Annotated in this window: 56 protein-coding genes (2 of these 56 running past the window's edge); 24 read left to right on the top strand and 32 right to left on the bottom strand. The window is 64.4% G+C overall.

Features of this window, described 5'->3' with window-relative positions:
- The 3 genes from ACMGGG_RS05235 to ACMGGG_RS05225 form a co-directional block, all read right to left on the bottom strand.
- Positions 1 to 176, bottom strand: the 5' end (the start) of a protein-coding gene (locus ACMGGG_RS05235; RefSeq protein ID WP_054893314.1) for a YybH family protein. 250 nt of this gene lie to the left of the window's left edge; 176 of the gene's 426 nt are visible here — the first part of the coding sequence; the start codon lies at positions 174 to 176; its stop codon lies beyond the left edge, outside the window.
- Between the two features lie 149 nt (positions 177 to 325).
- A complete protein-coding gene (locus tag ACMGGG_RS05230) occupies positions 326 to 658 on the bottom strand; it encodes a type II toxin-antitoxin system HicB family antitoxin (RefSeq protein ID WP_151924220.1) in 333 nt (110 codons plus the stop codon).
- A gap of 90 nt (positions 659 to 748) precedes the next feature.
- Positions 749 to 1,702 carry a threonine dehydratase gene (locus ACMGGG_RS05225; RefSeq protein ID WP_414154997.1) on the bottom strand — a complete coding sequence of 318 codons (954 nt, stop codon included), beginning with the start codon at positions 1,700 to 1,702 and terminating at the stop codon, positions 749 to 751.
- Between the two features lie 75 nt (positions 1,703 to 1,777).
- Between ACMGGG_RS05225 and ACMGGG_RS05220 the strand changes: the two genes are divergently transcribed.
- Positions 1,778 to 3,148, top strand: a complete 1,371-nt coding sequence (locus ACMGGG_RS05220) for a PLP-dependent aminotransferase family protein (RefSeq protein WP_414154996.1) — start codon at positions 1,778 to 1,780, stop codon at positions 3,146 to 3,148.
- Between the two features lie 3 nt (positions 3,149 to 3,151).
- Here ACMGGG_RS05220 and ACMGGG_RS05215 read toward each other — a convergent pair whose 3' ends face one another.
- Positions 3,152 to 3,406: a DUF2790 domain-containing protein gene (locus ACMGGG_RS05215; RefSeq protein ID WP_054893315.1), complete on the bottom strand. Its 255-nt coding sequence runs from the start codon at positions 3,404 to 3,406 to the stop codon at positions 3,152 to 3,154.
- A 220-nt stretch (positions 3,407 to 3,626) separates the two neighbouring features.
- Here ACMGGG_RS05215 and ACMGGG_RS05210 point away from each other — a divergent pair, with 220 nt between their 5' ends.
- Entirely contained in the window at positions 3,627 to 4,076 is a 450-nt protein-coding gene (locus ACMGGG_RS05210; RefSeq protein WP_414154995.1) for a GNAT family N-acetyltransferase, read from the top strand.
- Here ACMGGG_RS05210 and def read toward each other — a convergent pair.
- The 3 genes from def to ACMGGG_RS05195 form a co-directional block, all read right to left on the bottom strand.
- The gene (def, locus tag ACMGGG_RS05205) at positions 4,031 to 4,567 is read right to left on the bottom strand and encodes a peptide deformylase (protein WP_414154994.1); all 537 of its coding nucleotides are present in this window, start codon (positions 4,565 to 4,567) and stop codon (positions 4,031 to 4,033) included. The two genes, ACMGGG_RS05210 and def, sit on opposite strands and share 46 nt — an antisense overlap.
- Positions 4,567 to 5,523, bottom strand: a complete 957-nt coding sequence (locus ACMGGG_RS05200) for a YihY/virulence factor BrkB family protein (protein ID WP_414154993.1) — start codon at positions 5,521 to 5,523, stop codon at positions 4,567 to 4,569. The genes def and ACMGGG_RS05200 overlap by 1 nt, the downstream gene beginning before the upstream one ends.
- Positions 5,524 to 5,709: 186 nt before the next feature.
- The gene (locus tag ACMGGG_RS05195) at positions 5,710 to 5,889 is read right to left on the bottom strand and encodes a CsbD family protein (RefSeq protein WP_414154992.1); all 180 of its coding nucleotides are present in this window, start codon (positions 5,887 to 5,889) and stop codon (positions 5,710 to 5,712) included.
- Positions 5,890 to 6,105: 216 nt separating this feature from the next.
- Here ACMGGG_RS05195 and ACMGGG_RS05190 point away from each other — a divergent pair, with 216 nt between their 5' ends.
- On the top strand, positions 6,106 to 7,578 hold the full coding sequence (locus ACMGGG_RS05190; RefSeq protein ID WP_414154991.1) for a nitrous oxide reductase family maturation protein NosD: 1,473 nt from the start codon (positions 6,106 to 6,108) through the stop codon (positions 7,576 to 7,578).
- A 126-nt stretch (positions 7,579 to 7,704) separates the two neighbouring features.
- The gene (locus ACMGGG_RS05185; protein WP_054893320.1) at positions 7,705 to 8,085 is read left to right on the top strand and encodes a hypothetical protein; all 381 of its coding nucleotides are present in this window, start codon (positions 7,705 to 7,707) and stop codon (positions 8,083 to 8,085) included.
- Here ACMGGG_RS05185 and ACMGGG_RS05180 read toward each other — a convergent pair whose 3' ends face one another.
- Positions 8,086 to 8,922, bottom strand: a complete 837-nt coding sequence (locus ACMGGG_RS05180; protein ID WP_063543690.1) for a S1 RNA-binding domain-containing protein — start codon at positions 8,920 to 8,922, stop codon at positions 8,086 to 8,088. It abuts the gene before it with no gap.
- Positions 8,923 to 9,046: 124 nt separating this feature from the next.
- Between ACMGGG_RS05180 and ACMGGG_RS05175 the strand changes: the two genes are divergently transcribed.
- Positions 9,047 to 9,907: a DUF6279 family lipoprotein gene (locus ACMGGG_RS05175; protein WP_197889939.1), complete on the top strand. Its 861-nt coding sequence runs from the start codon at positions 9,047 to 9,049 to the stop codon at positions 9,905 to 9,907.
- Positions 9,908 to 10,036: 129 nt separating this feature from the next.
- Here the strand turns inward: ACMGGG_RS05175 and aceK are convergent, their stop codons facing one another.
- The gene (gene aceK / locus ACMGGG_RS05170; RefSeq protein ID WP_065861444.1) at positions 10,037 to 11,752 is read right to left on the bottom strand and encodes a bifunctional isocitrate dehydrogenase kinase/phosphatase; all 1,716 of its coding nucleotides are present in this window, start codon (positions 11,750 to 11,752) and stop codon (positions 10,037 to 10,039) included.
- 151 nt (positions 11,753 to 11,903) lie between these two features.
- On the opposite strand from aceK, the gene ACMGGG_RS05165 reads away from it, so the two are divergent.
- Positions 11,904 to 12,779, top strand: a complete 876-nt coding sequence (locus tag ACMGGG_RS05165; RefSeq protein ID WP_323454584.1) for a DMT family transporter — start codon at positions 11,904 to 11,906, stop codon at positions 12,777 to 12,779.
- Between the two features lie 23 nt (positions 12,780 to 12,802).
- Here the strand turns inward: ACMGGG_RS05165 and ACMGGG_RS05160 are convergent, their stop codons facing one another.
- From ACMGGG_RS05160 to cysK, 4 genes are all read right to left on the bottom strand, one after another.
- Positions 12,803 to 13,684 (bottom strand): DMT family transporter, encoded by an 882-nt coding sequence (locus ACMGGG_RS05160; protein WP_054895016.1) that lies wholly within the window; start codon positions 13,682 to 13,684, stop codon positions 12,803 to 12,805.
- 113 nt (positions 13,685 to 13,797) lie between these two features.
- Positions 13,798 to 13,959 (bottom strand): hypothetical protein, encoded by a 162-nt coding sequence (locus ACMGGG_RS05155; RefSeq protein ID WP_176717845.1) that lies wholly within the window; start codon positions 13,957 to 13,959, stop codon positions 13,798 to 13,800.
- A gap of 120 nt (positions 13,960 to 14,079) precedes the next feature.
- Positions 14,080 to 15,015 carry an aspartyl/asparaginyl beta-hydroxylase domain-containing protein gene (locus ACMGGG_RS05150; RefSeq protein ID WP_063543682.1) on the bottom strand — a complete coding sequence of 312 codons (936 nt, stop codon included), beginning with the start codon at positions 15,013 to 15,015 and terminating at the stop codon, positions 14,080 to 14,082.
- A gap of 164 nt (positions 15,016 to 15,179) precedes the next feature.
- Positions 15,180 to 16,154, bottom strand: coding sequence for a cysteine synthase A (cysK, locus tag ACMGGG_RS05145; protein ID WP_054895018.1), 975 nt, complete (start codon positions 16,152 to 16,154; stop codon positions 15,180 to 15,182).
- A gap of 135 nt (positions 16,155 to 16,289) precedes the next feature.
- On the opposite strand from cysK, the gene ACMGGG_RS05140 reads away from it, so the two are divergent.
- The 3 genes from ACMGGG_RS05140 (at position 16,290) to ACMGGG_RS05130 (ending at position 19,609) form a co-directional block, all read left to right on the top strand.
- The gene (locus ACMGGG_RS05140) at positions 16,290 to 17,363 is read left to right on the top strand and encodes a DUF748 domain-containing protein (protein WP_323454582.1); all 1,074 of its coding nucleotides are present in this window, start codon (positions 16,290 to 16,292) and stop codon (positions 17,361 to 17,363) included.
- Between the two features lie 211 nt (positions 17,364 to 17,574).
- Positions 17,575 to 18,420, top strand: coding sequence for an AAA family ATPase (locus ACMGGG_RS05135; protein WP_054895020.1), 846 nt, complete (start codon positions 17,575 to 17,577; stop codon positions 18,418 to 18,420).
- Positions 18,421 to 18,430: 10 nt separating this feature from the next.
- Positions 18,431 to 19,609, top strand: coding sequence for a vWA domain-containing protein (locus ACMGGG_RS05130; RefSeq protein WP_054895021.1), 1,179 nt, complete (start codon positions 18,431 to 18,433; stop codon positions 19,607 to 19,609).
- A gap of 105 nt (positions 19,610 to 19,714) precedes the next feature.
- Here the strand turns inward: ACMGGG_RS05130 and ACMGGG_RS05125 are convergent, their stop codons facing one another.
- The 4 genes from ACMGGG_RS05125 to ACMGGG_RS05110 are packed head-to-tail and all read right to left on the bottom strand — an operon-like array spanning position 19,715 to position 23,407.
- Positions 19,715 to 20,632: a biotin-dependent carboxyltransferase family protein gene (locus ACMGGG_RS05125; RefSeq protein WP_414154990.1), complete on the bottom strand. Its 918-nt coding sequence runs from the start codon at positions 20,630 to 20,632 to the stop codon at positions 19,715 to 19,717.
- Positions 20,629 to 21,324, bottom strand: a complete 696-nt coding sequence (gene pxpB / locus ACMGGG_RS05120) for a 5-oxoprolinase subunit PxpB (protein ID WP_063543674.1) — start codon at positions 21,322 to 21,324, stop codon at positions 20,629 to 20,631. The genes ACMGGG_RS05125 and pxpB overlap by 4 nt, the downstream gene beginning before the upstream one ends.
- Positions 21,325 to 21,334: 10 nt before the next feature.
- Positions 21,335 to 22,111 (bottom strand): 5-oxoprolinase subunit PxpA, encoded by a 777-nt coding sequence (locus ACMGGG_RS05115; protein WP_063543672.1) that lies wholly within the window; start codon positions 22,109 to 22,111, stop codon positions 21,335 to 21,337.
- A 9-nt stretch (positions 22,112 to 22,120) separates the two neighbouring features.
- Entirely contained in the window at positions 22,121 to 23,407 is a 1,287-nt protein-coding gene (locus ACMGGG_RS05110) for an MFS transporter (protein ID WP_063546681.1), read from the bottom strand.
- A 150-nt stretch (positions 23,408 to 23,557) separates the two neighbouring features.
- Here ACMGGG_RS05110 and ACMGGG_RS05105 point away from each other — a divergent pair, with 150 nt between their 5' ends.
- Positions 23,558 to 24,469 (top strand): LysR family transcriptional regulator, encoded by a 912-nt coding sequence (locus tag ACMGGG_RS05105; RefSeq protein WP_063543670.1) that lies wholly within the window; start codon positions 23,558 to 23,560, stop codon positions 24,467 to 24,469.
- A gap of 179 nt (positions 24,470 to 24,648) precedes the next feature.
- On the opposite strand, the gene ACMGGG_RS05100 is transcribed toward ACMGGG_RS05105, so the two are convergent.
- Genes ACMGGG_RS05100 through ACMGGG_RS05090 form a run of 3 tightly spaced genes read right to left on the bottom strand, consistent with a single transcriptional unit; the run spans position 24,649 to position 26,470 of the window.
- The gene (locus ACMGGG_RS05100; protein ID WP_414154989.1) at positions 24,649 to 25,170 is read right to left on the bottom strand and encodes a DUF2937 family protein; all 522 of its coding nucleotides are present in this window, start codon (positions 25,168 to 25,170) and stop codon (positions 24,649 to 24,651) included.
- Between the two features lie 9 nt (positions 25,171 to 25,179).
- Positions 25,180 to 25,947: a class II glutamine amidotransferase gene (locus tag ACMGGG_RS05095; RefSeq protein WP_054895027.1), complete on the bottom strand. Its 768-nt coding sequence runs from the start codon at positions 25,945 to 25,947 to the stop codon at positions 25,180 to 25,182.
- A gap of 16 nt (positions 25,948 to 25,963) precedes the next feature.
- Complete coding sequence (locus ACMGGG_RS05090; protein ID WP_054895028.1) at positions 25,964 to 26,470, bottom strand: hypothetical protein; 507 nt, start codon at positions 26,468 to 26,470, stop codon at positions 25,964 to 25,966.
- Positions 26,471 to 26,640: 170 nt separating this feature from the next.
- Between ACMGGG_RS05090 and ACMGGG_RS05085 the strand changes: the two genes are divergently transcribed.
- Positions 26,641 to 28,683: a S9 family peptidase gene (locus ACMGGG_RS05085; protein WP_414154988.1), complete on the top strand. Its 2,043-nt coding sequence runs from the start codon at positions 26,641 to 26,643 to the stop codon at positions 28,681 to 28,683.
- A gap of 99 nt (positions 28,684 to 28,782) precedes the next feature.
- Positions 28,783 to 29,256 (top strand): cyclic nucleotide-binding domain-containing protein, encoded by a 474-nt coding sequence (locus tag ACMGGG_RS05080; protein WP_063543662.1) that lies wholly within the window; start codon positions 28,783 to 28,785, stop codon positions 29,254 to 29,256.
- Between the two features lie 139 nt (positions 29,257 to 29,395).
- Here ACMGGG_RS05080 and ACMGGG_RS05075 read toward each other — a convergent pair whose 3' ends face one another.
- Positions 29,396 to 29,665 carry a hypothetical protein gene (locus tag ACMGGG_RS05075; RefSeq protein ID WP_414154987.1) on the bottom strand — a complete coding sequence of 90 codons (270 nt, stop codon included), beginning with the start codon at positions 29,663 to 29,665 and terminating at the stop codon, positions 29,396 to 29,398.
- Positions 29,666 to 29,796: 131 nt separating this feature from the next.
- On the opposite strand from ACMGGG_RS05075, the gene ACMGGG_RS05070 reads away from it, so the two are divergent.
- The 3 genes from ACMGGG_RS05070 to ACMGGG_RS05060 all read left to right on the top strand — a co-directional run bounded on the left by ACMGGG_RS05070 (position 29,797) and on the right by ACMGGG_RS05060 (position 31,134).
- On the top strand, positions 29,797 to 30,168 hold the full coding sequence (locus ACMGGG_RS05070; protein ID WP_054895032.1) for a YajD family HNH nuclease: 372 nt from the start codon (positions 29,797 to 29,799) through the stop codon (positions 30,166 to 30,168).
- A 73-nt stretch (positions 30,169 to 30,241) separates the two neighbouring features.
- Entirely contained in the window at positions 30,242 to 30,712 is a 471-nt protein-coding gene (locus ACMGGG_RS05065; protein ID WP_054895033.1) for an RNA methyltransferase, read from the top strand.
- Between the two features lie 80 nt (positions 30,713 to 30,792).
- Positions 30,793 to 31,134: a DUF2892 domain-containing protein gene (locus ACMGGG_RS05060; protein WP_063543658.1), complete on the top strand. Its 342-nt coding sequence runs from the start codon at positions 30,793 to 30,795 to the stop codon at positions 31,132 to 31,134.
- Positions 31,135 to 31,235: 101 nt separating this feature from the next.
- On the opposite strand, the gene ACMGGG_RS05055 is transcribed toward ACMGGG_RS05060, so the two are convergent.
- Both ACMGGG_RS05055 and ACMGGG_RS05050 read right to left on the bottom strand, forming a co-directional pair.
- Positions 31,236 to 32,444, bottom strand: a complete 1,209-nt coding sequence (locus tag ACMGGG_RS05055) for a hypothetical protein (RefSeq protein WP_414154986.1) — start codon at positions 32,442 to 32,444, stop codon at positions 31,236 to 31,238.
- A 40-nt stretch (positions 32,445 to 32,484) separates the two neighbouring features.
- Entirely contained in the window at positions 32,485 to 32,934 is a 450-nt protein-coding gene (locus tag ACMGGG_RS05050) for a YcgN family cysteine cluster protein (RefSeq protein WP_063543654.1), read from the bottom strand.
- Positions 32,935 to 33,081: 147 nt separating this feature from the next.
- Between ACMGGG_RS05050 and ACMGGG_RS05045 the strand changes: the two genes are divergently transcribed.
- Positions 33,082 to 33,675, top strand: a complete 594-nt coding sequence (locus ACMGGG_RS05045; RefSeq protein ID WP_054895037.1) for a nitroreductase family protein — start codon at positions 33,082 to 33,084, stop codon at positions 33,673 to 33,675.
- Positions 33,676 to 33,729: 54 nt separating this feature from the next.
- Here ACMGGG_RS05045 and ACMGGG_RS05040 read toward each other — a convergent pair whose 3' ends face one another.
- From ACMGGG_RS05040 to ACMGGG_RS05025, 4 genes are all read right to left on the bottom strand, one after another.
- A complete protein-coding gene (locus ACMGGG_RS05040) occupies positions 33,730 to 34,662 on the bottom strand; it encodes a D-2-hydroxyacid dehydrogenase (RefSeq protein WP_414154985.1) in 933 nt (310 codons plus the stop codon).
- 73 nt (positions 34,663 to 34,735) lie between these two features.
- A complete protein-coding gene (locus ACMGGG_RS05035) occupies positions 34,736 to 35,029 on the bottom strand; it encodes a YcgL domain-containing protein (RefSeq protein ID WP_054895039.1) in 294 nt (97 codons plus the stop codon).
- Positions 35,026 to 36,159, bottom strand: a complete 1,134-nt coding sequence (gene rnd / locus ACMGGG_RS05030; protein WP_063543647.1) for a ribonuclease D — start codon at positions 36,157 to 36,159, stop codon at positions 35,026 to 35,028. Before rnd ends, ACMGGG_RS05035 begins: the two co-directional genes overlap by 4 nt.
- A gap of 103 nt (positions 36,160 to 36,262) precedes the next feature.
- The gene (locus ACMGGG_RS05025; protein ID WP_414154984.1) at positions 36,263 to 37,900 is read right to left on the bottom strand and encodes a phosphoethanolamine transferase; all 1,638 of its coding nucleotides are present in this window, start codon (positions 37,898 to 37,900) and stop codon (positions 36,263 to 36,265) included.
- 277 nt (positions 37,901 to 38,177) lie between these two features.
- On the opposite strand from ACMGGG_RS05025, the gene ACMGGG_RS05020 reads away from it, so the two are divergent.
- The gene (locus tag ACMGGG_RS05020; RefSeq protein ID WP_054895041.1) at positions 38,178 to 38,414 is read left to right on the top strand and encodes a YdcH family protein; all 237 of its coding nucleotides are present in this window, start codon (positions 38,178 to 38,180) and stop codon (positions 38,412 to 38,414) included.
- Between the two features lie 54 nt (positions 38,415 to 38,468).
- Here ACMGGG_RS05020 and ACMGGG_RS05015 read toward each other — a convergent pair whose 3' ends face one another.
- Entirely contained in the window at positions 38,469 to 39,638 is a 1,170-nt protein-coding gene (locus ACMGGG_RS05015) for a trans-sulfuration enzyme family protein (protein ID WP_065861421.1), read from the bottom strand.
- 151 nt (positions 39,639 to 39,789) lie between these two features.
- On the opposite strand from ACMGGG_RS05015, the gene ACMGGG_RS05010 reads away from it, so the two are divergent.
- The 3 genes from ACMGGG_RS05010 (at position 39,790) to ACMGGG_RS05000 (ending at position 42,315) form a co-directional block, all read left to right on the top strand.
- The gene (locus ACMGGG_RS05010; RefSeq protein WP_054895043.1) at positions 39,790 to 40,248 is read left to right on the top strand and encodes an Lrp/AsnC family transcriptional regulator; all 459 of its coding nucleotides are present in this window, start codon (positions 39,790 to 39,792) and stop codon (positions 40,246 to 40,248) included.
- 144 nt (positions 40,249 to 40,392) lie between these two features.
- The gene (gene moaA / locus ACMGGG_RS05005) at positions 40,393 to 41,397 is read left to right on the top strand and encodes a GTP 3',8-cyclase MoaA (RefSeq protein ID WP_081255212.1); all 1,005 of its coding nucleotides are present in this window, start codon (positions 40,393 to 40,395) and stop codon (positions 41,395 to 41,397) included.
- A gap of 21 nt (positions 41,398 to 41,418) precedes the next feature.
- Positions 41,419 to 42,315 carry a bestrophin family protein gene (locus ACMGGG_RS05000; RefSeq protein WP_414154983.1) on the top strand — a complete coding sequence of 299 codons (897 nt, stop codon included), beginning with the start codon at positions 41,419 to 41,421 and terminating at the stop codon, positions 42,313 to 42,315.
- 69 nt (positions 42,316 to 42,384) lie between these two features.
- On the opposite strand, the gene moaB is transcribed toward ACMGGG_RS05000, so the two are convergent.
- Positions 42,385 to 42,924: a molybdenum cofactor biosynthesis protein B gene (moaB, locus tag ACMGGG_RS04995; protein WP_054895045.1), complete on the bottom strand. Its 540-nt coding sequence runs from the start codon at positions 42,922 to 42,924 to the stop codon at positions 42,385 to 42,387.
- Positions 42,925 to 43,033: 109 nt separating this feature from the next.
- Between moaB and ACMGGG_RS04990 the strand changes: the two genes are divergently transcribed.
- On the top strand, positions 43,034 to 43,921 hold the full coding sequence (locus ACMGGG_RS04990; RefSeq protein ID WP_054895046.1) for a LysR family transcriptional regulator: 888 nt from the start codon (positions 43,034 to 43,036) through the stop codon (positions 43,919 to 43,921).
- A gap of 6 nt (positions 43,922 to 43,927) precedes the next feature.
- On the opposite strand, the gene ACMGGG_RS04985 is transcribed toward ACMGGG_RS04990, so the two are convergent.
- Positions 43,928 to 44,788: an alpha/beta fold hydrolase gene (locus ACMGGG_RS04985; protein ID WP_081255211.1), complete on the bottom strand. Its 861-nt coding sequence runs from the start codon at positions 44,786 to 44,788 to the stop codon at positions 43,928 to 43,930.
- Positions 44,789 to 44,867: 79 nt separating this feature from the next.
- Positions 44,868 to 45,758, bottom strand: a complete 891-nt coding sequence (locus ACMGGG_RS04980; RefSeq protein ID WP_112897690.1) for a LysR family transcriptional regulator — start codon at positions 45,756 to 45,758, stop codon at positions 44,868 to 44,870.
- A 154-nt stretch (positions 45,759 to 45,912) separates the two neighbouring features.
- Between ACMGGG_RS04980 and ACMGGG_RS04975 the strand changes: the two genes are divergently transcribed.
- The 3 genes from ACMGGG_RS04975 to ACMGGG_RS04965 all read left to right on the top strand — a co-directional run bounded on the left by ACMGGG_RS04975 (position 45,913) and on the right by ACMGGG_RS04965 (position 54,145).
- On the top strand, positions 45,913 to 46,653 hold the full coding sequence (locus ACMGGG_RS04975) for an SDR family oxidoreductase (RefSeq protein WP_414154982.1): 741 nt from the start codon (positions 45,913 to 45,915) through the stop codon (positions 46,651 to 46,653).
- A gap of 916 nt (positions 46,654 to 47,569) precedes the next feature.
- Entirely contained in the window at positions 47,570 to 50,422 is a 2,853-nt protein-coding gene (locus ACMGGG_RS04970; RefSeq protein ID WP_414154981.1) for a winged helix-turn-helix domain-containing protein, read from the top strand.
- A 165-nt stretch (positions 50,423 to 50,587) separates the two neighbouring features.
- Positions 50,588 to 54,145, top strand: coding sequence for a hypothetical protein (locus ACMGGG_RS04965; protein ID WP_414154980.1), 3,558 nt, complete (start codon positions 50,588 to 50,590; stop codon positions 54,143 to 54,145).
- Between the two features lie 206 nt (positions 54,146 to 54,351).
- On the opposite strand, the gene ACMGGG_RS04960 is transcribed toward ACMGGG_RS04965, so the two are convergent.
- On the bottom strand, positions 54,352 to 54,694 hold the 3' end of the coding sequence (locus ACMGGG_RS04960; RefSeq protein WP_112897686.1) for an EscU/YscU/HrcU family type III secretion system export apparatus switch protein. Its footprint extends 704 nt past the window's final position; only the last 343 of its 1,047 coding nucleotides appear in the window; its start codon lies beyond the right edge, outside the window; the stop codon is at positions 54,352 to 54,354.

Genomic DNA, 54,694 nt, shown 5'->3' with positions numbered 1-54,694 from the left:
ATTTCCCAATGCGCCTGGTAGGCAGCCTTACCCTTGAATTGCAGGGCCTGGATGGCGTCGAAGGCAACGATGTCATCGGCATAGGGCGCGACGATGGCCGGCAGGTCGCGCTCGCGCACAGCCTGGATCCAGCCGTCGATGAGTTGACGGATTTCGGTTTCGGCGGGGGTATTCATGGGCAAGCCTCCAGCAGGTCATCAGTGGGTGGCGCCGAGTGTTTGCGGCGCCTTCACTGATGGTCGACTGGGGATGGGAGGAATCGACAACGCTGGAAAACTTTTTGCGGTTTTCCGTTATCGGCCTGTGTCGACAGGCCTTCGCAGGTTCAAGCCCGCGCCGCCTGCTCGAACACTTCGTCGGCCCATTGGTTGAGACTCTTGCCTGCAGCTCGCGCTGCGACACTTGCGGCAGCGTGCACTTCAGGACGAATACGCAGCATCACTTTGCCGGAGGCCGGTTTTTCCGGGGCAATACCCTGCTCGGCACAATCCGCCAGATAATCTTCCAAGGCTTGAGCGAAAGCCTCGTGCAACGCAGGCACCGAGCTTGCGTGAAAGCTGATGATGTCACGCATCCCCAGCACACGGCCGACGAACAGGTCGTCGCGTTCGTCGTAATCGATGCGGGCAACATAGCCCTTGTAACGCATGCAACTCATATCCCAACTCCCGCCCTATAGAAAGTGCTATCAAATTAAGATATCACCACTTTCGCCGACACTGATTCAGGATTTTTCGTTGCGCACTCTCTACCCAGCCAGCACCTGCACATAACGCGCCCGGTCCACGTTGGCCCCGCTCAACACCACCGCAACCCTCCTGCCCTGCTGGCGTTCGCGCTCCTGCAACAGTGCGGCCAGCGCCGCGGCACCCGCGCCTTCGGCGGTGTTGTGGGTGGTTTCGTGGTAGAGGCGCATGGCCTGGGCGATTTCGTCATCGCTCACCCGGACGATGCGCGTGGCATGCTCACGCACCAGGGCGAAGGCGTCCGGGTGCGGCACGCGGCAGGCCATGCCGTCGGCAAAGGTGTCGGCGGTGGCCGTGGTGACGATACGCCCCAGCTCGAAGCTCTGTGCATAGGCATCCGCGGCGCTGGACACTACCCCAACGATCTCGGTCCGCAGCCCCAGCAGGTTGCGCGCCTGGATCAGCCCGCAAATGCCCGAACCCATGCCGATCGGCACATACACGGTGTCGAGGTCCGACACGGCCTCGAACAGCTCCAGCGCATAGGTCGCTACGCCGCGCACCAGCTCAGGGTGGAACGAGGGCACCATCCGGTAGCCGCGCTGTTCGGCCAGCTGGGCGGCGTACTCACGGGCCACGTCGAAATCGACACCGTGCTCGATCAGCTCCGCACCCAGCGCACGCATGGCGGCGTTCTTCTCCCGCGAGTTGCCTTCGGGCACCACGATCACCAGCGGCAAGCCTGCCTGGCGCGCCGCCAGGGCCATGCTCTGGCCGTGATTGCCGCGGGTGGCGGTGACCAGCCCCTGAGGCACATCACCGCTGGCCAGCAGCGAGCGCACATAGACCAGCCCGCCGCGCACCTTGAATGCGCCAGTCGGCGCATGGTTCTCATGCTTGACCCACAGTTGGCAGCCGGCCCGCTCGGCGAGCAACGGCCAGACGTGCTGTGGCGTCGCAGGCACATGCTGGTGAACGAAATCGGCGGCTTCGCGCAGGGCTGTGAGGTCGAACATGGCGGTCATCCTTCATCGAGGGCAGTTGCGACGATCCTGAGCGCCGGGCATTGTATGGGTCAAACCTTATATTGCATGGGTAGCAATTTCGTGTGGACCCCGGAACTGATCGACGACGCCCAACCCCGCTACCTGGCACTGGTCGATGCCATCGCCGCCGCCATCGAACGCGGTGAGCTCAAGGTAGGGGAACGCCTGCCGCCACAACGGCGCCTGGCCTGGAAGCTGGGGCTCAACCCGAGCACCACCCAGCAGGCTTATCGCGAAGCTGCCGCGCGACATCTGGTGGCCGGCGAAGTCGGGCGAGGTACCTACGTATTGGCGGGTAGCAAGGAAGCAACGCTGTTTCGCCTCAAGCAGCACGACCGGCATTCGTCGCTGATCGACCTGTCGACCAACGTACCCGTGGCCGATCCGCACCCGCACGACCTGCAACACAGCCTCCAGGCATTACTGCTAGCGGACGACCTCAACCTGCTCGATCACTACCTCGATCACGACCAGTTGCTGCTCGGTCGCGTGCATGGCGCACGCTGGCTGGCCCAGCGCGGGCTGACGCTGGGCGCTGACGACCTGCTATTGTGCGGCGGCGCCCAGCAAGGGCTGGCCTGTGTGCTGCAGTCGCTGTGCCAGCCTGGCGAGGCGGTCATGGTCGAAGCCCTGACCGCACCAGGGATCAAGGCAGCGTGTCGCCAGTTGCGCCTGCCAGTGCATGGCGTGGCCCTGGATCACCAAGGGCTGCGCCCGGATGAGCTCGACCGGGTGACGCGGGCCAGCGGCGCCAGGGTGCTGGTGACCACACCCACCCTGCACAACCCCACCGGGGCGTGCATGGGCGACAGCCGTCGCCAGGCCGTCGCCGAGGTGGTGAAGCGCCACGGCCTGCGGGTGATCGAGGACGATGTCTATGGCGCGCTGAGCGAGCGGGCGCCCTTGTACCCCTTGCTCGACGGCCAGGGGATACTCGTCAGCAGCTTGTCCAAGACGGTCGCAGCGGGGCTGCGCCTGGGCTGGATCGCCGCACCGGCATCGGTGCTGGAACACATCGACCCGCATGCCCGGGCCACGCACTGGCCGGTGTCACCGCTGAACCTGCGCATCGCCTGCCAATGGATCGCCAATGGCACAGCCGCGCGGCGACTGGCTTGGCAACGGGAGGAAATCGGGGAACGCTGGCGCCTGGCGCGGCGGGTATTCGGTGAAGCTATGCGTGCTCAGGATGAACCCTCGCCGCATGTCTGGGTGAACACCCCAGGGCCTGCTGAAGCCCTGGTAGGGGCGTGCCGGGCACGCGGGGTCGAAGTGGTGCCGGCCAGTGTCTTCGCGGTGGGGGGCGATGAAGTGAGGGCAGTGCGGATCAGCCTGTCGGCCGCCACCAGCCGCGCGCAGCTCAAGCAAGGGCTGGACGTCGTGCGCGCGGTACTTGGCGAGCTGGCAGGCAAATAGCACTCACCCCTGCTGGCAACCCTCGCCCATGGCTCGGTACTGAATGGTGTGCACCTGGCCCTGATGATCTTCATAGGTCATGGTTGCCGGCACCACCTCGCAGACATCGGGGATGGTCGACAGATTGATCACCCGCTTGATATCCAGGTTCATCGAGTAATCGTACTGCACCGGGGGCTGGGTCTGGGTGGTCTTGGCCTCGTCCGCGAGGGCGAGCGAAGACATCCCGACCAATGCAAGAATGAGTAATGTTTTCATGAGTCTGTGGCCTTGAAAGCAATCACGTTGATCGATTGACTTCTTATGCCGTCACTGGCGCGGAGAAGTTGTCATCGTCGGCGATGACACGAAGCACCGATCCCGCATCGTCGTACTGCAGAAGGGATGAGTGAAATTCTACGCCCGCCACCGAATACTTGAACCCTGCAGTCGGATATTCACCCTTGCCAGATTTGCAACAATCTGCGACAAAGCCCCCATGACCCTGCCCGAATTCCTCCCGCTCTGCCGCTCGCAGCGCCGCCTGCTCGACCACTTCTACCGCCAGCACGGCTCGCGCATGCGCGCCAGTGCAGAGGGCCAACTGTGGGTTGCGCGCGCGCAGGCTATGGTGGGTGCATTGAACCTGACGCCCGTCGCCGACGGCCACTGGCTGACCGGCCTGTTCGTGGCGCCGCAATGGCGTGGCCAGGGTGTTGCCGCAGGGTTGGTCAGCGCAGCGCTGGCCAACAGGACAGGCCCGACCTGGCTGTTCTGCCACCCCGAACTGCAAAGTTTCTATGCGCGGCAGGCTTTCACAATGGCGAGCGCTCTGCCCGCCGAACTGGCCTCGCGGCTGGCCCGCTACCAGCGCAGCAAAACGCTGGTAGCGATGGTGTGCGCTCAGTCGTCGGCAACGTCGAGCCCGGGGAACAGCACCTCGGTGTAGCCGAAGCGGGAAAAGTCCTGGATCCGCGATGGGTAGAGCCGCCCGATGAGGTGGTCGCATTCGTGCTGCACCACCCGCGCATGGAAGCCATCGGCGAAGCGGTTGATCGGGGCCCCCTGGGGGTCGAGGCCCTCATAGCGGATGTGCTTGTAGCGGGGCACGACACCGCGCAAGCCCGGCACCGACAGGCACCCTTCCCAACCCTCCTCGAGCTCGGTGGACATCGGCGTGATCAGCGGGTTGAGCAGGATAGTCTGCGGCACGGGCTCGGCGTCCGGATAACGCTCGCTGCGCTCGAATCCGAAGATCATCAGCTGCAGGTCGATGCCGATCTGCGGCGCGGCCAGGCCGACACCACCGACGTGGCGCATGGTCTCGAACATGTCGTCGATCAGTTGCTGCAGCTCAGGGCTGCCGATCATGTGCTCGGGCACGGGCGGTGCGATGCGCAGCAGGCGCTCATCGCCCATCTTGAGGATGTCACGGATCATCAGGGGTTCGGCTCACGGGTCTGGGGTTCGGCATGCGCGGGATGCTCATGGCCGAGCACAGTGATGGTCTCCTTCCGCTGCTCGCCGTCGAATTCCTTCTCGCCGGGGTTCTTGCCTTCAGCCGACATGTGCTCGATCACCGCATTCATCTCGGCGCCCAGCAATAGCACGGCGGCGGAGATATAGAAATACAGCAACAGCACGATGATCGCCCCGATGCTGCCGTACATGGCGTTGTAGTCGGCGAAGGTCTTGACGTAGTAGGCAAAGCCCAGCGAAGCGACGATCCACACCACCACCGCCAGTACGGAGCCTGGGGTGATGAAGCGGAATTTCTGCTTAACGTCGGGCATCACGTAGTAGATCAGCGCCACCGCCACCATCATCAGGATGATGATCGCCGGCCAGCGCAGCACGGTCCAGATGGTGACGATCACCTCCTGCAGGCCGACTTGGGCCGCGATCCACTCCATCACCTGCGGCCCCAGCACCATGAGTGCGGCGGCGGCCAGCAGCATGCCGGCAATGCCGATGGTGTAGAAGATCGACAGCGGAATGCGCTTCCACACCGGGCGGCCCTCGGGCACATCGTAGGCGGCGTTCATGGCGCTCATCATCAGGCGCACGCCGGCCGAGGCGGTCCACAGGGCGATGACGATACCCACCGAGAGCAATCCGCCCTTCGATTGCTGCAACTGGTCGATCACCGGATTGACTTGTTCGAGTGCCTGGGGCGGCAGCACCAGTTCCGATTGCAGGCGCAACCAGGAGAAGAAGTCGGGCAGGTGCAGGAAACCGATCAGCGCGATCAGGAACAGAATGAAAGGGAACAGCGAGAACAGCATCTGGTAGGCCAGTGCCGAGGCATAGGTGGACATCTCGTCATCGAGGAATTCCTTGACGGTGCGCACCAGCACGCGGTGCAGAGGCAGGCCCTGCAGGGCGGGAAAAATCATAGCGTCTCCTTTCGCCGCTTGATCGTCGTGGTTGCAACTGTGCAGACAAGTCTAATAGACCACGCGCACCGCGTACTGCTCACTGGCGAAATCAGGAAAACGGCTACGGCGGACGTTGGGGCAAAACGGTAAGGCCCCATGGGCGCAAAACGGCGCGCCCACAAGGCCCTATGCATCAACCGCGGTTCAAGGCTTCTTCACCGCATCCTTGACCTTGCCCACCGCCTGCTGCCCTTCGCCCTTGAGTTCCTGGGCCTTGCCCTCGGCACGCAGCTTGTCGTTGCCGGTCGCTTTACCGACGCCTTGCTTGATGTTGCCAACCGCTTCGTTAGCCAGGCCCTTGGCTTTGTCTTTGGTGCCGCTCATGGCGAATCTCCTGCAAAAAGAGACACGTGAACCGTGTCGACAAAAGGTGGACCGGTTCGCTTGCGCAAGAGTTTCAACATTTTTTCGGGCACCAAGCCGAACGGCAAACAGCGGGCGAATACCGCACCGAATTGTCCCAGCGCCGCTGCGCACTCGGAAGGCGCAGCTCTAGAATCCGGCCATTCATAAAAACAACAGTTCGTGGAAACCTTGCACATGCGATTGATGCCCCTACTCGCGGCCATGCTGCCGTTACTTCCCCTGCCCGCCCTCGCCGCCGCCCCGACCGCCTTGCAAACCTTGCGGGTCGAGCGCTACACCGACGACGACCAACCCGGCACCCTGCGCTGGGCCCTGGAAACCAGCAACCGCAACCCCGGCCACTACCGCATCGACATCGCTGCAATCGGCGAGCCGCCCTACGTGATCCGTCCGAGCCGGCCACTGCCGGAAATCAAGGGCCCGCTACGCATCACCGGCCTGGCCTGGGCACGTGACGGCCAGTACGTCGCCATCGACGGCGCCGGCTATATCAAGGACCAGGGGGTACGCACCTGCCCAGGCGCCCTGCCCGGCCAGTTCGGCACCAATGTGCGCACCACCACCAACCCCGGCCTGGTGCTGCGCGACACCCAGGGCGTGCACTTGAGCGGCCTGGAGGTGCGCAACTTCTGCATCGGCATCCTGGTTAACCGCGCCAGCGGCAACGTCATCGAAGACAACCGTATCGTCGCCAACAAGGGCGGGGCCGGGATCATGCTCACGGGCGATGACGGCGCGGGCAACCCGACGGCCACCACCACGGTCAACAACAAGGTGCTGCGCAACCAGTTGATCGACAACGGCGACGGCCTGGAGCTGACCCGCGGCGCCGCCTTCAACCTGGTGGCCGACAACCTGTTCCGCTCCACCGACGCCAACCCCGAGCCCTCCCAGGGCATCGAGATCCTGCTGGGCAACGACAACAGCGTGGTGCGCAACCGCTTCGAGAACTACTCCGACGGCCTGCAGATCAACTGGGGCAAGCGCAACTACCTGGGCGCCAATACCTTCACCGGCAACTCCATCGGCATCAGCGTGACCGGCGAGGGCAACATCCTCGACGGCAACCTGATCCACGGCAACCGCATCGGCGTGGCCCTGCGTCCGGAGCCGGAAGTCACCGCCACACGCGTCACTGCCAATCGCATCTGGGGCAATGGCCTGGACATCCGGCGCTGCGAGGCGGGTGGCTCGTGCGTAGCGGACCAGCGCACCGGCGCGATCATCTTCGGTGTGCCAGCCCAGGCCCACGCGCTGTACGTCGGCTCGCGCGGTGTCGGCGCGGAACTGGCGAAGAAGGACCAGGCGATCATCTGCGATGGCAGCGGCCAACCCCAGCCGTGCCAGCCGCTGCCCAATCACAATCAACAGGCGCCGCGTCTGACCGGGCTTGCCGGGCATGTGCTGCAAGGTGAAGTGCAAGGGCCGGTATCCAGCCTGCTGCGCATCGAGGTGTTCGGCAATGCGGCAGCGGAGGGGCGGGAAGCGGAGCAGTATCTGGGCGAGGTGTTGGTCGGCAGCGATGCCCAGGGCAAGGCACGGTTCGAGAAGACGCTGGATGCCATTGCGGGGCTGAACAGCTTTACCGCGACGGTCACCACCGCCGATGGCGCGACCTCGGAGTTGAGCCAGCCGTTGCGGCGCTGAAGCTCAAGGCCTCTTTGCGGGCAAACCCGTGAGGAGGCCGGCGCAACCCACCCCGCAACCCTTGCCGCGCCCCGCGCCACCCCGCACAATGTCAGGCCTTTCTGGCGTCAACCCGCAGGAACCTGCATGAAACTCGACAAACCCACCGCCATCGCCCGGCGCAACCAAGCGCTGAACCGGCCGGTGCTCGACCGCGACAACACCCTGTTCGCCATCCTCGACAAGAAACGCAACCTGTGGTGGTTCGAGGTACCGGTGGCATTGCTGCGCAAAGGCCAGCCCGACTGGGTCAACCTGCTGCTGCACACCCCGGAAACCGACGAACTGCAGCACTTGAAAGTGCCGGTCAACTTCCTGCGCGCGCATCAGGAACAGATGGAAGTCCGCCACCCCGGCAAGCGTCGCTCGACCATCAGCCTGGCGCTGAGCGCCGACCGCGACTCGCTGCTGCGCGACACCCGCCCAGGCGGTGAGCAACTGGACTTCAGCACCTTCGTGCAGGCCTGATCAGGCCCGCTCGATACGATCGTCATGGATGACGATCAGCCCTTGCTTGAACAGCCCGCCGATGGCCTTCTTGAAATTGCCCTTGCTGACGTTGAACAGCTTGGCGATCACTTCCGGGGCGCTCTTGTCGCACACCGGCAGCACGCCTCCGGCTTCGTCCAGGCGCTTGAGGATCTGCTCCTGCAGGCTGTCGGCCAAGGCCGCGCCCACCGGCTGCAGACTCAGGGCGATCTTGCCGTCGTGGCGCACTTCCTTGATGAAGCCCTTCTCGTGCATGCCCGAGCGCAGGAACTTGAACACCTCGTTCTTGTGGATCAGGCCCCAGTGGCGGTTGTTGATGATCGCCTTGAAGCCCATCGGCGTCTCGCCCGCCACCAGCAGCTCGACCGGCTGGCCCGCCTTGTAGTCGACCGGCGTACGGTCGAGGTAGCGGTCCAGGCGCGCGGTGGCGGTGATGCGCCGGGTGCGCTTGTCGAGGTAGGCGTGCACCACGCAGTAATCGCCGATCTTCAACTGCTGCGCCTCTTCCGAATAGGGCATCAGCAAGTCCTTGGACAGGCCCCAGTCGAGGAAGATGCCGGCACCGTTGATGTCCTTGACCTTGAGACTGGCGAACTCACCGACCTGCACCTTGGGTTTCTCGGTGGTGGCGATCAGTTGGTCTTCGCTGTCGAGGTAGATGAACACGTTCAGCCAGTCGTCGAGCTCAAGCTCGGCGTCCTTGGGGAAGTAGCGCCTGGGCAGGAGGATCTCGCCGTCGGCGCCGCCGTCCAGGTAAAGACCGAACTCCACGTGTTTCACGATTTGCAAACTGTTGTAACGCCCAAGCAGAGCCATTTCCGATGTTCCTCAAGACAAGGCGGCTATTCTACACCTGAAGCTGCCCGGCTGCCCGATCCGTGGGAACCGCCGAGCGCGGCGCGCATCTATTGCCTGGCAAGCAACCTGCAAGGATTCGCTCATGCCTGTCCGTCTGCCCAGAGCCCTGCTGCTCATTCTCGCGTTTGCCCTCACGCTCGCGGCCTGCAGCCGTATCGACCTCGCCTATCGCAACCTCGACCGGCTGGTGCCCTGGTCGCTGGGCGACTACCTGGACATGAATCGCCAGCAGAAGGCCCTGCTCGACGAACGGCTCAAGGGCCACCTGGCCTGGCACTGCAAGACACAACTGCCGGGCTACCTCGACTGGCTCGACAAGGTGCGCCTGATGGTCGCCAACCAGGCCGTGACCGACCAGGCCCTGCAGCAGCGCACCGCCGAGGCGCGCCAGGCCATCGGCCGGGTCGCTGAAGAGATCACCCCCTCCGCCGCCGAACTGCTGCGCGGCATGAGCGACGCGCAGGTCGGTGAAATGCGCAAGGCATTCAGCGACGACATTGCCGAGCGGCAGAAGGAATACGTCGACACCCCGCTACCCAAACAGATCCAGGCCCGTGCCACGCGCATGGAGAAACGCCTGACGCCGTGGCTGGGCGAGCTCAATGCCCGCCAGCGCCTGCGGGTGATGACCTGGTCCCAGGCCCTCGGCGATCAGAACAGCGAATGGATCGCCAATCGCCAGGCCTGGCAGCAACAGTTGGTGCTGGCCATGGAACAACGCCACTCGCCAGCGTTCGAGCCGCGCCTGGCGCAGTTGCTGCAGCGCAAGGAGAGCCTGTGGTCACCGGCCTACCGCATGGCCTTCGAGAACACCGAGCTGCAGGCCCGCAGCCTGCTGGTCGACCTGATGCAGCAGAGCAGCCCGGCGCAGCGGCAGTTCCTGCTGGACCGGCTGGCCAAGGTACGTCGTGACTTCAGTGAGCTGAAGTGCCTCAAGGGGTGAGGATCGGGGTGGCCTTTTCGCGGGCAAGCCCGCTCCCACGCAAGCCCCCACTGCCCTTGAGTTCAGTGGGGGCTTGCGTGGGAGCGGGCTTGCCCGCGAAAAGGCCACCATCGACTCAACTGACACCCCTCACCTGCCCCTGCGCCGATAGGGAAACACATCGATCACCTTCCCTTCCCGTATCGCCCCCTGCAATCCCTGCCAGTAATCCGCGTCATACAGCTCTCCATGCAGCCGGCTGAACAACCGCCGCTGGCCGATATCGGCGAACAGGAACGGCGGAAACTCCTCGGGAAACACATCGTGCGGCCCGATCGAATACCACGGCTCGCCAGACATCTCATCCTCCGGGTAGCGCGGCGGCGGGATATGGCGAAAATTCACCTCGGTGAGATAGCTGATCTCGTCGTAGTCATAGAACACCACCCGCCCATGCCGGGTAACGCCGAAGTTCTTCAGCAGCATGTCGCCGGGAAAGATGTTCGCCGCCGCCAGTTGCTTGATCGCCAGCCCGTAGTCCTCCAAGGCTTCGAGCACCTGGGCCTCGCTGGCCTGCTCCAGGTACAGGTTCAACGGCGTCATGCGCCGTTCGGTCCAGCAGTGGCGGATCAGCACGCTGCCACCCTCCACGACCACCGTCGAGGGCGCGACCTCCAGCAGCTCGGCCAGGCAATCGGCTTCGAACTTGGCCACCGGGAAGCGAAAATCTGCGAACTCCTGGGTATCGGCCATGCGCCCCACGCGGTCGACACTTTTCACCAGGCGGTATTTTTCGATCACCGTGGCTCGGTCGACGGTCTTGGAGGGTGAAAAGCGGTCCTTGATGATCTTGAACACGGTATTGAAGCCCGGCAGGGTGAACACGCTCATCACCATGCCGCGCACGCCGGGTGCCATGACGAAACGGTCGTCGGTACTGGCCAGATGATTGATCAACGCGCGGTAGAACTCCGACTTGCCATGCTTGTAGAAGCCGATCGAGGTATACAACTCGGCAACGTGCTTGCCCGGCAGGATGCGCTTGAGAAAGTTGACGAACTCCGCCGGCACCGGCACATCGACCATGAAGTACGAGCGGGTGAACGAGAAGATGATCGACACCTCGGCCTCATCGGTGATCAGCGCATCGGCCTCGATGCCATGGCCCTCGCGATGCAGTAGCGGGATCACCAGCGGCCACTGCTCGTCACGGGTGTACAGACGCCCGACCAGATAGGCGCCCTTGTTGCGGTACAGCACCGAGGAAAACAGCTCCACGGCCAGCGCCGGGTCCTTGCATACCCAGTCGGGCAGGCATTCACGCAGTCGCTCCTCAAGCCGCGCCAGGTCGGCGTCGAGGTCGCCATAGGGCACCTCGAAAGCCTGGTCGGCAAGGATCCCCCGCAACAGACCACCCAGGCCGTCGCGCAACTGATAGGTGCGGGTCTGTGCCGCGCGCTCGTGGCCGCGCATGGCCGGGCGGGTGGTGTGGATGAACATGCAGCCGTCGCTGATCAGGTCGTGGCTGAACAGGCTGCAGAACAGCGAGTTGTACCAGGTCTCGGCCAGCTCATCGTCCAGGCGCGGGTCGATCAGGCGGATGTAGGCGCTCTTGACCAGCGGCCAGTGCTCCACGTCCAGCAGCAGCGAGGCGTCGAAACCTTCGCGCAGCCAGCCGTTGACCTCGGCGACCTTCTCCTCGTACAGGTTGATCCGCGCAGCAGCGGCCTGCTGGATCGCCTGCCATTGCGCCTGTTCGAAGCGTTCGCGGGCGCCCAGGGTGATGCGGCGAAAGTGTTCTCGGTAGTTGTCGAAGCCATCGAGGATCATCCGGGCGATGGCTGCGGCGGGCCAGGGCTGGGGCATGGTGAGAGGCTCGGTGGGTGGCGGAATGAAAAGAGCTTAGTCGGGTGTCGGTCTTTTCGCGGGCCACCACAATTGCCAAAGCAAGAAAGCACAAGAAACGCCCCGACACCTGACGTACACTCGCGCCCCTGCCCAGAACCCGGAGATACACGTGAGCCCCATCGCCCTCGCCCGCCTGCTGACCCTTGCTGCCGTCTGGGGTGCGAGCTTCCTGTTCATGCGCATCATCGCCCCTGAACTGGGTACGGTACCGACCGCCTTCTTTCGCGTCTCCATCGCCTGCCTCGGCCTGATCGGCATCCTCGCCGCAGCCAGGGTGCGCTGGGACTTCCAGGGCAAGCTCGGCGCCTGCCTGGTGCTGGGCATGATCAACTCGGGCATTCCGGCGACCTTCTATTCGGTCGCCGCGCAGGTACTGCCAGCGGGGTATTCGGCAATCTTCAACGCCACCACACCTCTGATGGGCGTGCTGATCGGCGCGTTGTTCTTCCGCGAAAGCATGACCCTGCCCAAACTGTGCGGGATCTTCCTTGGCCTGTTCGGCGTCGGCATCCTCAGCGGTGCAGGCCCGGTGGCGCTGGACATGGCCCTGGTGCAAGGCGCCCTGGCGTGCCTTGCGGCGACCACCTGCTATGGCTTCGCCGGCTTTCTCGCCCGCCGCTGGATCGGCGGCCTGGACAGCCGCCTGTCGGCCCTGGGCAGCATGCTGGGAGCGACCTTGCTGCTCAGCCCGCTGTTTGCCTGGAGCGCACTGACCCAACCACCCGCCAGCTGGGGTGGTTGGTCGGTGTGGCTGTCGTTGCTGGGCCTGGGTCTGGTGTGCACGGCCTTCGCCTACATCCTGTACTTCCGCCTGCTCAACGAGATCGGACCCGTCAAGGCCAGTACCGTGACCTTCCTGATTCCGGTGTTCGGGGTGCTGTGGGGGGCGTGGTTGCTGGATGAGCCGCTGTCGATGGCGCACCTGTATGGCGGGGTCCTGATAGCCGCAGCACTGTGGTTGGTGCTGCGGCCGGCGCGTACCTGAAACCATACCGCCGCAGGCGGTATTCAGGCCTCGGCCATCTTCACCCCAGGCTTGCGGAACACGAACAGCAACCCCACCACGATCAACCCCATCCCCAGCAGGCTCAGCGGCGCCAGGCGGTTACCGAAGATGAGGAAATCCATCACCGCGGTCACCGCTGGCACCAGGTAGAACAGACTGGTGACATTGACCAGGTTGCCTCGGGCGATCAACCGGTAGAGCAGCAGCGTCGCCAGCAACGACACCACCAACCCCATCCACAGCAGGGCGCCGACGAAGCTCGCGCTCCATTCGACATGCAGCGGCTGGAACGGCGCAAACACCGCACACAGGGCAAACCCTGCCAGGTATTGCAGCGGCAAGGTTCCCATCGGGTTGTCGGTGATGCGCTTCTGCAGGATCGAGCCGAACGTCATGCTGGTCAGCGCCAGCAAGGCAAACAGCATTCCGGCGAGGGAAACCCCACCCAGGTTGATGCCCTGGTAGACCACCATCACCAACCCGCCAAGCCCCAGACCCAGGCCGAACAAACGGCTCCATGAACGCTGGCGCTCCATCAGCACCACGGTGAGGATCGGTTGCACCCCCATGACCGTGGCCATGACACCAGGGGTGACGTGGGTGTTGAGCGCCAGCAGGTAAAAGATCTGGTATGCGCCGAGCAGCACGCAACCGGTCCCCAGGGCGCGCAGGATACCGCCGCGACTGCGCGGCCAGCGCAATCTCAGCAAGGGGCCGATCAGCAACAGCCCTGCCAGGGCCAATGCCGAACGCAGCAGCAGGAAGGCGAAGGGGCTGGCCTGGGCCAGGCCGAGCTTGGAGACGATCGCCCCGCTGCTCCACAGCAGGACGAACAGGCTGGTGGTGGCCGCCGAGGCCACGGATGCTTTCGAAAGGACAGACATGTATTGCCACCTGAATATTGGGCAAGAGCCAAACGGTGGGCGCGCTTCAGCGAGGAAAGAGGCCGACCGTGTTCAGTAGGTTGCGAGTGCGCTTGGGCCGGCGAGAACGCCGATCAGCCCAGCACGACCACGCAGCGGGGCGCAGATACGCCGCCGACGACGCCACTGACAGGTGGTGGGTAGTGACTGATCATGGCCGGCTGCTGGCTGCCACGCACGACAACGCCCGCGACAGGCGCGAGAACGAAGGCGGTGGTGGAAGGGCTGGCTGGCATGACAGGTCTTCGGGGAAGTTGAATGTTTCGGAATATATCCGTGAATGCGGAGCTGGGCAACACCCTAGGGTGATCGGACGTCCCTCTTCGCGGCAAGCCCGCGAAAAGGGACGCAGCGAATCAGAACAACCAGCGATACAGCAGATAGGCCACCACCACCGCCAGCACCGGCCGCAGGATGCGGTAGGCCTTGGGGTTGGAGCGCTTGAACTGCTTCACATGGGTGCTGATGCGGTTGCTGAAGCGCTTGCTCCAGGCGTAGGCCTGGTTGATCCCACCCACCCGCTCGTCGTCGGTGTTCTGCGGCGCGGTGGCGCGGCCAAGGAACGCGCTGACCTTGCGGTTGATGCGGGTCATCAGCGGGCTGTTGAGCGGACGCTCGACGTCGCAGAACAGGATCACCCGCGTCACGTCGGTTTCGTTCTTCACCCAGTGCACATAGGTTTCATCGAACATCACATCTTCGCCGTCACGCCAGGCATAGACCTGGCCGTCGACGTAGATGCGGCAGTCGTCGGAGTTGGGCGTGGACAAGCCCAGGTGATAGCGCAGGGAGCCGGCAAATGGATCGCGGTGCGGGTTCAGGTGGCTACCGCCAGGCAACAGGGCGAACATTGCACCCTTGACGTTGGGGATGCTGCTGACCAGCTCGACGGTACGCGGGCACAGTGCCTCGGCCGACGGCAGTGGCTTGTCGTACCATTTCAGGTAGAACCGCTTCCAGCCCTTCTTGAAGAACGAACCGAAGCCGGCGTCGTTGTCTTTTTCGGCTGCGCGGATATACCCCTCGTCGAACAGGCGCATGGCCTCTTCGCGGATCTCCTGCCAGTTATCCTTGAGCACATCCAGCTCGGGGAAGCGCTGACGGTCCAGGTAAGGTTTGGAAGGCACACCGGAGAACAGGTACATCAGGCTGTTGTAGGGAGCGAACAGCGCCGAATGGTTGACGAACTGGCGCAGTACCGGCAGGCGTGCCTTGCCGCGCAGGTGCACGAACAGCACACTGCCGAAGAACACCAGCAGGACACCCGCCTTGGCGACGAAGGAAAAGGTCATGCAACACTCCTTGAGGGGAAATCAGGCCATCCCCAGATAGCCGGACATGATAAACCCATCGAAGGCCGCTGCAAGTCACAAGCGGCAAGCGCGAGGATGAAGATCGAGGTCGCTTGACCCGGATCAGCACTCCTCGGCTTGCTGACTGCGCTGTGGACCTGACGTTACTGCTGGTTTTCCTGCTCGCTGAACATGTCGCTGAACAACATGCTCGACAGGTAACGCTCGCCCGAATCCGGCAGGATCACCACGATGGTCTTGCCCTGCATCTCCGGCTTTTCTGCCAGGCGCACTGCCGCCGCCATTGCCGCGCCGCAGGAAATGCCGCACAGGATCCCCTCCTCCTGCATCAGGCGGATGGCCATGGCCTTGGACTCTTCATCGGTGACTTGCTCGACCTGGTCGACGAGCGACAGGTCAAGGTTCTTCGGCACGAAGCCTGCGCCGATGCCCTGGATCTTGTGCGGGCTGGGCTTGAGTTCCTCGCCGGCCAGGGTCTGGCTGATCAGCGGCGAGGCCACCGGCTCCACGGCCACCGACAGCACCGGCTTGCCCTGGGTGTGCTTGATGTAGCGCGACACGCCGGTAATGGTGCCGCCGGTGCCGACACCTGCGACCAGCACGTCAACGGCGCCGTCGGTGTCGTTCCAGATTTCAGGCCCGGTGGTCTTCTCGTGAATTGCGGGGTTGGCGGGGTTTTCGAACTGACCTGGCTGGAAGTACAACGCAGGATCGGATGCGACGATCTCGTTGGCTTTCTCGATCGCCCCTTTCATGCCCTTGGCAGGGTCGGTCAGCACCAGCTCGGCGCCCAGCGCCTTGAGCACCTTGCGCCGCTCCAGGCTCATGGAGGCCGGCATGGTCAGCATCAGCTTGTAGCCGCGCGCCGCAGCGACGAAGGCAAGGCCGATGCCGGTGTTGCCCGAGGTGGGCTCGACAATGGTCATGCCCGGCTTGAGCTTGCCGCTGCCTTCGGCGTCCCAGACCATGTTCGCGCCGATCCGGCACTTCACCGAATACCCTGGGTTGCGCCCTTCGATCTTGGCCAGGATGGTCACCCCGCGCGGGGCGATGCGGTTGATCTGCACCAGCGGCGTGTTGCCGATGGAGTGGGCGTTGTCGGCGTAGATACGGCTCATGGCAGGGGTCCTTGAATCGTTGGAAACAGGCGGGAAAGCCTCAAGGGTAAGCCTGCCCCGGCAGCCCGTAAAGCCCGTTCGAACCAAGCCCGGCGCCTGGCGGTCAACCGCACAACCTGCCCTGGAGAGCTTGCGATGAAAGCCCGTTATCGCTGGCCGCTGATCGGCCTGGCCGGCCTGATCGTGCTGCTGGTGGCCCTGCACCTGGCCCTGCCCTACCTGGTACGCGACTACCTCAACGACAAGCTCGCCGACATGGGCGACTACCGCGGCGAGGTCGCCGACGTCGACCTCGCCTGGTGGCGCGGCGCCTACCAGATCAACGGGCTGAAGATCGTCAAGACCACCGGCAAAGTGCCCGTGCCGCTGCTCGATGCGCCGCTGATCGACCTGTCAGTCAGTTGGCATTCGCTGTGGTACGACCAGGCCGTGGTCGCCGAGGTGGCCTTCGTGCGGCCCGAGCTCAACTTCGTCGATGGCGGCAGCAAACAGAACTCGCAGACCGGCCAGGGCACCGACTGGCGCCAGCAACTGGAGAAACTGCTGCCGATTACGCTCAACGAAGTGCGCATCGAAAACGGCACCCTGACCTTTCGCAACTTCAACTCCAAGCCGCCGGTGGACCTCAAGGCCACACAGCTCCAGGCCAGCATCCGCAACCTGACCAACGTGCGCGACGAAAAAGGCCGACGCGACGCCAGCTTCGAGGCCGACGCGCTGATTGCCGGCGATGCCAAGGTCGAAAGCCGCGCCACCTTCGACCCGTTCAGCGACTTCGATGACTTCGAGTTCCGTCTGCGCGCCACCGGCATCGAACTGCGCCGGCTCAACGACTTCGCCAGTGCCTATGGCAAGTTCGACTTCAATGCCGGGCATGGTGACGTGGTGATCGAGGCCCAGGCCGAGAACGGTAGGCTCAATGGCTATATCAAGCCGTTGCTGCGCGATGTCGATGTGTTCGACTGGCAGCAGGATGTCGAAGACAAGGACAAAGGCTTCTTCCGCTCGATCTGGGAGGCGGTGGTCGGTGCCAGTGAAACGGTGCTGAAGAACCAGCCGAAGAATCAGTTCGCCACCCGCGTCGAACTCAGCGGCAGTGTGCATCAACAGAACATCAGCGCATTCGAGGCGTTCCTGCAGATATTGCGCAATGGTTTCGTCCAGGCATTCAACGCCCGCTACGAGCAGCCGCCGCCCAAGACTGACTGAAACGCGGGTGACGGGCCATTCAGCGACTGAATACCCGGTCTGCGTTTGCAGCGGCCTGGGGCCGCGTTATAGTCGGGGCACATCATAGACATGAGTTCTCGGTGTCGGCCTTTTCGCGGGCAAGCCCGCTCCCACAAGGTACCCTCCCCCTGTGGGAGCGGGCTTGTCCCGCGATGAGGCCGCCATCGACACCCCGCAGAGGATCGGCTCCATGAAATTCGAAGGCACCCGCAATTACGTCGCCACCGACGACCTGAAGCTGGCGGTCAACGCGGCCATCACCCTCGAACGCCCACTGCTGGTCAAGGGCGAGCCAGGCACCGGCAAGACCATGCTGGCCGAGCAATTGGCCGAATCTTTCGGTGCACGCCTGATCACCTGGCACATCAAGTCCACCACCAAGGCCCACCAGGGCCTCTACGAGTACGATGCGGTGAGCCGCCTGCGCGACTCGCAACTGGGCGTGGACAAGGTCCACGACGTGCGCAACTACCTGAAGAAAGGCAAGCTGTGGGAAGCCTTCGAGGCCGATGAGCGCGTCATCCTGCTGATCGACGAGATCGACAAGGCCGACATCGAGTTCCCCAACGACCTGCTGCAGGAACTCGACAAGATGGAGTTCTACGTCTACGAAATCGACGAGACCATCAAGGCGAAACAGCGCCCGATCATCATCATCACCTCCAACAACGAAAAAGAGCTGCCCGACGCCTTCCTGCGCCGCTGCTTCTTCCACTACATCGCCTTCCCCGACCGCGAGACCCTGCAGCGCATCGTCGATGTGCACTACCCGAACATCAAGCAGTCGCTGGTCAGCGAGGCGCTGGACGTATTCTTCGACGTGCGCAAGGTGCCGGGCCTGAAGAAGAAGCCCTCCACTTCCGAGCTGGTCGATTGGCTCAAGCTGCTGATGGCCGACAACATCGGTGAGGCGGTGCTGCGCGAGCGTGATCCGACCAAGGCCATCCCGCCGCTGGCCGGTGCCCTGGTCAAGAACGAACAGGACGTACAACTGCTGGAGCGCCTGGCCTTCATGAGCCGTCGCGGCAACCGCTGAGGGGCTGGCCATGCTGCTCAACCTGTTCAATGAAATGCGCGCGGCCAAGGTGCCGGTGTCGGTGCGCGAACTGCTCGACCTGCTCAACGCCCTGCAACAGCGCGTGGTATTCGCCGACATGGACGAGTTCTACTATCTGGCGCGGGCAATCCTGGTCAAGGACGAGCGCCATTTCGACAAGTTCGACCGCGCCTTCTCGGCCTATTTCAAGGGCCTGGAAAACCTCGACCGCCACCTGGAAGCGCTGATCCCCGAAGAATGGCTGCGCAAGGAGTTCGAACGCTCGCTCAGCGATGAAGAGCGCGCACAGATCCAGTCGCTCGGCGGGCTCGACAAGCTGATCGAGGAATTCAAGAAGCGTCTCGAGGAACAGAAGGAGCGCCACGCCGGCGGCAACAAGTGGATCGGCACCGGCGGCACCAGCCCGTTCGGCTCCGGCGGTTTCAACCCCGAAGGCATTCGCGTCGGCGAGGCCGGCAAACGCCAGGGCAAGGCGGTCAAGGTGTGGGACCAGCGCGAGTACAAGAACCTCGACGACCAGGTCGAGCTGGGCACGCGCAACATCAAGCTGGCCCTGCGCCGCCTGCGCAAGTTCGCCCGCGAAGGCGCCGCCGAGGAGCTAGATATCGACGGCACCATCGACCACACCGCCCGCGATGCCGGGCTGTTGAACATCCAGATGCGTCCGGAACGGCGCAACACGGTCAAGCTGCTGTTGCTGTTCGATATCGGCGGATCGATGGATGCCCATGTGAAAGTGTGCGAAGAGCTGTTCTCGGCCTGCAAGACCGAGTTCAAGCATCTGGAGTACTACTACTTCCACAACTTCGTCTACGAATCGGTGTGGAAGAACAACCTGCGCCGCACCTCCGAGCGGTTTTCCACCTTCGATCTGCTGCACAAGTACGGCGATGACTACAAAGTGGTGTTCGTCGGCGATGCGGCGATGGCGCCGTACGAGATCACCCAGCCGGGCGGCAGCGTCGAGCACTGGAACGAAGAGGCCGGGTACGTGTGGATGCAGCGCTTCATGGAGAAATTCAGGAAGATCGTCTGGATCAACCCCTACCCCAAGCAGACCTGGAACTACACCGCGTCCACCCAATTGGTGCGCGAGCTGGTCGAGGACCGGATGTTCCCGCTGACCTTGCAGGGGTTGGAGGAAGCGATGAGGTATCTGTCCAAGTAGCCTGTACCGACCCTATCGCGGGGCAAGCCCGCAGGCCCCCTACCGCTCCTGAGAACAGTGGGGAATCTGTGGGAGCGGGCTTGCCCCGCGATAGGGCCCGATAGCTCACGCCCAGCGCTGCAGATACCCCTGCTGCTCCCGCCACGCCGTTTCCTGCACCACCGCCCTGAACCGCACCACCGCCCCTGGCATGCACTGCGCCAGCTGTGCCAGCGCCAGTGGCGTCAAGGCGCCCAGCCGCGGATAGCCGCCGATGGTCTGGCGATCATTGAGCAGCACGATCGGCTGACCATCCGGCGGCACCTGCACCGCCCCCAAGGGAATCCCCTCGGAAATCATCGGCGCCCCCTGGTAGACCAGTTGCGGCCCCAGCAGGCGGCTGCCCATGCGATCGGTACGGCTGTCCAGCGTCCAGTCGCTGTTGAAGGCCTCGAACAGGCTGGTGCCGCTGAAGTCGCCGATCTGTGCGCCCATCACCAGGTCCAGTACCGGCTTGGCCGGATATTCCGGGCGCAGGGCTTCGGGCACTTCACGCAAGGCCGGTGCGCCTTCGGCAAAGCGCAGAGCCTGCCCCTTGGCCAGCGCCTCGCCGCGCCCCTCGATGCCCCCCAGCGCTTCACGCGCCACCGTCGAACAACTGCCCAGCACGGCTTCGCCGGCAAAACCGCCAGGGGCGGCCAGGTAGGCACGCACACCCTGGCGTGGTTGCCGCAGCGTCAGGCGTTGGCCCTTGTGCAGGGCGAAGCTGCGCCAGGGCGCCAGCGGCTGGTCGTCGACCCTGGCGTCCAGGTCGGCGCCGGCCAGGGCCAGCACACAGTCCTGCTCGGCGAGCAGGCTCAAACCACCCAGCGCCACCTCCACCACGGGCGCGTCCAGGGCGTTGCCCAGCAGCCAGTTGGCCCAGTTCATCGCCACCCAGTCCAGCGCCCCGCCCTGGGCCACGCCCAGATGCCGCACACCCAGGCGCCCGGCGTCCTGTAGCTGGCACAGCGCGGTGCTGGCTTCGATCCTCAACTGCGTCATGCCAGCGCCTCCAAAGGACGGTCATCGCCGCCCAATGCCATGAATTCGGTGTGCGACACCGCCACGAAACGTACCCGGTCACCCGGCTGAAGCAAGCTGTAGCCATCACGTTCGCGGTCGAACAGACGCACTGGCGTACGCCCGATCAGGTTCCAGCCACCCGGCGACACCGCAGGATAGGCCGCCGTCTGCCGCTCGGCGATGCCCACGCTACCGGCCGCAACGCGCTTGCGCGGCGTGCTCAGGCGTGGCGTGGCCAGGCGTTCGTCCACCAGCCCCATGAACCCGAACCCCGGTGCAAAACCCAGGGCGAACACCGGGTAGTCACGCGCGCAGTGCAGGCCAATCACCTCGTCTTCGCTCAGGCCGCTGCGCGCAGCCAGCAGCGCCAGCTCCGGGCCGACACTGGCGTGGTACCACACCGGAATCTCGTGACGCCGACCACTGTGGCCTGCATCCGGCTGCAAACCTTCCAGCGCCTGGCCAATTCGCGCGCGCGCCTCCCCTGGCGCCAGGTTCGACTGCAGCATCAGGGTGGTGTAGGACGGTACCAGGTCGACCAGGTGCTCACCGAACGCTGCACGCAGGCGCTGGTTGGCAGCGAGGATCCACGGCATGTTGGCCTCGTCGATGGTGTCGAACAGCCGCACCATCAGGCTGTCGATCGCCACCACTTCGATACGTGGCTTCATCGCGACATCCTCATGCCTGCAACGCATCGAGGGCCTGGCGGATCTGCCGCACCGCAGCCACCGAGCTTTCGTTGTCGCCATGCACACACAAGGTGGCGGCATCGAGGCGCAGCGCGCTGCCGTCGTTGGCCACCAGGGCCTCGCCACGCGCCAGGCGCACGGCCTGTTCGACCACCAGGGCCGGGTCATGGTGCACGGCGCCGGGCAGGCGGCGCGACACCAGGTGGCCGCTGGCGGTGTAGGCGCGGTCAGCGAACGCTTCGAACCACAGCGGCACCCCGATCTCGTCGCCCAGGGCCTGTGCAGCACTGTCGTCGGCGGTGGCCATCAGCATCAGCGGCAGGCCGGCGTCGTAGGCGGCCACGGCTTCGAGCACCGCACGCAACTTCTGCGGGTCGGCCATCATGTCGTTGTACAGCGCGCCATGCGGCTTGACGTAGGCCACACGACCACCGAGCACCTTGCAGATGCCCTCCAGGGCGCCGATCTGGTAGTGCAGCAGGTCGCGAATCTCGTCGTCGCTGCAGGCCATCGAACGGCGGCCGAAGCCGACCAGGTCCGGGTAGGCCGGGTGCGCGCCGATGGTCACGCCATGCTGCAGCGCCAAGGCCACGGTGCGGCGCATGGTGCCAGGGTCGCCGGCATGGTAGCCGCAGGCGATGTTGGCGCAGTCCACGAAGGGCATGACCTCGGCATCCAGGCCCATGCGCCAGTTGCCGAAACTCTCGCCCATGTCGCAATTGAGAAGCAGGCGGTTCACCTGTCGAACTCCTGTTGTGCTGTTCATAGGTCTACCTTAACGCGCCTTCAGTTCTTTGCCGCGGGTTTCTGGCAGGCTCAGGGCGGCGACGATCACGATGCCATAGGACACCGCAGCGAATGCGCCGATGCCCAGGCCCAATGGGATCTTCTCGCCGAGCAGGCCGATCAGCAGCGGGAACATCGCCGCCAGCACCTTGCCGACGTTGTAGCAGAAGCCCTGCCCCGAGCCGCGGATGCGCGTGGGGAACAGTTCGGTGAGGAAAGCCCCCATGCCGCTGAAGATGCCAGACGCGAAGAAGCCCAGCGGGAAGCCCAGCCACAGCATCACGCCGTCACTGACCGGCACCTGCGTGTACAGCAGGACGATGACGAACGAACCCACCGCGAACAGGATGAAATTCTTGCGACGCCCCAGCAGGTCGCTGAGGTAGGCGCTGATCACATAGCCGATGTAGGAGCCGACGATGACCATGGCTAGGTAGCCGCCGGTGCCCAGCACGCTCAGGCCGCGCTCGTTCTTGAGGAAGGTTGGCAGCCACGAGGTGATGGCGTAGTAGCCACCCAGGGCGCCGGTGGTCAGCAACGAAGCGCGGATCGTGGTCCAGAGCATGCCGGAGGCGAAGATTTCGTAGAAGTGCGAAGGCGCTTCGGGCTTTTCTGCACGCTTGGCTTCGCGGTAGACCTCCGGGTCCTTGACCATGCGGCGTACGAAGATCACGAAAATCGCCGGCAACAGCCCGAGCAGGAACAGTGCGCGCCAGGCCTGTTCGGCCGGCAGCCAGGAGAACAACAAGGCGTAGAGGATCGCGGTCAGGCCCCAGCCGATGGCCCAGCCCGATTGCACCATGCCCACGGCCTTGCCGCGGTCCTGGGCACGGATCACCTCGCCGATCAGCACCGCACCGGCGGTCCACTCGCCACCGAAGCCAAAGCCCATCAGGGTGCGGGCGATCAGCAGCTGTTCGTAGCTCTGGGCGAAGCCGCAGAGGAAGGTGAAGAAGGCGAACCACAGCACGGTCAGTTGCAGGGTACGTACGCGGCCGATGCGGTCGGAGAGGATACCGGCGACCCAGCCGCCGATGGCCGAGGCGATCAGGGTGCTGGTGTGGATCAGGCCGGCCTCGGCGGTGCTGATGCCCCAGATCATGATCAGGGTGGGGATGACGAAGCTGAGCATCTGCGTGTCCATGCCGTCCAGGCCATAGCCGATCTTGCAGCTCCAGAAGGTACGTCGTTGCTGGGAGTCGATGTCACGGTACCAGGCAAAGGGCCCGCCCGAAGATCGGGTGGGTGCCTGCTGCTGTACGCCGGTAGGGTTCATGGATGCCTCGGCTTGTTGGTATTGTTTGAGGAACGACTGCGTGTTCGCGGCCTGGACGCTATTGTTCAAAGCCCGCGCAACCTGCGTCCAACGAGAAAAACCGTCGGTCTGGAACAAGAAAACCTGATCGCCCAGCCTTGCGAGCACACGATGAACCTGCGATTTCTCGAAACCTTCGTCTGGGTCGCCCGGCTCAAGAGCTTTCGCCTCACCGCCGAGAAGCTGTTCACCACCCAGGCCTCGGTATCCAGCCGCATCGCCGCACTGGAGGCCGACCTCGGCGTGAAGCTGCTGCTGCGCGACTCGCGCGGTGTCAGCCTGACCCCGGAAGGCAGCAAGGTGCTGGAGTACGCCGAGCGCATGCTCGACACCGCCAAGGCGATGAAACAGTCGTTGGGCGGCGAACGGGCTGTGGTCGGCCGGATCCGCCTGGGGGTCATGGACACGGTGATCCACACCTGGATGAGCGCCTTGGTGGCCGAGTTGACCGAGCGCTACCCGCAAGTGGAAATCGAGTTGGTCGCCGACACCTCGCTGAACCTGCGCGACCAGTTGCAGAAGGGGTTTCTCGACGTGATCCTGCAGACCGACCTGCTGCGCCAGGAAAGCATCCGCAGCCTGGACCTGGCGCGCTACCCCATGGGCTGGATCGTCGCCACCGGCTCACCGCACCATCGCGACTATGCGTCGCTGGCTGAACTGGCGCGCGAGCGGATCATCACCTTTTCGCGCAACTCCCGGCCGCATCAGGAGGTGTTCAGCCTGCTGCAGAGCGCGGGGAGCGAGACGCCTCGGCTGAACTGCGTGAACTCGGTGTCGGCAATCACCCGGCTGCTGCGCGATGGCTTCGGTATCGGCGCCCTGCCCCCGGCGCTGGTCGCCGCAGAGCTGGCACGCGGCGAGCTGGTGCTGCTGACCGGGCTGCAGCCACCGCCTAGCCTGGAGTTGGTGGTGTCGTGGCAGACCGGGGTGGAACTGGTCGATGAAGTGGTGGGGTTGTGCCGGCAGGTGCTGGGGCGCTATGCGCAGGATGTGGGGGGGCAGCGGATCGTGCTGGTCTGAGCCAGGCGGTGTCAGTGTCGGCCCTATAGCGGGACAAGCCCGCTCCCACAGGGATTGAGCTGGTCTTTAGATTTTGAACAGGACAGTAGCTCCCGAAGGTCCAACACTGTGAGAGCGGCGGTTCGCCGCTGCGACTCGTCCCGCGATGAGGCCCGCCCCGGCAACAAAATAGCTGCAATCTAGCGCCAGCTTTCCTTCACCGCCCGGCGCCGCCCGCCCAGGATCACCCAGCCGATCCCCAGCAACACGCTCTCGACCAGGAACGCCAGCAGGAAGCCGCTGGCGATCCCCCAGCCGATCGCCTCGGGCACCAGCAGGATCTGGTAGCTGTAGCCCTTGAGCGTCTCTTCACGCAGTTGCGGATCGGCCTGCGCCAGCACATGCCAGCTGCGGCTGGCCCAACTGCCTTGCAGCGCCTGCCATTCGTTTTCCAGCAACTGGTTGCGAATCACCAGGCTTTCGATGCTGTTGGCGTCACTGTTGAACACCGGGTCGTCACTGGTGCGGTAATGGCGCACCAACGCCTGCAGGTCGCCGTTGAAGAAGCGCTCGGCAGTTTCCTGGAAGCCCGCCAGCGCTTCGCGCGACTCGAGCATGTGGGCCTCGACCCGCTGGCTGTAGTCCTTGACCAGGCCAGGCACCTGGACACCGGCCAGCAGGCCGAAAGTGAACAGCAGCAACCGCAGGTAACTTCTGAACATGCTCTGTCCTTAGCCTTTGGCGACGCACTCGCCGTGCCGCCACAGGGCCCATTGACCCGGCTCGTAACGCTGCCAGGTCTCGTTTTCGGTCAGGGCCTCGGTGGCGATCACCGTGACCACGTCATTGGGCGTGGTTTCCGATTGAAAATCCACGATCAGGTCGACATCTTTCAACCGTGCAGCACCAAAAGGCGCGCGCCGGGTGATATGTACCAGCTTGGTCGAACAGAAGCAGAACAGCCAGTCGCCGTCGCTGAGCAAGCAGTTGAACACGCCCTTCGCACGATACCCGGCGCAGGCCTCGACCAGCACCGGCAGCAGCGCCTCGACCTCCACCGGTTCAGGGAATGCCGCACGCACGCGGTTGAGCAGGTCGCAGAAGGCCGCCTCGCTGTCGGTGTCGCCGACCGGGCGGTAGAACGTCTTCTCGCCACTGAAATCGGCGAGCTGGCCATTGTGCGCGAAGCACCAGTTGCGCCCCCAGAGCTCACGCACGAAGGGGTGGGTGTTGGACAGGCAGACCTTGCCGACGTTGGCCTGGCGGATATGGCCAATAACCACTTCGCTCTTGATCGGGTAACGCTGCACCAGGTTGGCCACCTCCGACTCGCTGCTCGCGGCCGGGTCCTGGAACAGGCGCAGGCCACGCCCTTCGTAGAAGGCGATGCCCCAGCCGTCGCGGTGCGGACCGGTACGCCCGCCACGCTGCATCAGGCCGGTGAAGCTGAAGACGATATCGGTGGGAACATTGGCACTCATGCCCAGCAATTCACACATTGGCGAGGGCTCCGTCCTAGATCCGTGGCTCGACGCGGCCGCCACCATTGCCCGGGCGACGCACCGGGGCGGCAGGGGGCTCTTCACGGTAGCGATCACGACGATCGGCGACGGGCGCGTCGGCCATCACTGCATCGTCTTCGGCCGCCTGGCGCTTGGCGGCGGCCTCGGCCTTCTCGCGGCGCTCGCCAGCCCGTTTTTCCAGTGGCCAGCGCACCAGCACGAACAGCAGGTAAAGGCCGAAGGCGATCATGCCGTACATCGCCAGGTCCGAGGCCGCGCGCCAGGCGTTGTTGCCCACCTTGAACGCCAGGTCCAGAGCGGTAATGGCAACGGCCGGGGCAAAGCTGTCCTTGACCGGATCGACAATGGTGGGGGTGAACAGCAGCACGGCAACGATCACCCGCAGCGGCTCGCGCAGCCAGCGCCACATCCAGCCGGTCAGCTTGAAGGCCACCAGCAGGCAACCCAGGGCGGCGACAGCGTAGAGGCCCCAGGCCAGTGTGTAGTCTTGTTCGATCATGGTGTCCGTGCAAGGCAGGCAAAGAGATGCCTATGATAAACACTTTTACGGGCACAGGCGCCTCTTCCCTCTTGAAGCCTGAGCGACCTCTTCGCGGGCAAGCCCGCGCCTACGGACCTGCGATGCTCGCGAAGAGACCGGCACAGACGCCACCAAACCACGGACATCCCATGCATACCAGACCCAAGCCCCCCATCGCCCGCCCTGCCCAAGCCGCCGATCCCTACGCCTGGCTGCAGGAGCGCGACGCCCCAGAAGTGCTGGCCTACCTGGAGCAGGAAAACACCTACCAGCAAGCCTGCCTCGCCGACCAGGCCGAGCTGCGCGAACAGCTGTTCGAAGAGATCAAGGGCCGTATCCTCGAAACCGACCTGTCGCTCCCCTCCCCCTGGGGCCCCTACCTCTACTACACCCGCACCACGGCGGGCGACGAATACCCGCGCCACTACCGCTGCCCGCGCCCGGCCGATGACAGCAACCGCGTCGACGAAAGCGCCGAGCAACTGCTGCTCGACCCCAACGCCCTGGCCAACGGCGGCTTCCTCGCCCTCGGCGCGTTCAATGTCAGCCCCGATCATCGCCTGCTGGCCTACAGCCTCGACACCAGCGGTGACGAGGTCTACACCCTGTACGTCAAGGACCTGGACAGCGGCAGCGTCGCCACCCTGCCCTTCGACGACTGCGACGGCAGCCTGACCTGGGCCAACGACAGCCGCACGCTGTTCTTCGCCGAACTGGACGACACCCACCGCCCGTGGCGCCTGCGCCGCCACACATTGGGTGAAACCGACGCGAGCACCGTGTTCGAAGAGCCGGACGGGCGTTTCTTCCTGCACTGCTACCGCGCAAGTTCCGAACGCCAGCTGGTGCTGCTGCTCAACAGCAAGACCACCAGCGAAGCCTGGGTGCTCGATGCCACCACGCCCCAGGCCGACTTCACCTGCCTGGCGCCGCGGGTCGAGGGCCACGAATACTTCCCCGACCACGGCCAGCTCGACGGCCAGTGGCGCTGGTTCATCCGCAGCAACCAGGACGGCATCAACTTCGCCCTGTTCCACGCCCCGGCCGACCAGGTGCCCAGCCGCGCGCAATGGCAGGTGCTGGTGCCGCACCGTGACGACATCATGCTCGAAGGCCTGAGCCTGAACGCCTCGGCGCTGTCACTGAGCCTGCGTGAAGGCGGCCTGCCGATCATCGAAGTCCGCCCCCAGGGCCTGCCGGCCTATCACGTCGAACTGCCCGACGCCGCCTACAGCCTCTACGTGCAGGACAGCCTGGAGTTCTCCAGCACACGCATCCGCCTGCGCTACGAAGCGCTCAACCGGCCGGCCCAGGTCCGCCAACTGGAGCTGGCCAGTGGTGACCAGCAGGTGCTCAAGCAGACCCCGGTACTCGGTCGCTTCGATGCCGACGACTACGTCAGCCAACGCCTGTGGGCGACCGCCAAGGACGGCACCCAGGTGCCGATCAGCCTGGTGCGCCGCCGTCAGGACCTGGACCGCGAGGTGCCGCTGTACCTCTACGGCTACGGCGCCTATGGCGAGAGCCTCGACCCCTGGTTCTCCCACGCCCGCCTGAGCCTGCTCGAGCGCGGCGTGGCCTTTGCCATCGCCCATGTGCGCGGCGGCGGCGAGCTGGGTGAGGCCTGGTACCGGGCCGGCAAGCAGGAGCACAAGCAGAACAGCTTCGACGACTTCATCGCCTGCGCCGAACACCTGATCGCCCAGGGCGTCACCCGCACCGAGCAACTGGCGATCAGCGGCGGCAGTGCCGGCGGCCTGCTGATGGGCGCAGTGCTCAACCAGCGCCCTGAGCTGTTCCGCTGCGCCATCGCAGAGGTGCCTTTCGTCGATGTGCTCAACACCATGCTCGACCCCGAGCTGCCGCTGACCGTCACCGAGTATGACGAGTGGGGCAACCCCGAGGAGCCTGAGGTGTACGCACGGATCAAGGCCTATGCCCCCTACGAGAACGTCAAGGCCCAGGCTTACCCGGCCATCTTGGTGGTGGCCGGCTACAACGACAGCCGCGTGCAGTACTGGGAGGCGGCCAAGTGGGTAGCGCGCCTGCGCACCTGCAAGACCGACGACAACCTGTTGCTGCTCAAGACCGAAATGGGCGCCGGCCACGGCGGCATGAGCGGGCGCTACCAGGGGCTGAAGGACGTGGCCCTGGAATATGCGTTCGTCTTCAATGAGCTGGGCGTGGTGTAAATCGCGTTTCTTGTTGTCATAGAGTTCTCACCTACCCTGTGGCCTCATCCACAGGGTAGGCGCAAGCGCTCAAATACCGGACGACACGAAGAACAACACATGCCCGACCCAAGCCTCCTCAGCGCCGAAATCCGCGACATGCTCATGGACTGCGGTTTGTTCGACAGCCTGCAGCCCAGCGACTTTCAGGCCGTCGCCGGTTACTTCGCCATCACGGCGATGACCGAGGGCCAGACCATCTTCGCCGAAGGCGACGCCGGCACCTTCATGTGCATCCTGCACCGCGGCGTGGTGTCGGTGCGCAAGACCGACGGCAACGGCCAGCAAGTCGAGATCGCGACCTTGCGCAAGGGGCGGGCCTTCGGCGAAATGGCCGTGCTCGACGGCGAACGGCGCTCGGCCAGTTGCGTGGCGGCCAGTGATTGCCAGTTGCTGACGCTGGGCAAGGACTCGCTGGACAAGATGCTCAACGACGCCCCGCGCATCGCCGCGCGGATCATCCGCGCGCTGGCCGTGGCGCTGTCGAAGCGCTTGCGGATGCAAGACGGCCAGCGCCTCTCGCAACAGGTCTAGGCTCTGTATGAAAAGCCTTGATACTCGGTGATGCTGCGTTGAAAACAGCCTCGGAATGCTCATTTACAACCCGTAAACTCCGCTTCCTCGGCTGTTTTCGCCTTGCCTGACCTTCGTCTCAAGACCTTTCATACAGAACCTAGTCGTTCTTTTTCGGTGGGTCCTGGGACAGCCCTGGCAACGGCTGGTCCTTTGGCGGCCCAGGCAACGGCATTGGCGGCAGCAACGGCGCGCCGGGCTGGCTGCTGCCGGCCTTCGGTGGCGTGCTCGGGGTAATCTGCGGATAGGGCGTGGGCGTCGGCGTACCCGGTGCACCTGGCACCGGGGTGATGCTGCCCGAAGGCTGCCCGGCGGCATCGGCCAACGGGGCGGCAAGCAGCATCAGCGTGGCAAGGATCACAGGCAACATCGGTAACCTCCCGTCCGGAACCTGCCTACAGGCTACGCCCAATTGCGCGCTTTTGCCTGTCCGCCAGGCCCGCAGGCGCGCTAGACTCGATGCATAACCGTCATTGCCCTGATAACGAAAAAGGTAACACCATGAGCTCGGCCTCCAACTCCGCCGCCACCGCCCGCCTCGACCGCATCCTCGCCGACGCCAAGCGCGACAAGGAAATGGGCTACCGCGACAAGGCACTGAAGATGTATCCGCACGTCTGCGGGCGCTGCGCCCGCGAGTTCTCCGGCAAGCGCCTGTCGGAACTGACCGTGCACCACCGCGACCACAACCACGACAACAACCCCCAGGACGGCTCCAACTGGGAGCTGCTGTGCCTGTACTGCCACGACAACGAGCATTCGCGCTACACCGACCAGCAGTATTTCGGCGAAGGCTCGCTGAGCACGCCGAAAACCAATGTCGCCACGCACAACCCCTTCGCCGGCCTGGCTGCCCTGATGAAGAAGGACTGACCGTCGATTCATCCGCCCACGGCGTCGGCTAGCCCGTATAATCGCGCTCTTTTTTTGCGAAGGGCCCCGACTCGTGGCGAACAAACGGTACAGCTGCATCGGCCTGTTCAACCCAAAATCCGCTGAAAACGTAGGCTCGGTGATGCGTGCGGCAGGCTGCTACGGCGTCAACTCGGTGTTCTACACCGGCAAACGCTACGAGCGCGCCCGCGACTTCGTCACCGACACCAAGCGGGTGCACTACGACATCCCGCTGATCGGCATCGACGACCTGCAGCGCATCATCCCGCTGGGCTGTACGCCAGTGGCAGTGGAGCTGGTCGACGGCGCACGGCCGCTGCCCGAATACACCCATCCGGACCGGGCGATCTACATCTTCGGCCCGGAGGACGGCAGCCTCGACGAAAGCGTGCGCGCCTGGTGCGAAGAAACCATCTACATCCCCACCCAGGGCTGCATGAACCTGGCCGCGACGGTCAACGTGGTGCTGTATGACCGGCTGGCCAAGGGCTTGAATACTCGCTCCGGGCCCAAGTTCAAGTAACGGGGATCAGGGTAATTGCACTGAACGCCGGGGCAGCCTCCAAGGTCAGCTGATGTACCAACCCACAAGGAGACCTACCCATGCTCGATATCCATTCGGCGTCAGACAGGCATGACCACAACGTCCAGGGCTGGGAGCGCGTCAGCTCACTGGCAGGCGGTGCCCTGATGATCAGCAAAGGGATGCGCCACGGCGGGCTGATCGGCTTGTTGCAGGTAGCGGTGGGCGGCATGGCGCTGGCCCGCGGCATCAAGGGCCATTGCGCGACCAAGGCCTGGTTCCACAAGCATCGCGCGGAGTACCACCGGTTGCATGCCGATATCGAACGCGGGGCAGCTGAATTGAAGGCACTCAAGGCCAGCGCCGAGGCGGCGACCCGCACGGTGACGGTGACCGGTAAGGATCCGTTGGCTGGGGTCTGAATCGGCGGTGGCCTCTTCGCGGGCAAGCCCGCTCCCACAGATCTCGAGAACACCGCTGAACCTGTGGGAGCGGGCTTGCCCGCGAAGAAGTCACCACCGGCTCAACGCAACAACTTGCTCTCCAGCACCTCGGACTCGCGCCCCAGCACGCTCTCGCTGATCTGGATGAATTCCTCCGTGCTGACACTGGCCATGCGCATCAGCGCGCGCGTGACGTCGTCCAGCGAGCGCTTGTTGTGGCTGTGCAGGCGAATCTCCCGGTCGAGCGCCTGCAGCAATAGCACACCCCTGGCCACCTGCATTGCGTCGGCCTGCTCGGTGCGAAGGGTCTTGACCTTGGCGCCGTCCTTCTGCAACCGCACCTGCAGCGCCTGGTAGCGATCATCGCTGATGCCGCCAGCGCGGCGCAGCACTTCGATGGCGTAGTAGTCGGTCAGGCTCTCGCCCAGCCAGTCACTGCGATCACGGTCGTCGATCTGCGCAAACAGTTGCACCAGCTCGCGCAGCAGCGGGCTGCTGCCGCTCTCGCTGATCAGTGGGCGGGTGCTGTGCAGGTACAGCGAGTTGCGCGAGGCACGCGCACCGCGCCACATGTCGTCGCGGGCACCGACCACCAGCAGCTTGGGCGGATTGCGCGGGAACACCGCCTGCAACTGCGGCCAGACGAAGGTCATCAAGGTGAGGGTATCCATGCGCCGCATGCCCTGCCCCTGCGGGGCGGCGACCGTCACCTCGGTATCCCCCAGGCGTGCGCGACGGCTGCCGAGGTTGCCGGCGAGCATCCAGCCAGTGGGGCGGTCGAACCGGCGCGAGACGTTGTCGATACGGAATTTCTGCTTGCCAATGCGCGGCCAGGCCGTCTCGACGCTCTGCCAGCCCGACGGCAGCTCGAAGGCCAGGCGTGTCACCAACTCGGTGCCATCCTGCTGATCGAGACGGGCCGGGGGCACGAGCTGATCGCCGCGAAACAACGCCCAATGCGGCGTGATGCGTGCTTCATGGGCGCTGCCATGGGGCTTCACATCGAGCTGCACGCGGTAACTGAGGCTGCTCTTGCCTGCACCGGGGTGCCAGACGCCACGGTCCTGCTGCACCTGCCACTGGCCGTCCGCCTTGAAATCGCTGTAGGCGCCCTGCCTGCCCAGGTCGAAGTCCAGGCTGCGCACCGGCGTGCCCTCGGCCAGGGTCAGGCGCACTTCGGCCTGGCCCGCCTGGGGCAGCAGGCGCACCTGGTAATCCAGATCGACCTTCTTCGCCCAGGTCGGGAAGCTGGCCGACAGGGCCAGTAGCAACAACAACGGGCGACGCATACAGAAACTCCTTGTTCCCCAGAGGCGCGGGCCAGGCGGATCAGCCGGCGCGAAATATCAGGTGGTCTTCCCAGTCGTCTTCGTCGACATCGTTCTCGCTGAGCATCCGCCCGGACTGGGAAATGCGCTGCTCATGGACCTGCTCGCGGTCGCCGCAGACCAAGTGGTGCCAGGCCGGCAGGTCCTTGCCCTCACTGACCAGGCGATAGCCACAGGTGGTCGGCAGCCATTTGAACTGGTCGGCCTTGCCTGGCGTGAGCTGGATGCAGTCGGGCACCTGCTCGAAGCGGTTGGGGTAGTCGCTGCACTGGCAGGTGTTCATGTCCAGCAGTTTGCAGGCGATACGCGTGTAATAGATGCTGTTGTCATCCTCGTCTTCGAGCTTTTGCAGGCAGCATAGCCCGCAGCCGTCGCAGAGCGACTCCCATTCCTGCGGATCGAGCTGGTCGAGGGTCTTGCGCCGCCAGAAGGGCGCGGGGTCGGCGATCATCACACGTTTTCCTGCAATCACTTTGAAGGCCGCGGCGCGCGGCGGCGCCAGTCTAGAGCCTGGCCCGACGCAATGCCATACCGCTTGTCAGTGCCGAGCGGACGCAGTAGCGTTCAGGCTTTCCCTCTTCCTTTCGCAGGAGCCCGCATGAGCGCCAATCCCCGCATCGCCGACTATGCCATCAACGAGCAGTTCATCAACCGCTGGTCGCCCCGTGCGTTCAACGCAGAGCCGATCAGCGAAGAAACCCTGCTGAGCTTCCTCGAAGCCGCGCGCTGGGCGCCGTCGGCCTATAATTCGCAGCCCTGGCGCTTCCTCTATGCCCGCCGCGACACGCCGAACTGGGAGCGCTTCCTGGAGTTTCTGGTGCCGTTCAACCGCAGCTGGGCACAGCAGGCCTCGGCGCTGGTGCTGATCCTCTCCAAGACCACCTTCACCGCCCCGGGTGCCAGCGAAGAAACGCCTGCCCTGTGGCACACCTTCGATACAGGTTCGGCCTGGGGGCACCTGGCGCTGCAGGCGAGCATCAGCGGCTGGCACACCCATGGCATGGCCGGGTTCGACCAGGAGCTGGCGCGCAAGGAACTGAAGATCCCCGAAGGTTATGTACTGCACGCGATGGTGGCGATCGGCAAGCTGGGCGACAAAGCCAGCCTGATCGAAGCACTGCAGGCCCGTGAAGTGCCGAGCCCGCGTCGACCGCTGAGCGAGTTGGCGGCCGAGGGTGATTTCAGTCTCTAAGACTGGGCTGGCCCTATCGCGGGACAAGCCTGCAATAGGGCCAGCAGAAGCACTTCAATACCCGCGCGAGAAATCCACTTCCCCGCGCAACCCCTGCCCCGCCGCATACGCCCGGACGTTTTCGACGAACAAGCGCACCATCGCCACCGGCGAGGTAGGCGCCGAACTGTGCCCGGTCAGCAGCAGCCCCCAGGCGGTCCAGAACGGATGGCGCTGGGGCAACGGCTCCTGGCGGCAGACATCGATCACGGCACCCGCCAGGTGCCCGCTCTTGAGTGCCTCGACCAGGTCGGCATCGACCACCGCCACACCACGCCCGGCGTTGATGAACAGCGCGGTCGGCTTGAAGCACTGGAACAGCGCGGCATCGTACAGGTCATGGGTGGCCGGGGTATCCGGCAGCAGGTTGAGCACGTAATCGACCTCACCGACCAGCCGCGGCAACGCTTCCAGCCCCGCCACTTCGACGAACGGCGCCTGCTCGCGCGGGCTGCTGGCCACGCCATACAGGGTGACGCCAAACGGCAGCAGGAACTCGGCAACCCGCTGGCCGATGTCGCCGGTGCCGACGATCAGCACCTTGCGCCCTTCCAGGCTGTTGCCCGGCCGGCCGTCCCAGCGCCGCTCGACCTGGCTGACCAGGCGCGCCAGCACATCGCGCTCGTGGACCAGCATGTAGGTCAGCATGTACTCGGCCATGACCTGGCCGAAGATGCCCACCGCACGGGTCAGGCGATAGTCACGCGGCAGGCCGTCGGCCAGCAGCGGCGTGATACCCGCCCAGGTCGACTGCATCCAGGCCGGCTTGTGGCCCTGGCGCAGCAGGCTGGCGACCAGGTGCGGCTCGCCCAGCCAGATCGGGCATTCAGGGGCGTGGCGCGACAATTCGGCGGAATCGCCACTGGTCAGGACCTCCAGGTCCGGTGCCAGCTCGCCCAGCAGGCGAGCGTAAAGGGCATGATCCTGTTCAGCGATCAGAACGCGCATCTCGATGACAACCTTGCAGAACGACGAAAGCGGCCCGTCGAGGGCCGCCTGGTGATAGGGTTCGCGCCCCGGCTCAGGCCGGATCGTTGCGCCGCAGCAGCTCTTCGGGCAGATGCTCGATGTAGTCGTCGTCCGGTGGCGGCATCTGCAGGTGGTAACCCTGGCTGTCGAGGTTCTCCAACACCTTGACGATGTCCTCGCGGGCCAGCTTGCGCTCGGGGGTCAGCACCAGGTCGAAGGCATGCACCGGCGTACCGAAGAACGGCAGCAGGCCCTCGGGCACGCGCTCCAGGCCCTCGGCCTTGAGCACATACAGGTACATTTCGCGCTTGCGCGGGCTCTTGTAGATCGAGCAGATACGTTTCATCGAGTCTCTCCGGCGCCTGCCAGGTCGTCCAGCAGGGCCTGGCCCATCCGCTCACGGCGCCAGCCGCGCAGCGAATCGGGCAATTGATAGGGGCCATTGGGGTAGCCGCTCTTGAGCAGGGCTTCGAGGGCCTTCTTGCGCAGCATCAGCTCAGGGGCGATCTGCAAGCGCTCGCCTTCGGCCTGGCCGATGGCACGCAGGCGCTTGAGAATGCCGGCGGCTTCGATCGGCAGCGGCTCGGGCAGCACCGCGGGCCATTGCTCGGCAGGCTGGCTGGCGGCGTTCTTGATCAGCTTGAGCAGCGTTTCGCCGTCCTGGCGGATGGTGCGCGGGTGCATCTCCTCGATCTTGGCCAGCGCCGACAGGCTGTCGGGCTGACCCTTGGCCATGGGCCACAGCGAGTGCTCCTTGAGGATCCGGCTGCGCGGTACATCGCGGCTGCGCGCTTCACGCTCGCGCCAGGCGCACAGCTCGCGCAGCACCGCCAACTGCTGCGGGCCGAGTTTCCAGGCCAGCTTGACGTCGCGGTAAAGGGTTTCGGGCTCGACTTCACGGCGCATTTGCGCCACCAGCTCGGCGCCGTCCTCCAGCACCCAGGCGTACTTGTCATCCGACAGGCGCGGACGCAGGGCGGTGAACAGCTCGGCCAGGTGCACGGCATCTTCGGCGGCGTAGCTGACCTGGGTTTCGGACAGCGGACGCTGCAACCAGTCGGAGCGCGTCTCGCCCTTGGGCAACTCGATGCCCAACACGTCCTGGACCAGGCGCGAATAGCCCATCGAGAAACCGATATTCAGGTAGCCCGCGGCCAACTGCGTGTCGAACAGCGGCTGCGGCAGCTTGCCGGTCAGGCGCAGCAGGACTTCGAGGTCTTCGCTGCAGGCGTGCAGTACCTTGACCACGCCGCTGTCTTCGAGCAATTCGCCCAGCGGCTGCCATTCACGGATCAGCAGGGGGTCGATCAGGTAGGCGCTTTGGCCATCGCCGACCTGCACCAGACCAGCCTTGGGATAGAAGGTATCGACCCGCATGAATTCGGTATCGACGGCCACGAACGGCAGCGTACGCCACTTCCGGCAGAGTTCGGCCAGGGTCTGGTCGTCACGGATCCAGTGTATTTCGATGGCCACAAGGCTCTCCCACAAACATTGGCGCGCAGTATATACGGCGCGGGCACTGCTCGTGAAACCCGGGCCATCCATGGTGGCGATCAGCGGTAGCGCTGGCGCGCGATCAGTTCCTGGCCGTCAGCCAGGGGCGACACCCCGCAAACATGTCCAGCGATTGCTGGTACACCTCGGTGCGCACCTGCAGCAGGCCGAGCATCGAGTGGAACAGGTTGTCCTGGCTCAGCGGCGTGTCACGCATCTTCGACAGGCAGTCGGTATCGACGGCGAAGTCCTGGCGGTAGCTGTCGGAGAACCAGGCCAGCAGCGGGATGTGTTTCTGCTGGTCAGGGGCGAGCATGTAAGGGGTGCCATGCAGGAACAGGTTGTATTCGCCCAGCGACTCGCCATGGTCGGAGAGGTAGATCATGGCGGTGTCGACCTTGTCCTGGTGCTTGCGCAGGGTGTCGATCAGCGACGCCAGCACCTCGTCGGTGTAGACCAGCGTGTTGTCGTAGCTGTTGACGATGTCCTGCTGGCTGCACTGGTTCAGGGCGTTGCTGCGGCACACCGGAGTGAAGTGCTCGAAGCCTGCCGGGTAACGCTTGTAGTAGTCAGGGCCATGGCTGCCCATCTGGTGCAGCACCAGCACGGTATCCTTGTCGAGGCTGTCGAGCAGCGCATCGAGGTTCTGCAGCAGGATCTGGTCGTGGCACTCGCCATCGGCGCACAGGACCGGGTCCTTGGCGCTGGTGAGGTTGACGTAGTTGAATCGATCGCAGGTGCCTTTGCAGCCGGACTGATTATCGCGCCACTGCACCTGGATGCCGGCACGCCCGAGGATATCGAGAAGGCCCTCGCGGCGGCTGGCCAGGCTCGGGTCGTAGTCCTTGCGCGCCATGCCGGAGAACATGCAAGGCACCGACACGGCCGTCTCGGTCCCGCACGAATGCACATCGGTAAAGCCCAGCAGGCCAGCCTCCTTCGACAGGCGTGGCGTGGTATCGCGGCCATAACCCAGCACACCGAAGTTCTCGGCGCGCGCACTTTCACCCACCACCAGCACGGTCAGCGACTTGCGCTCGTGCTTCTGCCAGGCGGCATCGCGATGGGCATCTTCGCCGTATTTCTGGAAGGGTTTGGCAGCGCTGCCGAGCTTTTCGCTGGCATAGCTGAACGACGCCCCGACGATATTGCTCGGGGTGAGCATCAAGTGCAGTTCGTGGTGATTGCGAAACAGCGACGACAGGCCCTGGTAATTGACCAGCCCGATCGAGCCCAGGGCTGCGACGCAGGCGCCGCTGACGATGAGCTTGCCCAGCAGTTCGCGGTGCCAGGCGCGGTAGGCAATGCGTGCCTTCCAGAGCAAAAACGACGGCACGACGCCCAACCCCAGCATATAAAGTGCGAACTTCAAAGACAGCAAGTCACGCACTTCTTCGATGTTGGTTTCGGCGACATTGCGGAACATGCCGGCATCAATAAGTACGCCATATTGATTCATGAAGTAGGCGACACCGGCACCGCTCATGAACAGCACAATCAATACCGGTTTCAATACATACTTGAAGGCCAACAACGTCAATATCAGGTTGAAGGCGAACAACATCAGTACGGCAAACGCCAGGCCTAGCCACAGCCCAACCATGCCGAAGGGTAGGATGGTCTCCAGATGCTCCCAGAGGAACAGATTGAGGCCGATCAACAGGTAAAGGCTGGCCAGCAGCGTGACCCACTCGGTCCGCAGTGATTTGATTTTCAACATGGCGTTCGCAATCAGAGTTTAGAAGCGACCAGGCGTACCCGGGCGGGCACCTTGGGAAGTTGGCCGAACTGTAGAAAGCGTAGCATCAATTTTTTGTGAAAAAGACGCCAACAATCGGTTGTGATGCGTCTTTCATGATTAATTAAAGTTCATTCAGCTGCCATTCAGCAGCGTTGCGACGCTGCCGCCTCATCCGGCGAACCGCTCCCGCTGTCGGCAAAGGCAGCTATCCTGAAGGATCAGGATATTTACCAACCCCTGAAACAGAGGTGAAGAGATGCCAGTCCCGCACGATCTGCTAGCCGACCTGCACATTACAGAAGACAAGTTCCAGGCCCTGATCGACAAGGATCAGGACCTCCACAAGCTGCACAAGGAATACAACGCCAAGGACAAGGAAGTGCTGGCCGCCGAAGGTAACGGCACTAACGACGAGGCGGTCAACCGCCTGCGCAAGGAACGTCTGCTGATCAAGGACAAGATCGAACGGATCATTCATCCGCCCAAGGGTTGAGGTCGTTCGTTGCAATGCCATCGCGGGACAAGCCCGCGATGGCGTCAGCCGCCGTTACGCAGAGGCCGCCGCCTGCAACCCCGCCTCGAGGTCGTCGATCAGGTCGCGGTAATCCTCGATCCCCATCGACAAGCGCACCAGGTTCTCGCTGATGCCCATCACGCCCTTCTGCTGCGGGCTGAGCGAGTTGTGCGACATGGTCCAGGAATGGTTGATCATGCTCTCCACACCGCCCAGCGAGTCGGCGAGGACGAAGATCGACAGCGCCTCGACCAGGCGGTTGACCGCCGCCCGGTCCCCCTTCACACGCAGCGCCACCACCGCCCCGCCAGTGCGCATCTGGCGCTGGCACAGCGCATGCTGCGGATGGCTCGCAAGCCCGGGGTAGAACACCTGTTCGACCTGCGGGTGCTGCTCCAGGTACTGCGCCACGCGCAGGGCGTTGGCGCTCTGGCGCTCCATGCGCACATCGAGGGTCTTCAGGCCGCGCAGGGCCAGGTAGCAGTCGAACGGGCCCTGGATCGCGCCCACCGCCATGCTGATCTTGCGCAGGCGCGCCAGCAGTTCATGATTGCCCGCCACCACCACCCCGCCGGTCAGGTCGGAATGGCCGCCGATGTATTTGCTCGCCGAGTGCATCACCAGGTCCACCCCCAGGGTGATCGGCTGCTGGTTCCATGGCGAGCAGAAGGTGTTGTCGATGCAGGTGAGGATGCCGCGCTCGCGGGCCAGGTCGCACAGCGGCTTGATGTCCACCAGGTGCAGCAGCGGGTTGGTCGGCGATTCCAGCCAGATCATCTTCGTATTCGGACGAATCGCTGCGGCGACGGCGTCCAGGTCGTTGAGGTCGACATAGGTGGTGGTCAGCCCGGAGGTGTGTGCCCGGTAGTCCTCCATCAGGCGGAAGGTGCCGCCATAGACGCCATTCATCACCACCACGTGGGCATCCTTGGGCAGCAGTTCGAGCACCGTGGCGGTGGCACTCACGCCCGACGCGCAGGCAACCGCACCGACACCCTCTTCCAGGGCTGCGACGCAGGTTTCATAGGCGTGGCGGGTGGGGTTGGAAACACGGCTGTAGGCGTATTCGGGATTGTCATCCAGCCCGCGCTTGATGAACGAGCTGGAGGTGACGATGGCCGGGAAGATAGCGTTGTCGGCGACGCTGGACTGCTCGCCAGCGTGGATGGTGCGAGTGGCGAAATTGCGCGGTTTTTCGGCCATGGTCGGATCCGTTGACTGAAGGGGGCAGGTAGAAAACTGCCACTATCGCATATCCCGATCCGACCCGCTGCAACTGCGCCGGACGTAGCAAGCGATTCCCCGATTGGGCTACTCTCGAGAAACTTTTTCTGCAAAGCCGCCCCCTATCGCCATGGACAGTTTCGACCAGCACATCCTCACCCTGCTCCAGCGCGACGCCTCGATCTCCCTCAAGGACCTGGCCGAGGCGGTCAACCTGACCACCACGCCCTGCTGGAAACGAGTCAAGCGCCTGGAAGACGAAGGCTATATCCGCGGCCGCGTCGCCTTGCTCGACCCCGAGCGCATCAATCTCGGCCTGAGCGTGTTCGTCCAGCTCAAGACCCAGCGCCACGACAGCGCCTGGCTCGAGCATTTCGCCAGGACCGTGACCAGCTTCGAGGAAGTGATGGAGTTCTATCGCATGTCCGGCGACTGGGACTACATGCTGCGGGTCGTGGTCAGCGACATCGCTGCCTACGACCGCTTCTACAAGAAGCTGATCACCAGCACCGACGGGCTATCGAACATCACCTCCAGCTTTGCCATGGAACAGATCAAGTACACCACGGCGTTTCCGGTGTATCGGTGAGACGGTCGCAGTAGCGGTCTGATGCGCGCTCACTGATCGCTTGATAGACCAGACCTATCAAACAGTCGGGCAAAGCAATTTGACGCCCGTGCCTGCAGGTTATAGCGTGGACATTACCCCCATCCCACCCTTCCGAGCGCGAACGTGGAACACAGCAGCCAGGCCCTGATCGACGGTTTCAACCGGAAAATCGACTACCTGCGAATGTCGGTGACCGACCGCTGCGACTTCCGCTGCGTCTACTGCATGGCCGAAGACATGCAGTTCCTGCCCCGCCAGCAGATCCTCAGCCTCGAAGAGCTCTACCAGGTCGCCGAACGTTTTGTCGCACTGGGCACCCGCAAGATCCGCCTGACCGGGGGCGAGCCGCTGGTACGCCAGGGCATCGTCGACCTGTGCGGGCGCATCGCCGCCCTGCCCGGCCTGCGCGAGCTGTGCATGACCAGCAATGGCTCGCAGCTTGGCCGCCTGGCCCAGCCGCTGTTCGACGCCGGCGTCACACGCCTGAACATCAGCCTCGACAGCCTCGATGCCCAGCGCTTCAAGGCCCTGACCCGCACCGGCGACCTGGCCCAGGTGATCGCCGGCATCGACGCTGCGCGCCAGGCAGGCTTCCGCCGCACCAAGCTCAACTGCGTGGTGCTCAAGGGTCGCAATGACGATGAAATCGTCGACCTGGTGCGCTTTGCCATCGACCGCGAACTGGACATCACCTTCATCGAGGAAATGCCCCTGGGCGTGATCAGCGAGCACGAGCGCGGCGAGTCGTTCTACTCCAGCGACGATGTGCGCGAGCGCCTGGAGCCGCACTTCACCCTGATCGAATCGGCCGAATCCTCCCAAGGCCCGGCCCGCTACTGGCGCCTGGCCGAAGCGCCGCAGACGCGGGTCGGCTTCATCTCGCCGCACAGCCACAACTTCTGCGCCACCTGCAATCGTGTGCGCCTGACCGTCGAAGGCCGGTTGCTGCTGTGCCTGGGCAACGAGCACTCGATGGACCTCAAGCAGGTCCTGCGCAGCCATCCAGATGACAGCGAGCGCCTGGAACAAGCGATTCGCGAGGCCGTGCACCTCAAGCCCTACCGCCATCACTTCGAGGTGGGTGGCGAGGTGCAGATCCTGCGTTTCATGAACATGACCGGCGGCTGATCGGCCGTCTCTGGAACCGCCTTGATCGTCCATTCCAACACCGACATGCTGCGCATGCTGTTCACCCTGCGCGGCTCGATCGTCAAGCGCATCGCCCTGCGCTGCCTGATGGTGACCTTGCTGGCAGCCCTGATCGTGCTGGTCGAGCGACGTTACCCGGCGCTGTTCTACCCGGTCAGCGCCACGCCCTTCACCCTGCTCGGGTTGTCGCTGTCGATCTTCATGAGCTTTCGCAACAACGCCTGCTACGACCGCTGGTGGGAGGGGCGCAAGGCGTGGGGACGAATGATCATCGAGACCCGTTCGTTCATCCGTGAAAGCGTGGTGATCGCAGATCCGGCCCTGCGACGTGAGCTGCTGCGCAGCCTGTGCGGCTTTGCCCATGCGCTGAACGCGCGCCTGCGCAACGAGGACGAATTGCACGCCGCAAGGCCCTGGCTAGCCGAAGGCGCAGTCGTTACCCAGCACAATGTCTGCGACGGCATCCTGCGCGTAATCGGCGCGCACTGTGCGCGACTGGCCGAACAGCAGCACATCAGCGAATTCCGCTACACCCTGCTCGAGCAACGTCTGCTGGGGCTTTCCGAGGTGCAGGCGACCTGCGAGCGGATCAAGGGCACGCCGCTACCGTTCCCCTATACCCTGCTGCTGCACCGCACCATCTACATCTTCTGCCTGCTGCTGCCGTTCGCCCTGGCCCAACCGCTAGGCTGGCTGGCGCCGCTGTTCACCACCATCGTCAGCTACACCTTCCTTGGCCTGGATGCGATCGGCAACGAGCTGGAGGATCCGTTCGGCCGCGACGAGAACGACCTGCCCACCGACGCCATGGTGCGCACGCTGGAGCGCGATGTGCTATCGGCGCTGGGCGAGCCGCTGCCACCGGTACTGGAGCCGGTGAAGCATGTGTTGAGCTGAAGCAAGCCCTCGCCTGTAGGAGCGGGCTTGCCCGCGAAGAGGCCCGCCAGACCAACACATCGCTAACGATCAACCCCGACTCTCACACACCCCCACCGCCTTCAGGTGCGGCACGAAGTTGCACGGCCGATGCCGCGCATCCAGTTGCTCCACCAGAATGCCTTCCCACGCGGTGCGGCAGGCGCCGGTCGAGCCCGGCAGGCAGCACACCAACGTGCCATTGGCCAGCCCCGCCAACGCCCGGCTCTGCACGGTCGAGGTGCCGATATCGAGAATCGACAGCGCCCGGAACAGCTCGCCGAACCCATCGATGTGCTTGTCCAGCAGGCACTGCACCGCTTCCGGCGTACTGTCACGCCCGGTGAAACCGGTGCCCCCGGTGATCAGCACCACCTGCACCTGCTCATCGGCGATCCAGTTCGCGACCTGGGCGCGGATCTTGTACAGGTCGTCCTTGAGCAACACCCGCGCGACCAGGCGATGGCCAATCTGCACGGAACGGGTGGCCAGCAGCTCGCCGGAGGTGTCGTTATCGAACGTACGGGTATCGCTGACCGTCAGCACGGCGATATTGAGCGGTACGAATACCGCATCCGGTTTGACACTCACGGGGTTTGTCTCCAAGGGGGATTTTGCGTCACGCTAGAGCCCTGGGGCGCATGCGTCCAATCGATACGACGCACCGTCCGATCAACACCCTCTATCGCCAGGCCGAACCATGGACATCAAGCAGCTCAAGTTCCTCATCGCCCTCGACCAGACCCGCCACTTCGGCCAGGCCGCCGCGCTGTGCCACATCACCCAGCCGACCCTGTCGATGCGCCTGCGCAACCTGGAGGACGAGCTCGACCTGGTGCTGGTCAAGCGCGGCCAGCGTTTCGAGGGCTTCACCGAAGCCGGCGAGCGCATCCTGGCCTGGGCCAAGACCCTGCTCGCCGCCCACGACGGCCTGCAGGCCGAGGCCGCCAGTTGCCGCGGCCAGGTGGTCGGCAGCCTGCGCCTGGGCACCGTGCCGCTGGCCAGCTTCAACCCCATGGAACTGCTTCTGCCGCTGCGCGAGAAATACCCCGAACTGCACTTCCAGCTGAGCTCGCTGAGTTCGGAGCAGATCATCGACGGCCTGAGCCGCAACCAGCTCGACCTGGGCATCTGCTACCTCGACCAGGTCAATGTCAGCTTCTTCGACGTGATCGAGCTGGGCACCACCACCATGGGCCTGCTGCACGATACCCGGCACTTCCAGTTCGACACCGAGCAACTGCGCTGGGAAGACCTCGACGGCCTGCCGCTGGGCCTGCTGAGCAAAGGCATGCACTACCGCCAGTCGCTGGACCTGAGCTTTCGCAGCCGCGGCCTGGAGCCCCAGGCCGTGCTGGAAAGCGACTCGACCTTCCAACTGATCCAGGCACTGAACGCCGGCATCTGCTGCGCGGTGATGCCGCTGGACTGCGGCCTGGAAGATCTGAGCGAACACCTGCGCATCATCCCGGTGGCCGACGCCAGCATTCACAGCCCGGTGGGCCTGCTGCTGCGCCGCAGCGAACCGCGTTCGGCCATCGCCGAACAGTGCTTCGACGAAGCGCGGGCACTGTTCAGCGCAGGCTGAGGCTGCTCAGCGCTTGGCCAGGAAATCCAGCATCACCTTGTTGAACACCTCAGGCTTCTGCAGGAACGCAAAGTGGCTGGTGCCCTCGATGAACTGCAGCTTGGCACCGGGAATGCTCTTGGCGATATAGCGGGTGTGATCAGGCTTGATCGCCTCGTCGTGATCGCCGTCGACGATCAGGGTCGGCGCCTTGATGGTCGCCAGTTGCGCCGGCGTCCAGTTCGGTTGCTGCTGGTACATCTGGGCCAGCGCGGCATTGAGCTTTTCGAAACCGTCCGGCGTCGGCGACAACTGCTTGTACTCGTCGGCGGCACGGGTGATGAAGGTGCCGAAGGCAGGCTTCTTGTCGGCATCCGGGAAGGCGCCGGTCGGGTCGGTGTTGGCGCCGAAGGCGATGATCCGACCGACCTTGTCCGGGTAGCGCATGGCCAGGTCCAGCGCGGTGATGCCACCGTCGCTCCAGCCCACCACATCGGCCTTGCCCAGGCCCAGCTGTTTCATCAGGCCGACCACGTCATCGGCCATGGCGTCGTAGCTCAGCGGCAAGCCATTGGCATTGCTGCGACCATGGCCACGGGTGTCCACCGAAATGACCTGGTAATGCGTCGACAGCGCCTTGGCCTGGCCGGCCAGGTAGTCGGCATTGGCCGGGCCGCCATGCAGCAGGAACACCGGCGTGCCCTTGCCTTCGATGTGGTAGGCGAGCTGAACGCCATTGACCTCGGCGGTCTTGAACGGCCCTGCAAGGTGTGGCGTGGGCGGCAGGACCTCCCAGGTTTCGGCAGCCTGGGCGGTAGCACCGAGCATGGCCAGGCCAAGGGTGCCGAGAAGCAGAGTGCCGCGGGCAAGGGTACGCAGGTGGGGCATGGTGACGACTCCGGTCGTTGGGGTTTCAGCTCGTAAACGCGCGCCACGCCGGTTTATTCCCTCACCACCCGTCACCCGGTCAGCGACCTTGCCCCAACTGCGCCGCCAACCACTGCGAAAACACCCGCACCCGCGCCGACAGTTGTCGACTCTGGGGGTACACCACCGACACCGGCATCGGCGGTGGCGGGCAGTCCGGCAACAATTCGCGCAGGCTGCCGGCCGCCAGTTCATGGACAATCCGGTAGCGTGGTACCTGAACGATCCCCAGCCCCGAGAGCGCCGCGCCGGTGTACAGGTCAGCGCCGGTCACCGAAACCCTCGCAGGCAACAAACGCTCCACCACCTCACGACCGACCCTGAACTCCAGGGGCACCGCCCGCCCGGTGGCGCTGGACAGGTAATCCACCGCGAAATGCTGCTGCAAGTCGTCCAGCGTCGCGGGCGTGCCGTGCTGCGCGAGGTACTCGGGGCTTGCCACGGTCACCTGTTCAAGGCTGGCGACCTGTCGGCCGATCAACGACGAATCCTGCAGCAGGCCCGCCCGCAGCACGCAATCCACCCCTTCGCGCACCAGATCGACCAGTCGGTCGTCCTCACCGATGTGCAGGGTGATGTCCGGGTACTGCGCCAGGAACCCACCCAGCGCCGGCATGACGAAATGCTTGGCCAGGGTGCCCTGCAGGTTGACCCGCAGCAGGCCCTTGGGCGGGGCATTGCGAAAGGCGCTTTCGGTCTCCTCGAGGTCCAGCAACAGGCGCACGCATCGGTGGTAGTAGGCCTCGCCATCGTGGGTCATGCGCACATGCCGGGTGGTGCGCTCGAGCAGGCGCACGCCGAGGCGCTGCTCAAGGCGCTTGATCAGGTTGGTGACGGTGGCCCGCGGGATCTGCAGGTCCTCGGCGGCCTGGGAAAAACTGCCGCGCTCGGCGATACGCACGAACACCTGCATTTCCTGGAAGCGATCCATGGACGGGTTCTCCTGGAGGGTGGCGGCTACGCTTGCTTCACAAGGGAAAGACGCCAAATCGATAATTAAAGCAAATGGAACACTGATCGCACTTGCCGCGCAATTATCTTTTTTCGCCAACAGTCCACACTCCTTCCCACACCCACTCAGAAGGATGCCCAGCATGACCTCTTCCGTAGCCTTGATCACCGGCGCCTCGCGCGGCATCGGTGCCGCCATCGCCCGCCGCCTCAGCCGTGACGGCTTCGCCGTGGCGATCAACTACGCCCGCAACGATGCCGAAGCCGATGCACTGGTGGCCGAGATCCGCCAGGCCGGCGGCAAGGCCATCGCCCTCAAGGCCGATGTGTCCAGTGCAGGCCAGGTACAGACCCTGTTCGACACCATCGAGCGGCAATTGGGTCGCATCGATGTGCTGGTCAACAGCGCCGGCATCCTCAAGGTCGCGCCCCTGGCGCAGACCAGCGACGAGCTGTACGCCCGCAACTTCGCGATCAACACCCAAGGCGTGTTCAACACCCTGCGCGCTGCCGCGACACGGCTGAACGACGGCGGGCGCATCATCAACCTGACCAGCACCACGCTGGCCCTGAAAATGCCAGGCTACGCCATCTACAACGGCACCAAGGCCGCGGTCGAGGCCTTCACCCAGGTGTTCGCCAAGGAACTGCGCGGTCGCAACATCACCGTCAATGCCGTGGCCCCGGGCCCGGTGGAAACCGAACTGTTCCTGGCCGACAAGACGCCCGAGCAGATCCAGGCCGCCACCCAGGCACCACCCCTGGGCCGCTTGGGCCAGCCAGAGGATATCGCCGGTGTCGTCGCCTTCCTCGCCGGCCCTGACAGCGGCTGGGTCAACGGCCAGATCCTGCGCGCCAACGGTGGCGTGGCCTGAACAGCCGATAACGCCGCCCCACGCCCCTGATCTTCCCGCCTTTTCTGCACCCCGGCCCCCGGGGTGCTGTCATGCGTGGCGGTTTATCGCCACGGCCTGTTGTGGTGCAAAAAAATGATCGCCCGCGCAATGTTTTCGAGCAATTACTCGAAACTTCCGAACTTTCCCAATAAAAACAGTCGATAACAAATTTCGTGCGCGTGACTGTATACGAAAGACGACCGCAAACCCTACCGCAAACCCGCCATTTGTTTCATGACAAAGATGACAACTGCGAATGTGTTCACAAACTTCGCGATGGCGGATTACCGCCAACTAATAAACGACACAAAAGGATGTTCTAAATAGTCTCCACAGGAGGGTCAGTTTATCCCCACCCAACAATGAATCGCGCCGCGGCCGTGCATCGAGCACACACTTAATGTCCCTTGCCAGGTATGGCGGGGAACCGCCAGGCGCTGTTCGTTTTTTCTCAGCACACACCGTCATGAACCGTACAGCCCGCGATTTACAAAGCCTCCATGCGCCGTCTTCGTCCTGCAAAGCACGTCCACGGCCTCGCTCATTCGGCAACCCGAACGTCATACGAATGAAACATTCGGAATTCCGAATAAAACAACGACCGACTCCGGCAATGCGCATCGTTTCGCGAAAGTTCAAGGACGCCCGTTACCAGATGATCATTGGATCCATGGCACGGTACTTGCCAGAATTTGATCCGCTGCGGAGTCCTTCCGCGACGTGCCTTGCGAAAGATGAGCGAACAATGACAAGCGAATGGCCATTGGCTGTCGAAGTTCGCCCGTGCCACCGAGACAGACCTTACGTCGGATCGTGCTGTTTATCCTGAACATGTGAAACAACAAAGGCGCCCTTCAAGACCGCCAATAACTAACTCATTCATAAAGGTTTAATCATGCCCCTGACCAAGACCAAGCCCGGAAAGATTGTCGCCCTGGACGCTCTGGATACCCCTGATCCGGAAAACGCCCTGTGCTTTGGGTCCTTCGTGCTCTACCCCCAGCAGCATCTGCTGTTCAAGGACGGGGAACTGGTGCAGTTGGGCAGCCGTGCGCTGCAACTGCTGGTCACGCTGGCGAGCCGAACCGGCGAGCTGTTGGAGAAGAACGAGCTGCTGGCGCTGGTCTGGCCCAAGGTCATCGTCGAGGAATGCAACCTGCGCGCGCAAATGACCACCCTGCGCCGAGTGCTTGGCGAAGAAGGAGACTTCACCTACATCGTCACCGTACCGGGCCGCGGGTACCGCTTCGTGGCTCCGGTGACCATCCGTGAAATGGCGCCGCAACCTTTGCTTGCGACGAAACCCGGCAACGATCTGCCGAGCCTTGGCAGCAGCGTCATCGGCCGCGACGACATTTGCCAGACCCTGGCCGAAACCCTGCGCAGCCGCCGCCTGCTCACCCTCACCGGCACCGGCGGCATCGGCAAGACCACCCTGGCGCTGACACTCGCCCACGCCATGGCCGAAGACTTCAGCGAGGGGCGCACCTTCGTCGACCTCACGGAGGCTGACCAGCCTGCCTGCGTCGCCGACCTGGTGGCGGCGGCGCTGGGCATCGACAGCACCGCACAAGACGCCGTGGCGCTGATCGCCGCCCTGTTCGATGAAGCCCGCCACCTGCTGATCCTGGACAACTGCGACCACGTGCTCGAAGCCACCGCGACCCTGGTCGAAGCCCTGCTGCAACAGGCGCCGGGCTGCCACATCCTGGTCACCAGCCGCGAAGCGCTGCACGCCGAAGGCGAATGCGTGCACGAGGTCGCGCCGCTGCCCTGCCCCGCAAACGATCACGTACTGTGCGCCGCCCAGGCCCTGCTCAGCCCGGCCGTCCAGTTGTTCGCCGAGCGCGCCGCTGCGCACGACACGGACTTTGCCTTCAGCGATACCGACGTGCCGGCGGCGCTCGCACTGTGCCGTACCCTCGACGGCAATCCCCTGGCCATCGAGATCGCCGCCAGCCACGTACGCGCCTTTGGCCTGGCCTACCTGGTCGAGCTGCTCGATGGCGACTTCCGCCTGCAGATGGCCGGCCGGCGTACCGCCCTGCCCCGCCACCGCACCCTGCAAGCCTCGCTGGAGTGGAGCCACGCGCTGCTGTGCACCCAGGAGCAGGCGATGTTCCGTCAGTTGTCGGTGTTCACCGGCAGCTTCACCCTCGCCGCCGCCAAGGCGGTGGTCGAGGTCCAGCCAGGCCCTTTCCAGGACGCTGCCTGGCTGGTGGAAAGCCTGATGGACAAGTCGCTGCTGGTGGCCGCCGGGGCGCAACCGATCAAGCGCTACCGCCTGCACCACACGGCCCGTGTGTATGCGGCGCAGCAGCTGGCCCTGCATGACGAGACCGCCGCTATCGCCCAGCGCCACGCGCAGTACACCCTCCAGGAACAACGCCGCGCGGTGCAAGACCTTGAGCGCCTGGACAGCGACAGCTGGCTGGCCCTGCACAGCCCCGGCAGCGACAGCGTACGCAGCGCCTTGAGCTGGTGTTTCAGCGAACAGGGCGATGCCTGTCTCGGCGTCGAACTCACGCTGATGAGCGTGCCGCTGTGGCTGCGCCTGTCGCGGGTCGACGAATGCCACGCCTGGGTCGACCGCGGCCTGCGCTTCGAGGCCATCACACCCCGCCAGCGCATGCTCTTGCTGACCCTCTCGGCCAGCGTCATGGCCCTGACCCGCGGTGCCGGGCAGTCGATCCGTGACGCCTGGCAGCAGGTGATCGAAGACGCCCGCACTCTCGGCGACACCGAGCATGAACTGCGCGGCCTGTGGGGCCTCTGGCACGACCACTGCTGCAGCAACCAGCATGCCGAGGCGCTGGACCTGGCCAACCAGTACATCCAGCTCAGCGAACGCACCGGCATCCTTGAGCGGCGCATGCTCGGCCGGCGCATGCGGGCAACGCCGCTGTTCCAGATGGCCGACTTCGATGGCGCCCGCCAGGCGATCAGCGAAGCCCTGAGTTTCCCGATGATGCCCCGCGCCCACGTCATCGACAGCCACTTCGACCAAGGTATCGCCGCGCGCTCGCTCAAGGCCCAGGTGCAGTTGCTGCAAGGCCAGGTCGGCCAGGCCCTACTGACCATCGAGGCCAACGTCGAAGCGGCGTTGACCCAGCACCACCCGGCCAGCCTCTGGTACACCCTGAGCCTGAGCGCCATCCCCATCACCTTGCTGGTCGGCCACGAAAAGCGCAGCCGCGAGTTTCTTGCCCGTCTCAAAGAGAGCCTGGCGGGCCACGAGATGCCGGTATGGCGCCTGTTCGTCCGGTGCTTCGAGCACATCCTGCTGATCCGCCAGGGCAATGCCGAAGACGGCGTACGCGGCCTGGGCGAAGCGCTCGACCAGCTCCATGCGATCGGCGACAGCCCGCTGTACAACCTGGTGCGCAGCGAGTACGCCCAAGGTCTGGCGCAACTGGGCCTGGAGCAATTGGCCATCGAGATCCTCGACCAGACCCTGGCCGTGACCGCCGCTCGCCAGGAACGCTGGTTCCGCCCCGAGCTGTTGCGCATCAAGGCCCAACTGCTGGCCAGGCCCGATTCGCCCGAACGCCAGGCGCAAGCCCAGGAGCTGCTCAACCAGGCCATGCAGGAGGCCCAGGAACAGGGCGCGCGCTTCTGGGCCGGACGCATCACCGCCACCCTCTCGCAGTTGACCAGCCAACCGGAGGAAGCCCCCAGGCGCACCAGCCAGGCCTGGGATCAGCGTCGTCAGGAGCGCCAGTTCAACACCCAGTTTTCACACACGTGAAACCTTGCTGTAACTTGCCAAGGTTGTGCGTTTCAAAGGTCGAGGTCGCCTAGGATCAGACTTCCATGAACCTTTGATGTCGGTCGCGCAACCTGGTCGCCCAGCAACGGAATCGTCTCGGGCTGCGGGGCTGCGCTTGCCGCCGTCCTCGCCCCGGACCGTGCAATGATCAACAGACCCGAAGCCCCCTCCAGCAGCAGCCCTTCCTCCCCCTCCGACACCGCCGGCCTATTCGACAGCGTCCTCGACAAGGCCCGCCTGCTGCTCAGCGATCCGGGCGCGGACAAGACCTTCAAGCCCAAGGTCCTGGCGGCCAACGACGGCGGCGGCAGCGTGTCGCACGACAAGCCCGCCGATGCCGACAGCTACAAGGACATCACCGAGCTGCCGGAAACCCTCGATATCGGCACGCTGAAGATCGTCGCCCAGGACAAGGACAACGGCGTCATCTACTTCGAGCACGGCGGCAACAAGTACCAGATCAGCGAGAAGGCCGCGCAGGACAGCCAGCCAGGCTACGAGACCTTCGAGAACCTGCGCTTCGGCCATGCCGTGCCGACCCGTGAAGACCGCGGCCCCGACCACGGCACCCAGCTCTACAACCTGCTCGACACCTTGGCCGACACCCAGGGCACACCAGCCCACGACCTGATCGTCGCCGGCCTCACCGACCCGGGCCAGTCGCTGCTGCGCAAGGACGACAGCGGCTTCCTGCTGGACAACATCCAGTCGGTGGAGCAAGCCACCGACGGCGTGCTCAAGGTCAAGCTCACCAACGGCCGCGAAGTCATCATCGCCGAGGGCATCACGCCGGAGGCCTATGCCGCCTACAGCGGCGCCGGCAAGACCCGTGTCGCACTGGACGACGCCAAGGCCGCCGGCTACGAACAGGTCACCGGCCTGCCCGGCGGCCTGGACGTGGACAAGCTCAAGGTGATTTCCGAAGACAAGGACGCCCACGTCATCCTGTTCGAGCACGACGGCCACAAGTACGCGATCAGCCGCGACGATGCCAAGGCCCACGACCGCGGCTACGACTCGCTCGACAGCGTCCCCTCCGCCGCCGCCAACCAGCCCGCCCCGGAGAACCGCGGCAGCCAGCTGTACGACTTCCTGCACGCGCTGGACACGACCAAGGGCACGCCCGCCTTCGACTACATCAAGAACGCCCACAAGCTGCCCGACCAGCACCTGCAGACCCGTGCCGAGGGCACCCTGGGGATGAACGACATCAGCAAGGTCGATGCGCCCACCGACGGCATCCTGGTGGTCACCAAGGCCGATGGCAAGCTGGTGGTGGTATCGCGCGACGTCTCTCCCGAAGCCTTCCTCGACTACAGCACCAAGGGCCAGACCCTCGCCGGTCTGGAAAAGGCCAAGGGCGACGGCTACACCAAGGCTGGCCCGGACGACTACCTGGCCTCGACCGAGGACATCATGAGCGTCGGCGGCATCGGCGACTACGGCCCGGGCCTGATCGCCTTCACCCAGCGCAAGCCCGGCGGCGAAGAGCAGAAGATCATCGTCTCGCAGTTCGACAACCCGCAGATGTTCGAACAGATCGCCGACTACCGCAGCAGCATTGCCGAGCAGGTCACCGACGTCGACAAGCTGCGCGCCGACCATGGCCTGCCGCCGCTCAAGGAGGTCTCGGTGGATGAGCTCGCCACCACCGAGAAGGACGATGACGGCCAGCCGTTGTCGGTACGCGACCTGGCCATCCGCGACCTGGTCGATGGCTACCGCGCCGGGATCAAGGACGGCAGCATTGCCAAGGACGACCCACGGGCCAAGCTGGTTCGGGCGCTGGAAGCCAAGAGCATGGCCGACCATGGCATGTCGATCATCCCCGAGCATGGCTTTGGCAACCATGGCAACGCCAGTGACCCGATCACCGTGACCTCGCGCGATGTGCGCGACGAGATCTTCGATGCCAAGGCCATCGATGCCCAGCTCGGCGAACTGCTCGGCGACCCGACCATCGTCGCCGACCTCAAGAGCAAGCACGACGCCGCCCTGGGCAAGGTCGAAGGCGGCTCGGCGAAAGTCGACGAAACCCGCCAGAAGCTGCTCGACAGCACCTCCTCGGAGAACTTCGTCAAGTACATCAACGACCTGCAGGCCAACGGCCAGACCGAGCTTGCCACCCGTGAAATCCGCAGCGCCTACGCAGGGCTCGCCGACATCGATCCGGCCAAGGCCGACCAGTTCCTGCAGAACCTGCAGATCGACGGCTACACTATGGAGCTGGACAAGCTGATCGCCGACCCCAGCAAGATCTCCGACGACAACACCGCGCTGGCCACCACCGACCAGACCCTGCTCATGCTCCAGGCCCTCAAGGCCGGCGGTGACGGCATCCCGCGCAGGTCGCTGGCGACCTACGAGAAGTTCGTCGAGATGCTGCTCAAGGACAAGGACATGGCCACCGATTTCGGCAAGGTCATGAGCAACCTGGGCGACACCTGGCAGGCCAACGGCAAGATCACCCTCGACGACATCAACAAGGCGGTCAGCACCGAGTTGATGCCGAACCTGAGCGCGGAAAACCGCGGCGCCTTCGTCAAGACCTTGTCCTTCCTCAGCGACAATGGCGTGCTCGGCTCGATGGGCGGTGCGATTTCTCTGGGGCGGGCGATCTACCAGCTGGCCGGCAAGGGCGGCACGCTGGCCGACACCCCACGCGAGCGGGCCGGCATCGCCAACGACTTCATCGGCTTCCTCAGCACCGGTTCGCACTTCGCCACCCTCGGCACCAAGGCCTTCGACAAGGCGTTCGGCACCAACGCCTACAAGCTGATGGGCCTGGACCGCTCGGTGCCGACCATCTGGAGCAAGCCTGGCACTGCGGGGCCCGAGATCCCGCGCAGCGTGCAGGATGTGCAGAACCAGTACTACAACATCATCGACGACGCCATGGCCGACGGTAAGGATGTCGGCAAGGCGCTCAACGGCCAGCCGTTCGACGAAGCCACGATGAACAAGCTGCACCAGGGCATCGAGAGTGGTATCGAAAAGCGTGGCGGCGTGGTCGGCGCAGGCAAGATCGCACGCTTCGCCGGCAGTGCGATCAAGGTCATCGGCGCCGGAGCCGACGTGGTCGGTGGGGTGATCGGCGTGGTCATGGGTGGCCTGACCATCCGCGACGGCGTGCGCGAGAAAGACCCGATCAAGATCGCTTCCGGTTCCTTGTCGGTCGCAGGTGGCGTCAGCAGCCTGTTCGGTGCAGCCGGCAGCGTTGCCGGGGTGTTCGGTGTCACCGGGCGCCTGGTGCCCTTGCTCGGGCCGGTGGGGTTCCTGTTCTCCGGGGTGTTCTCCTTTGTCGGTGCGATCCTCAACGACGTCAAGTCGCACAAGCTGCACAAGATCTCGCTGCAGAACTGGGATCAGATCCAGGACTTCAAGCAGGACGGCCTGCTCAAGCCCAACGGCGACGAGGCTTATGTGTGGCTGCAGACCTACCTTTCCGATTGGGGCCAGCGCGACGCGCCGGGCGATCGCAGCATCTTCGACTTCCGCAAGGAAGAGTGGGATTCACGCTCGAGCATCCGCGGCGACCATCGCGTCGATCATCCGGATTACATCGGCGATGGCAACAACCGCCGTTCGGAAGACTACAAGTACTCGCTCAAGCCCTCGGACTGGATCGACGACAACGGCAACATCATCTCGATGGTCGGTGATGGTTATGGCGGGCCGTACAAGCCGGTGGACAACGGCTGATCAACCCTTGCCTTGTGGAGCGGCGGTTCGCCGCTCCACAAGGGCCACACTGCCTCTGTAGGAGCGGGCTTGCCCGCGAACACCGGCATAGCCGGTGCCATGCATCGCGGTGTTCCTTTCGCGGGCAAGCCCGCTCCCACAGGGTGGCATGGCATCGGCGGCTCCGGTGTTCGCGGTGACAAGAGCCGAGCTATCTCTGCCGGGGCTTAGATCAACCGCGCAGCCACCAGCAGATCCGCTACCGCCTGGAAGGTGCTGTCCGGCACCGGATCCCCCGCCACGGTGCGCCGGGCAAGCTCGGCCGCCAGGCGGGCATCCATGGCATGGGCGATCCCCAGTTGCGCAGCTTCGCCAAGCATCCGCGCGCTCTCCTCAGGCTCGGCCTGGCACACCACCACCGGCACCGGTGTCTCCCCGCGCACGTAGCGCAAACCCACCACCCAGCCACCGGCCACACCCACCATCAACGACGCCCGGCCCAGTCCCAGCTTGGTCGCCATGGCCTGCATCTCCTGGCGCTGGCGGCGCAGCTCGCGCTTGATCAACGGA

It is taken from the genome of Pseudomonas sp. BNK-44-b (assembly GCF_047456245.1).
Classification (GTDB): domain Bacteria; phylum Pseudomonadota; class Gammaproteobacteria; order Pseudomonadales; family Pseudomonadaceae; genus Aquipseudomonas; species Aquipseudomonas machongensis.
The sequence above is the reverse complement of the archived record's forward strand: the minus strand, read 5'-3'. Positions and strand labels throughout refer to the sequence as shown.

Bases quoted from the DNA above. Each gene is read 5' to 3' on its own strand.
- ACMGGG_RS05230 (WP_151924220.1), bottom strand. From the start codon at position 658: ATGAGTTGCATGCGTTACAAGGGCTATGTTGCCCGCATCGATTACGAC.
- ACMGGG_RS05225 (WP_414154997.1), bottom strand. From the start codon at position 1,702: ATGTTCGACCTCACAGCCCTGCGCGAAGCCGCCGATTTCGTTCACCAG.
- ACMGGG_RS05220 (WP_414154996.1), top strand. From the start codon at position 1,778: ATGGGTAGCAATTTCGTGTGGACCCCGGAACTGATCGACGACGCCCAA.
- ACMGGG_RS05215 (WP_054893315.1), bottom strand. From the start codon at position 3,406: ATGAAAACATTACTCATTCTTGCATTGGTCGGGATGTCTTCGCTCGCC.
- ACMGGG_RS05210 (WP_414154995.1), top strand. From the start codon at position 3,627: ATGACCCTGCCCGAATTCCTCCCGCTCTGCCGCTCGCAGCGCCGCCTG.
- def (WP_414154994.1), bottom strand. From the start codon at position 4,567: ATGATCCGTGACATCCTCAAGATGGGCGATGAGCGCCTGCTGCGCATC.
- ACMGGG_RS05200 (WP_414154993.1), bottom strand. From the start codon at position 5,523: ATGATTTTTCCCGCCCTGCAGGGCCTGCCTCTGCACCGCGTGCTGGTG.
- ACMGGG_RS05195 (WP_414154992.1), bottom strand. From the start codon at position 5,889: ATGAGCGGCACCAAAGACAAAGCCAAGGGCCTGGCTAACGAAGCGGTT.
- ACMGGG_RS05190 (WP_414154991.1), top strand. From the start codon at position 6,106: ATGCGATTGATGCCCCTACTCGCGGCCATGCTGCCGTTACTTCCCCTG.
- ACMGGG_RS05185 (WP_054893320.1), top strand. From the start codon at position 7,705: ATGAAACTCGACAAACCCACCGCCATCGCCCGGCGCAACCAAGCGCTG.
- ACMGGG_RS05180 (WP_063543690.1), bottom strand. From the start codon at position 8,922: ATGGCTCTGCTTGGGCGTTACAACAGTTTGCAAATCGTGAAACACGTG.
- ACMGGG_RS05175 (WP_197889939.1), top strand. From the start codon at position 9,047: ATGCCTGTCCGTCTGCCCAGAGCCCTGCTGCTCATTCTCGCGTTTGCC.
- aceK (WP_065861444.1), bottom strand. From the start codon at position 11,752: ATGCCCCAGCCCTGGCCCGCCGCAGCCATCGCCCGGATGATCCTCGAT.
- ACMGGG_RS05160 (WP_054895016.1), bottom strand. From the start codon at position 13,684: ATGTCTGTCCTTTCGAAAGCATCCGTGGCCTCGGCGGCCACCACCAGC.
- ACMGGG_RS05155 (WP_176717845.1), bottom strand. From the start codon at position 13,959: ATGCCAGCCAGCCCTTCCACCACCGCCTTCGTTCTCGCGCCTGTCGCG.
- ACMGGG_RS05150 (WP_063543682.1), bottom strand. From the start codon at position 15,015: ATGACCTTTTCCTTCGTCGCCAAGGCGGGTGTCCTGCTGGTGTTCTTC.
- cysK (WP_054895018.1), bottom strand. From the start codon at position 16,154: ATGAGCCGTATCTACGCCGACAACGCCCACTCCATCGGCAACACGCCG.
- ACMGGG_RS05140 (WP_323454582.1), top strand. From the start codon at position 16,290: ATGAAAGCCCGTTATCGCTGGCCGCTGATCGGCCTGGCCGGCCTGATC.
- ACMGGG_RS05135 (WP_054895020.1), top strand. From the start codon at position 17,575: ATGAAATTCGAAGGCACCCGCAATTACGTCGCCACCGACGACCTGAAG.
- ACMGGG_RS05130 (WP_054895021.1), top strand. From the start codon at position 18,431: ATGCTGCTCAACCTGTTCAATGAAATGCGCGCGGCCAAGGTGCCGGTG.
- ACMGGG_RS05125 (WP_414154990.1), bottom strand. From the start codon at position 20,632: ATGACGCAGTTGAGGATCGAAGCCAGCACCGCGCTGTGCCAGCTACAG.
- pxpB (WP_063543674.1), bottom strand. From the start codon at position 21,324: ATGAAGCCACGTATCGAAGTGGTGGCGATCGACAGCCTGATGGTGCGG.
- ACMGGG_RS05115 (WP_063543672.1), bottom strand. From the start codon at position 22,111: ATGAACAGCACAACAGGAGTTCGACAGGTGAACCGCCTGCTTCTCAAT.
- ACMGGG_RS05110 (WP_063546681.1), bottom strand. From the start codon at position 23,407: ATGAACCCTACCGGCGTACAGCAGCAGGCACCCACCCGATCTTCGGGC.
- ACMGGG_RS05105 (WP_063543670.1), top strand. From the start codon at position 23,558: ATGAACCTGCGATTTCTCGAAACCTTCGTCTGGGTCGCCCGGCTCAAG.
- ACMGGG_RS05100 (WP_414154989.1), bottom strand. From the start codon at position 25,170: ATGTTCAGAAGTTACCTGCGGTTGCTGCTGTTCACTTTCGGCCTGCTG.
- ACMGGG_RS05095 (WP_054895027.1), bottom strand. From the start codon at position 25,947: ATGTGTGAATTGCTGGGCATGAGTGCCAATGTTCCCACCGATATCGTC.
- ACMGGG_RS05090 (WP_054895028.1), bottom strand. From the start codon at position 26,470: ATGATCGAACAAGACTACACACTGGCCTGGGGCCTCTACGCTGTCGCC.
- ACMGGG_RS05085 (WP_414154988.1), top strand. From the start codon at position 26,641: ATGCATACCAGACCCAAGCCCCCCATCGCCCGCCCTGCCCAAGCCGCC.
- ACMGGG_RS05080 (WP_063543662.1), top strand. From the start codon at position 28,783: ATGCCCGACCCAAGCCTCCTCAGCGCCGAAATCCGCGACATGCTCATG.
- ACMGGG_RS05075 (WP_414154987.1), bottom strand. From the start codon at position 29,665: ATGTTGCCTGTGATCCTTGCCACGCTGATGCTGCTTGCCGCCCCGTTG.
- ACMGGG_RS05070 (WP_054895032.1), top strand. From the start codon at position 29,797: ATGAGCTCGGCCTCCAACTCCGCCGCCACCGCCCGCCTCGACCGCATC.
- ACMGGG_RS05060 (WP_063543658.1), top strand. From the start codon at position 30,793: ATGCTCGATATCCATTCGGCGTCAGACAGGCATGACCACAACGTCCAG.
- ACMGGG_RS05055 (WP_414154986.1), bottom strand. From the start codon at position 32,444: ATGCGTCGCCCGTTGTTGTTGCTACTGGCCCTGTCGGCCAGCTTCCCG.
- ACMGGG_RS05050 (WP_063543654.1), bottom strand. From the start codon at position 32,934: ATGATCGCCGACCCCGCGCCCTTCTGGCGGCGCAAGACCCTCGACCAG.
- ACMGGG_RS05045 (WP_054895037.1), top strand. From the start codon at position 33,082: ATGAGCGCCAATCCCCGCATCGCCGACTATGCCATCAACGAGCAGTTC.
- ACMGGG_RS05040 (WP_414154985.1), bottom strand. From the start codon at position 34,662: ATGCGCGTTCTGATCGCTGAACAGGATCATGCCCTTTACGCTCGCCTG.
- ACMGGG_RS05035 (WP_054895039.1), bottom strand. From the start codon at position 35,029: ATGAAACGTATCTGCTCGATCTACAAGAGCCCGCGCAAGCGCGAAATG.
- ACMGGG_RS05025 (WP_414154984.1), bottom strand. From the start codon at position 37,900: ATGTTGAAAATCAAATCACTGCGGACCGAGTGGGTCACGCTGCTGGCC.
- ACMGGG_RS05020 (WP_054895041.1), top strand. From the start codon at position 38,178: ATGCCAGTCCCGCACGATCTGCTAGCCGACCTGCACATTACAGAAGAC.
- ACMGGG_RS05015 (WP_065861421.1), bottom strand. From the start codon at position 39,638: ATGGCCGAAAAACCGCGCAATTTCGCCACTCGCACCATCCACGCTGGC.
- ACMGGG_RS05010 (WP_054895043.1), top strand. From the start codon at position 39,790: ATGGACAGTTTCGACCAGCACATCCTCACCCTGCTCCAGCGCGACGCC.
- ACMGGG_RS04990 (WP_054895046.1), top strand. From the start codon at position 43,034: ATGGACATCAAGCAGCTCAAGTTCCTCATCGCCCTCGACCAGACCCGC.
- ACMGGG_RS04985 (WP_081255211.1), bottom strand. From the start codon at position 44,788: ATGCCCCACCTGCGTACCCTTGCCCGCGGCACTCTGCTTCTCGGCACC.
- ACMGGG_RS04980 (WP_112897690.1), bottom strand. From the start codon at position 45,758: ATGGATCGCTTCCAGGAAATGCAGGTGTTCGTGCGTATCGCCGAGCGC.
- ACMGGG_RS04975 (WP_414154982.1), top strand. From the start codon at position 45,913: ATGCCCAGCATGACCTCTTCCGTAGCCTTGATCACCGGCGCCTCGCGC.
- ACMGGG_RS04970 (WP_414154981.1), top strand. From the start codon at position 47,570: ATGCCCCTGACCAAGACCAAGCCCGGAAAGATTGTCGCCCTGGACGCT.
- ACMGGG_RS04965 (WP_414154980.1), top strand. From the start codon at position 50,588: ATGATCAACAGACCCGAAGCCCCCTCCAGCAGCAGCCCTTCCTCCCCC.